This window comes from Kitasatospora sp. NPDC048286 (assembly GCF_043201735.1).
Taxonomy (GTDB): domain Bacteria; phylum Actinomycetota; class Actinomycetes; order Streptomycetales; family Streptomycetaceae; genus Kitasatospora.
Window position 1 is genome coordinate 575684 of sequence record NZ_JBICZE010000001.1, and the last position, 57262, is coordinate 632945.

The following is a 57262-nucleotide window of genomic DNA, read 5'->3' on the forward strand; positions in this document are numbered from 1 at the left end:
GTAGCGGGCGGGGCCTGGCCTGAATGAGACGAACGGGCTTCCGGAACCCGCTCATCACCGGGTTGTGACGTACCCCGCACGGACCCGGACGACCCCGGGCCCGCGCCCCCGGGATCGGGGGCACGGGCCCGGCTGCCGTGACCTGGGCTCAGCCCTCGTCGGTGGCCGTGGTCTCGCTCGCGGCCGTCTTGGCCGCCGCCGTCTTGGTGGCGGCGGTCTTCTTGGCCGCCGTCTTCTTCGCCGCCGCCGTCTTGGTGGCGGTGGTCTTCTTCGCCGCGGTCTTCTTCGCCGCCGCGGTCTTGGTCGCCGCGGTCTTGGCCGTGGTCGTCTTCTTGGCCGCGGTCTTCTTCGCCGGGGCCTTCTTCGCGGCCTTCTTCACCGGTCCGCGCGCCCGCTTCTCGGCGAGCAGCTCGTACCCGCGCTCGGGCGTGATGGTCTCGACGTCGTCGTCCTTGCGGAGCGTCGCGTTGGTCTCGCCGTCGGTCACGTACGGGCCGAAGCGGCCGTCCTTGACCACCACCGGGCGCTCGCTGACCGGGTCGTTGCCCAGCTCCTTGAGCGGCGGGGCGGCGGCGGCCCGGCCGCGCTGCTTGGGCTGGGCGTAGATCGCCAGCGCCTCGTCGAGGGTGATCGTGAAGAGCTGGTCCTCACTGGTGAGCGACCGGGAGTCGGTGCCGCGCTTGAGGTACGGGCCGTAGCGGCCGTTCTGCGCGGTGATCTCCGCGCCTTCGGCGTCGGTGCCGACCACCCGCGGCAGCGAGAGCAGCCGCAGCGCGTCCTCCAGCGTGACGGTGTCCAGGGACATCGTCTTGAACAGCGAGGCGGTGCGCGGCTTGACCGCGTTCTTGCCGGTCTTCGGCGTGCCCTCGGGCAGGATCTCGGTCACGTACGGGCCGTAGCGGCCGTCCTTGGCGACCAGCATGTTGCCGCCGACCGGGTCCGGGCCGAGCTCGAAGTCGCCGCTGGGCTTGGCCAGCAGCTCCTCGGCCAGCTCGACGGTGAGCTCGTCCGGCGGCAGCTCGTCCGGGATGTCGGCGCGCTGGCCGGGCTCGCCCTCGACGGCCGAGGCACGCTCGACGTACGGGCCGTAGCGGCCGACCCGCAGGGTGATGTCGTCGCTGACCCGGAACGAGCTGATCTCCCGGGCGTCGATCGCGCCGAGGTCGGTGACCAGTTCCTTCAGGCCGCCCAGGTGGTCGCCGTCGCCGTTGCCGGCCTCGGCGGCCCCGCCCGCGGCGTGGCCCTCGCCCTCGCCGAAGTAGAAGCGCTTCAACCACGGCACGGACTGCGCCTCGCCGGCGGCGATCCGGTCGAGGTCGTCCTCCATCTTGGCGGTGAAGTCGTAGTCGACCAGCCGGCCGAAGTGCTTCTCCAGCAGGTTGACCACGGCGAAGGAGAGGAAGGACGGGACGAGCGCCGTCCCCTTCTTGAAGACGTACCGGCGCTGGATGATCGTGTCGATGATCGACGCGTAGGTGGAGGGGCGACCGATCTCCCGGTCCTCCAGCTCCTTGACCAGCGAGGCCTCGGTGTAGCGGGCCGGCGGCTTGGTGGCGTGGCCCTCCGGAGTGATCCGCTCGGCGGCCAGCGGGTCGCCCTGGGCGACCTGCGGCAGCCGGCGCTCGCGGTCGTCGAGCTCGGCGTTCGGGTCGTCGGCGCCCTCGACGTAGGCCTTGAGGAAACCGTGGAAGGTGATGATCTTGCCGGAGGCGGAGAACTCGACGTCCCGGCCGTCGGCCGAGGCGCCGCCGACCCGGACGGTGACGGACTGGCCGACCGCGTCCTTCATCTGGGAGGCGACGGTGCGCATCCAGATCAGCTCGTACAGCCTGAAGTCGTCACCGGTCAGACCGGTCTCGGCGGGGGTGCGGAAGCGGTCGCCGGACGGGCGGACGGCCTCGTGCGCCTCCTGCGCGTTCTTGACCTTGCTGGCGTAGGTGCGCGGGGCGTCCGGCAGGTAGTCGGCGCCGTACAGCTGGGTGACCTGGGCCCGGGCGGCGGTGATCGCGGTGTCCGACAGCGTGGTGGAGTCGGTACGCATATAGGTGATGAAGCCGTTCTCGTACAGCTTCTGGGCCACCTGCATGGTCCGCTTGGCGCCGAAGCCCAGCTTGCGGCTGGCCTCCTGCTGGAGCGTCGTGGTGCGGAACGGCGCGTACGGCGAGCGGCGGTACGGCTTGGACTCGACGCTGCGGACGGCGAACGCCGTCTGCTCCAGGGCGGCGGCCAGCTGACGGACCGCCTGCTCGTCCAGGTGCAGGGTGTTCGCGCTGGCGGCCTTCAGCCGGCCGTCCTGGCCGAAGTCGCGGCCGCTGGCGATCCGCTTGCCGTCGACGGCGGCCAGCCGGGCGCCGAAGGTCTCCGGGTTGGCGGAGTCGACCGGGGTGCGGCCGGTGCCGAAGGTGCCGACCAGGTCCCAGTACGAGGCGGCGCGGAAGGCCATCCGCTCGCGCTCGCGCTCGACCACCAGACGGGTGGCGACGGACTGCACACGGCCCGCCGACAGCTTCGGCATGACCTTCTTCCACAGCACCGGCGAGACCTCGAAGCCGTACAGCCGGTCGAGGATGCGGCGGGTCTCCTGGGCGTCGACCAGGCGCTGGTTGAGCTCGCGCGGGTTGGCCACGGCCTCCTGGATCGCCGACTTGGTGATCTCGTGGAACACCATGCGGTGCACCGGCACCTTGGGCTTCAGCACCTGCTGGAGGTGCCACGCGATGGCCTCGCCCTCGCGGTCCTCATCGGTGGCGAGAAAGAGCTCGTCGGACTCCGCGAGCAGCGACTTCAACTTGCTGACCTGGGACTTCTTGTCCGCGTTGACCACGTAGATGGGCGCGAAGTCGTGGTCGACGTCCACCCCGAGGCGGCGCACCTCACCGGTGTACTTGTCCGGCACCTCGGCCGCGGTGCTGGGGAGGTCGCGGATGTGCCCGACGCTCGCCTCGACGATGTAGCCGGGGCCCAGGTAGCCCTTGATCGTCTTCGCCTTGGCCGGCGACTCGACAATGACGAGTCGCTGTCCGTGCGCGGTCTCGCTGCTCGGGGACACCTTCGCTCTTCTCTCCCGGTCCTTATGTGACTGGTCGGCGCGGCAGCACGGGCTGCGCTCCGCCCGACCCCCTCACCGTCCCGGGGCTGCCGCGGCACGACACCCCCACCAGCGGAGTGTGACCGTACCCCGGCCACCCTTGTCAAACGGACGGATCCCGCTTTTTCACTTGCCGGGCTCACCGACGCCACTCGAACGGTAACCCGATGACGGAGGTTCGCGCCCCGCGGAGGGGGGCCTTCGGCAGGTTCCGGAGGATGGAATGACGGATTTCAAGATCTGTCAACGGAAAAATCGACGGGCGGGCACGGGCACTCGCCCGCGAATCGCTCGCGGGTACCCGGGGGTGGCGCTCCGGGGGTGGCGCTCCGGGATCACAGGGGCCGGGTGTGCGTCTGGGGTGTGAACAGGGGTGTGCTCAGGGACCGCTGGGGCTCAGCCGCCGGCCGCGACCAGGAGTCCGGCGCCCGCCGCCAGGCAACCCACGCCCAGGACGCTCCACAGCAGGTCGACGACGACCGCCCGGCCGACCTCCTCCGCCGCCAGTACCACCCGGCTCGGGCGCCGCGGGTCGTAACAGATCCGCACCGAGGCGCCGGGCGCGAAACGGTCCGGACGGCGCAGCGGGGTGTGCCCGCGCGGACGGGCGATCACGAGCCCCGCGATCCCGAACTCGCCGGGCTCCCCGACCGAGGGCGGCACCGAGTAGGAGAGCAGCGGCGCGCTGTCCAGCCGGCCGTGCACGTCGTCCTCGGCCACCACGGTGGCCACCGCCGGCGTCCCCCGGCGGCGCACCCGCAGGCGCAGGCTCACTTCGGCGGCGCACCAGAGCAGCAGCACGCCACCGAAGAGGGCGAGCACCGACCCGCCCACCATCGCCGTCGTCGTGTCCACCCCTGGCCCCCGGCTCCCCAGCTCTGTCCACAGCCTGTGGACAGAGCTTCACAGCGGAGAGCCAACGGGAGACAGCCGCTCGGCGGCGACCGGACGAACCAGGGGGTACGGGCGGGTGAATCGGCCTGGCAACGGCAGGGCCGGTCCCGGCGAGGGCTCACCTCGACGGGACCGGCCTCGACGCGTCCGGCCTCGACGTGCCCGGGTTCGACGTGCCCGGGTTCAGCGGACCGGGTCGATGAACCCCTGCTCGGTCAGCAGGCGCAGCGACTCCGGCACCCGGTCCCGCAGGACCACCCGGTCCTCGCCGAGCAGCTGCGCGATGGCGTCCACGATCTCGCCCGCCGACAGCGTCCCGTCGCAGACCCCGACGAAGCCGGCACCCACGGTGTCCACCTTGGTGGCCCGCCGCATGCCGCGGTTGTGACGCAGGATCACATGCTCCGGGTCCTCCGCGCCCGGCGCGCCGACCTGCTCCTGGACCACCTCGTCGGCCAGCACGTAGCGGGCCGCGAGCAGGCCCGCGTCGTCGTGCGAGCGGAGGAAGTCCTGCCGGTCGAACCAGGCCTCGATGTGCGGGCCGAGCGGCTGCTCCACCGGGTGCGGCCACTCCTCGACCCGTACGGTCGGACGCTCGGCGCCACTCGCCCGCAGGGTGATCCAGCCCATGCCGATGCCCTCGACCCGACCCGCCTCGAAAGCGTCCAGCCACTCGCCGTACCGAGCCTGGTAGTCGCCGCCGGGGCCGCGGTGGTCCCCGCCGTCGCGCAGCCACAACTCGGCGTACTGGGCCACGTCCTGGACCTCGCGCTGGACGATCCAGGCGTCCAGGCCGGTGCCCGCGACCCAGCCGGCCAGCCGCTCGTGCCAGTCCTCGCCCTTGACGTGCTGCCAGTTGGCGAGCAGCTGGCAGTAGCCGCCGGGCTCCAGGTGTTCGGCGGCCGAGCGGACCAGGTTGCGGCACAGGTCGTCGCCGGCCATGCCGCCGTCGCGGTAGGTGAACCGGCCGGCCGGTGAGATGACGAACGGCGGGTTGGAGACGATCAGGTCGAACTTCCGCTCCCCGACCGGCTCGAAGAGGCTTCCGGCGGACGCCTCGGTGTTGTCGAAGCCGGACAGCGCCAGGGTCAGCTCGGTGAAGCGCAGCGCACGCGGGTTGAGGTCCGTCGCGGTGACGGTCCCGGCGTGCCGGGCCGCATGAAGCGCCTGCACGCCGGAGCCCGAACCGAGGTCCAGCGCGGCCCGGACGGGGCGACGCACGGTGATGTTGGCCAGCGTGGTGGAGGCACCGCCGACGCCCAGCACCAGGTCCTTGCGGGCCACCCCGTGCGCGGTCTCGCCGGAGCCGATGCCGCCGGCGCCGCCCACCGCGCAGCCGAGGTCGGAAACCACCCAGGCGTCCGAACTGGGCATCCCGGCCACCTCGTTGGCGTACGGTCGGACGTCGACGGTGGCGCGCACCAGATCGCCGTCGGAGCGCAGCCAGCCGTCCGCCAGGCAGTCCTCCACCGGCAGCGCGGCGGCGGCCGCCCGGTACGGGACCGGCTGCTGGAGCAGGAACAGCCGCACCAGCGTCTCCAGCGGGCTGCCCCCACGGGTCGCCCGCAGCGCCGGGACCGCCTCGCTGCGGGCCAACGCCGAATAGCCGGTGGGCCCGAGCAGGTCCAGGCACCCGTCGGCGGTGAACGAGGCGGCGAGCAGCGCCTCACGGAACTTGGCGAGGCGGGTCGGGTCGAGAACGGGGCTACTGATCACCCCGCCATTGTCCCCCGCCGCCCACCCCGCGGCCGCCCCTGCGCCCCGCGCCCACCCAACGGAAGCCCACACCACCCCGCGCGCCCCCGAAAGCCCCCACGCGCCGCCCTTGGGCGCACACCAAGTCGTTCCGCGGCCGCCCTGGGCCTGCCGACTCTCGGGGACCGCGCCTCCGATGGCGCCGGCCCACGGGAAAACGGCGGTTCCGGGCCGGCGGCCCTCGCGCACCACCTCCGCCAGCCCACGCCACCCAGCACCCGACGTGGCCCCGGCACCGGAACGGACACGTCGGATCGTCCGGCCCACCCGGGCTCAGCTCGCACTGGGCGCGCGGTTCGCCGCAACGGCAGGCGACGCCGCAGGAGCGGTGGTCGCCCCGGACGCCTGGGCCCGCGGAAAACGGCGGCTCCGGGCCGGCAGCCCTCGCGCACCACCTCCGCAAGGGCCCGCAAGCCCGCGCCGCCCGGCACCGGCCCTGACCGGTACCGGGACGGACACGGCGGATCATCCGGCCCGCCGGGGCTGATCTCGCACTGGGCGCGGAGTTCGCCACAAGAGCGGTGGTCGCCCCGGGCGCGGCCGGGCTCGCACCATCAGTCACACCCGGCGCCGGGGCCCGCGAAGAAACGACGGTTCCACGGCGGTGGCCCACCGCGAACATCACCTCCGCGAAGGCCCCCCGCCCACACCACCCACCGTCGCCGACGCGTTGCCCGTCCCGGTACCGGTACTGGGACGGGCAGCGCGGCGGATCGTCCGGCCCGCCCGGACTCAGCTCGCGCTGGGCGCGGGGTTCGCCCCGGTGGCGGGCGGCGCCGCGGGCGCGGTGGTCGCACCGGGCGCGGTGGTCGCACCGGGCGCGGCCGGGCTCGCACCGTCAGTCGCACCGGGCGCCGGGGTGGCAGCCGGGGCCGCAGGAGTGTCGGTGGCACCGGGGGTACCGGGGGCCGCCGGAGTCGTGGCCGCGCCGCCCGGCGCCGGGGTGCCACTCGCGCCGGCACCCGCGCCACCGGTGGCACCCGCGGTCGGGGCGGTCGTCGAGGACGGCTTGCAGCCCTCCTGCTTGGCCATCGCCGCGCCGAGGTCGCCGCGCTGGAGCTTGCTCTGCGCCTGGGTGGAGAGCGAGGCCAGCTGCTGCACCTGGTCGGCCACGCTGCGCAGCCCGTCGGCGAACTTGGCCTGGTCGGTGTTGGGCAGCGCGTCCAGCTTCTTCTGGACCTCCACGTAGCCGTCGGCCGCCTTCTTCAGCTCGTCGACGGTGTCCTTCTGGAGGGCCGCACCGTCCTGCACCTTGGGCGCCCCGGCCGCGTCGATGGCGGCGGCTATGTCCTGGTTGGTCTTGGCCAACCGTCCGATGTCCGTGGAGAGCCGCTTCTGGAGGTCGGCCGGGGCCTCGCCGGTCTTCACCTGGCCGGTGTCGGCGAGCGCGGCCTGTGCCTGGGCGATCGGGTCCTTGGCCGCGCCGCAGACGGTCGACGCCCAGGACTCCAGCTGCTTGCTGTTGTTGTCGTCGCCGCCGCAGCCGACGGCACCGAACGCGAGCAGCACGCCGAGGGCGGGTACGGCCAGCAGTCGCTTGTTCACCGGGAGAGGCCTTTCGGTTTCGGTCGTCATCGGTCGTCGAACCTACACGGCCGGTGTCCGTCCCCCGGTTTCCTGCCCCTGTTGCCCGCCCGTCGGCCGAGCCCCGACCGAGCCGCGTCCGCGGCGGCACCCGGGCATCCTCGTCCAGCGCGCCGGAGGTGGCCACGGGCGTGGGCGGTGCATCGGGCCCGGACATGCCGGAACCGGTGAATCGCCGGGATCACCGAGTTGTCACCGCATGCCCGGGGAGCGGGCTCCGGCCCCCGGCATCGCGAGGGAACGAGGGAGCGCGGAAACAACAAGGGAGCGCGGAAACACGGACACGCGGAAACGCGGAACGCCGAACTCGGGAAAGGCGCCTCAGACAGCGACGGAAGCGACCGAAACCGGCCAGCTCATCCGGATCAGGCCACCGTCCGTGCCGTTGGTGACCTCCAGGTCCTCGACCAGGCCGGTGATCACCGCGATGCCCAGGGTGTCCTCGTCCGGCTCGCCGCCCTCGGCGTCGCCGGAGGCCGGGACGGCGGCAGGGCCAGCCTCGTCCTCGACCTCGATGAGGAAACGCTTCTCCTGATCGATCAGCGCGACCCTGACCGCGCCGCCGATGCCTCCGCGCTGGTGCAGCCCGACCGCACGGGAGCAGGCCTCACCGACCGCGAGCCGCACCTCGTCGAGCACCGACTCGTCGACCCCGGCCCGTCTGGCGACGGCCGCGGCGACCAGCCTGGCCGTCCGCACGTGCTCGGGAAGCGCGCTGAATCGAAGTTCGACGGTTGCCATCTCTCCCCCTCGGGGTGCTCCGACCGGGGCCGGAGGTCCGGCCCCTGCGGGCCGGCGGAACCGGCCCAGAGGCGCCCAGGGGACGCCGGGCCACACGGGCCCGGACACCCGGACGCGAGGTAACGAGCTGGGCCGGCCGCACGGACCGGCCCGGCCGCGTCAGTCGGTCGCCTGGACCGCGTCGTCCACCGACGTGTGGATCGGGAAGACCTTGGTCAGGCCGGTGATGCGGAAGATCTTCAGGATGCGCTCCTGGTTGCAGACGAGGCGCAGCGAGCCCTCGTGAGCGCGCACCCGCTTCAGACCGCCCACCAGCACACCGAGGCCGGTCGAGTCGAGGAAGTCAACGCCCTCCATGTCGACGACGAGGTGGTACTTGCCGTCGTTGACGAGCTCGACCAGCTGCTCCCGCAGCTTCGGGGCGGTGTACACATCGATCTCGCCGCCAACCTCGACGACAGTACGATCGCCGACTGAACGGGTCGACAGGGACAGGTCCACGGAACCTCCAGCACCTTGCCTTGCTACGTCATGTGCGATCCTCGGCCGGACGGCCGCCACCGCATGGTCGCGAGCCCGGGCGCGCCCAGCCAACGCGTGGCAAGCCTCAGCGCTGCGACCCACGGCCATACGGCCGTCACGGCCACATTCAACCACCTGCGACCATGCCCGCACGATGGCTTACGACGATTCTCCGTCACGCCGGTGACACACTGGGTCCTCATGCCGCCCCGACACAGCCCGCCCGAGGCACTGCTCACGACCCTGGCCACCAGCCGGGGGCGGTCCGACCGGCTCACCCATACGGAGCACCTTCCCGCTCGGCCCGCACGTTATTCACCGTGGCCCGACTCGATCCGTCCGGAGGTGGTGGCCGCGGCGCGCGCCGTCGGGGTGGAACAGCCGTGGGCGCACCAGGCAGAAGCGATGAACCTGGCCAAAAGCGGCCAGACTGTGGTGATCGCCACAGGCACCGCCTCGGGCAAGTCGCTGGGTTACCTGGCCCCGTTGCTCAGCGACCTGCTGGACGGCACCGAGGCCCGCAACGGCCGCGGCGCCACCGCGCTCTACCTGGCCCCGACCAAGGCGCTCGCCGCCGACCAGCGCCGCCGGGCCGCCGAACTCGCCCCGCCGAGGGTCCGCGCCGCCCTGTACGACGGCGACACCCCGCCCGAGGAGCGCGAGTGGGTCCGCCAGTACGCCTCCTACGTGCTCACCAACCCGGACATGCTGCACCGGGGCATCCTGCCCGGCCACGCCCGCTGGTCCTCCTTCCTCAAGGCGTTGCGCTACGTGGTCGTCGACGAGTGCCACAGCTACCGGGGCGTGTTCGGCTCGCACGTCGCCCAGGTGCTGCGGCGGCTGCGCCGCATCTGCGCCCGTTACGGTTCGTCACCCACCTTCCTGCTGGCCTCCGCCACCACCGCCGACCCGGCCGCGACCGCCCGGCGGCTGACCGGCCTGCCCGCCGTGGCCGTCACCGAGGACGCCTCGCCGCGCGGGCCGATGGTCTTCGGCCTCTGGGAACCGCCGCTGACCGAGAACGTCGGCGAGCACGGCGCGCCCGTGCGCCGCACCGCGACCGCCGAAGCCGCGCACCTGCTGACCGACCTGGTCGAGCGGGAGACCCGCACCGTCGTCTTCGTGCGCTCCCGGCGGGCTGCCGAGCTCGTCGCACTCCAGGCCCAGGACCAGCTCGGCCGTCCGCTCGCCGGACGGGTGGCCGCCTACCGCGGCGGCTACCTCGCCGACGAACGCCGGGCCCTGGAGCGCGACTTGCACACCGGCCGACTGCTCGGCCTCGCCTCCACCTCCGCTCTCGAACTCGGCGTCGACATCTCCGGTCTCGACGCCGTCCTGATGGCCGGCTACCCCGGCACCAGGGCCTCGCTCTGGCAGCAGGCGGGCCGGGCGGGCCGGGAGGCCCAGGGCGCGCTCGCCGTCCTGATCGCCCGGGACGACCCGCTGGACACCTACCTGGTGCACCACCCGGAGGCGCTGTTCGCGGCCCCCGTCGAGGCCACCGTGCTCGACCCCGACAACCCGCACGTGCTCGCCCCGCACCTGTGCGCGGCCGCCGCCGAACTCCCGCTCGCCGAGGCCGACCTGGAGCTCTTCGGGCCTTCCACCGAGCCGCTGCTGCCTGTTCTGGAACGGCGCGGCCTGCTGCGCCGGCGCGGCGACGGCTCCTGGTACTGGACCCGCCGCGAGCGCGCGGCCGACGCGGTGGACCTGCGCGGCAGCGGCGGCAGCCCGGTGCAGATCGTCGAGGCCGACACCGGCCGGCTGCTCGGCACAGTGGACGCCGCGGCCGCCCACACCACCGTCCACACCGGGGCCGTCCACCTGCACCAGGGCCGCACATACCTGGTCAGGGAGTTCGACCTGGAGAACTCCGTGGCGCTGGTCGAACCGGCCGACCCTCCGTACACCACGGCCGCCCGCGACATCACCTCCATCTCCGTCCTCGACACCGACACCACCGTGGACTGGGGCGAGGGCCGGCTCTGTTTCGGCTCGGTGGAGGTGGTCAACCAGGTGGTCGGCTACCTCCGCAAGCGGATCTCCACCGGGGAGATCATGGGCGAGACCAAGCTCGACCTGCCGCCCCGCACGCTGCGCACCCGCGCGGTCTGGTGGACCGTCACCGAGGACCAGCTGCTCGACGCGGACATCCCGCCCGACCAGCTGCCCGGCGCCGCCCACGCCGCCGAACACGCCTCGATCGGCCTGCTGCCACTGTTCGCCACCTGTGACCGGTGGGACATCGGTGGCGTGTCCGTCCCGCTGCACCCGGACACCGGGCTGCCGACCGTGTTCGTCTACGACGGCCACCCGGGCGGGGCCGGCTTCGCCGAACGCGGCTTCCAGCGGGCCGTCGAGTGGCTGACGGCCACCCGGACGGCGATCGCCTCCTGCGAGTGCGAGCGCGGCTGCCCGTCCTGCGTCCAGTCACCCAAGTGCGGCAACGGGAACGACCCGCTGGACAAGGCCGCCGCCGTCCGGCTCCTGGACATCCTGCTGGCCGGAGCACCCGGCGCCGCCGAGGCACCGGACGACGGACCGCAGCCGGACGGCGGGCGAAAGCCCGCGGCGGACGAGCCGGAGGCGCCCTCGGGACCGGACGGTGGAGCGCCGGCCGGTTCATGAGGCCGCCGCCGCTGCGCTCGGATCCCCGGCCGGGGATCCGGCCGGCCCGTCGCCCGGGGCGTCCTCGGGGCCGGTGACCGGAGCCCGTACCGGCCCGGCTCGGGCGCTCGCCCGGGCCGGGCCGATCGGCACTCGGGCCGGGAGCCCGCGGACCTCCGCCTCGGCCACCACCTCGACGGCGTCCGCCGACCGGTCGACCGCGCAGGACACCAGCCCGGCGCCCTGTGCGGCGGCGATCCCGGCGGCCCGGCCGCAGCCGCCGTCCTGGTCCAGCAGCAGCCGGTCCGCGGCGGCGAGGGCCGCGAGGTCGGCCGCCGACTCAGCCCGGTGCCGAGCGGCGACCACCGAGCCGACCGCGAGTGTCCCGGCGAACACCGCCGTGCCCGACATCGCCAGGGCGAGCAGCCAGACCGTCGCCGAGCCGGCGTCCGGCCCTCGTCCGCCCAGCGCCGCCGCTCGGGCCGCACGAGTGCGCAGCACCCGCTCCGCCGTCTCCCGCAGCCCGGTCAGGACGGCCATGGGCCACCACCGCCCTCCGTGGCCGCCACCAGGACGTCCTCCCGCGCCGCCACGGCCGCCGCACCGAGCCGGACGGCCAACAACTCGCCGAGTCTGCCCGGCCCCGCGCACGGCGCCTCCACGTCGACCCGGACCGTGTCGGCCGCCACGGCCACCCGGACCTGTGCGCCCGGCGGGGCCGCCGCGCGGGCGAGTTCGGCGGCATTCACCTCCCCGCGCGCGGCCGCCCTGGCGCCGACCCGGGCGGCGTCCACGCAGCGGATCTGTGCGGCCGCCGCGAGCACGCCCCAGATCAGCATCGCCGCGAGCAGGACGAGTGCCGGCAGCGCCACCGCCGTCTCCGCCGTCACGAAGCCCGCGTCGCCGCGCCGCCCCGGGCGCAGCGACCAAGCCCGGCGGGCGCCGCCCTCCCCCGCGCGGCCCCGGCCTGTGTACGGGCCCCCACCACCCGCCCGGAGCGCGGGCGGGGCGGGGTCGGGGTGTCCGCCTCGCACGGCGGGGGCGGGGCCGCCCATCGCCCGCCGGGCCAACAGAAGTCGGCGGCCGACGCCAACCGCGCCCCAAGGCTTCCCGGCTCTAGGCCGCATGGAGCGCCCGCACCAGCATGTCGGTCAGCGCACTCGTGATGGCATCGCCGGTCACCACCTTGTACAGCACGGCCGCGAGGGCGCACGCGGCCAGCGTCCCGACGGCGTACTCGGCCGTGGTCATCCCGGCGTCCGAGCGGCCCCGAAGCCGGGCCACCCTACGCACCCGGCAGGCCGCCCGGCGGCTCCTCCGCCGCCACGTGCTGGCCGACGGGCGGAGCGGACGCCCGGCACCGGGCCCGATCGCGATCACTGCGGTCATGAAACTCTCCTGTCGCTCGATGTCCATCGCTGTCTGTTGCTGCCGGTCGTCGTCTACTGCTGTCCCGCGCCCGGCTCTTGTTCACATCGCCTGGGCGAAGCGGCTGGTGAGGCCGACGACCACCGGCACCACGCCGATCAGGACGAAGGCCGGGAGGAAGCAGAGCCCCAGCGGCGCGGTGGCGAGCACCGCGGCCCGGCGGACCCGGGCGTGGGCCGCCCGGGCGGCCGCCGTGCGCTGCCCCTGGGCCAGCCCGATCAGTGGACCGGCGGCGGGGACACCGCCGAGGCTGCTGCGCTCCAGGCAACGGGCCAGCGGCGCCAGCGACGGGTGCTGCTCTCCCAGTCGGTGCCAGCACAGCTCCGGCGGGGCGCCCAGGGCCAGTTCGGCCCCGATCGCCACCAGCCGGGCCCCCAGTGGCGCCCCCACGCTCCGGCCCACCGCCGACACGGCTTCCGAGGGCAGCGCCGCCGAGCCGAGGCAGGCGGCCAACAGCTCGGCCCCCAGGGGGAGTTGCCTCGTCAGAAGCTCCTCCTCGCGGACCGCCTTGCGATCGCCCGTCGACGGCACCCGGGCCGACCACCGGTGGACGCCCACCGCCAGCAGCGCCCCGACGGCCAGCCCGGTGCCGCCACCGAGCAGTGCCGTCGCCGCGAGCCCGACGACGACCGCCGCCACCGCCTGCCTCCGACGCCCAACCCCCAAGGCCGTCAGCCCGGTTCGATTCCGAGCCTCCTGCCGCTCGCGGGCCCGGGCGAACACCCCTCGGCGCCTCACCCGGCCGCACACCCACGCCCACCCCAGGACAGCCGCACCCGCCGGGAGGACGGCCGCCGCCCACTCGATGCCCCGGATCACCCCGCCCCCGCCCCGAGCACTCGTGCGCGCACCCGAGACAACCCGCAGTGCCGCTCGCCCGCCCGAGGAACCGGTGCGACACGGTCGGCGAGTCGACGCCGCCCGCCCCGCCCCGGGGGCTCCTCCAGCGCCCCTCGGGCCGCAGCCCGGACGATGCGCGCCGTCCAGAGCACACCCAGCCCCTCCAGGACCGCCCCCACCACGAGGCAGCCCAGCCCGGACGGGGTGTGCAACAGGACCTCCAGCGGACGCGCCCCGAGCGCGGCACCGAGGAACAGTCCGACGCCCGGCAAGGCGGCCAGGACGGCGATCGTCGCGCGCGGCCCGGCCAGTTCCCCGGCGATCTCCTCCGCGAGTGCCCGCTCGCCGCGCAGCGCCTCCGCGACCCGGTCCAGGGCGGCGGCCAGCCCCGACCCGCTGTCCGCGGCCACCCGCCAGCAGGCCGCGATGGCCGCGGCCCCACGACCGCCCGGCAGTTCGGCCAGCAGATGCAGCGCGGCGGGCACGTCTCCGCCGTACCGGCCCGTCGCCAATCGGGCCACCGGCTCCTCGCCGAGCCTGCGCAGCGCCTCCGGGGCGGCGGCGAGCCGCTCGGTGACCAGGTGCAGCGCCTGTTCCGGCGTCGCCCCGCCACGCAACTCCCCTGCCAGGCCCGCACAGAGGTCCACCACGGCCGCGGCCCGGTGCCCGGCCTCCGCCGCCAGGCGTCGCCGCAGCCGCCAGCTGCGCAGTGGCAGGACGGCCAGGACTGCCGCGAGCGCCGGCACCGCCGAGGCGGTGGCCTGCCCGGCAGCCAACCCCAGCGGCAGGAGCAGGAGTTCGGGCGCCAGGAACTCCGGCAACCGACCCCGGCCCCGACCCCGAACAATCCGCCTCTGCCCTTGGCCCCGCTCCACGCCCTCCGGGCCCGACCACCGCACCGGAGGCCCACTGCCCGCCAACACCAGCCTGGAGCGTCGCCCACCCGGCAACTGCTCCTGCACCGCCCGCCACGCGGCGGCGGCCACCAGACACAGCACCACCGTCCAGCACAGCACGATCTGACCCTGCGTCACATCGATCACCTCCGTTGCCTCCAGTCCTTCCGGCCCCGACCGCCGAGCAGCACCAGGGCGCCCACGGCGCACCCGCCCAGCAGCAGGGCAAAGACGAGTTCCACCACCCGCACGTCCGCGCCGACCGCCCTCGCCGCCGCCGCGATCACGACCGCCCCGGCCCGAGCGACACCCCGCGCGCCGCCAGCAGTCCGACCAGCCGCGCCCAACCCGCACCGGGACGCATACCGCCGGCCGCCGGGAAGGCCACGGCGGGTGTGGTCACGGCCGAGCCGTCCCCCGCCCCGGCCAACGTGTGGACCTCCGCCACCCGGCGCCGCCCCGAACCCGGATCGCGGACCAGGTGCACCACCACGTCCAGTGCGGCCCGCAGTTGGCTGTGCAGCGCCGCGCGGTCGAGACCGGCGAGCGCGCCCAGGGCCTCCAGCCGGACCGGCACGTCCGCCGCCGTGTTGGCGTGGACCGTGCCGCAGCCGCCCTCGTGCCCGGTGTTCAGCGCGGCCAGCAGGTCCGACACCTCGGGCCCGCGGACCTCGCCGATCACCAGCCGGTCCGGGCGCATCCGCAGCGCCTGGCGAACGAGGTCGCGCAGGGTGAACTCGCCCAGCCCCTCCTGGTTGGGCGGCCGGCCCTGGAGCCGGACCACGTGCGGATGGGCCGGTCGCAGCTCGGCGGAGTCCTCGGCGACCACGATCCGCTCGTCCGGCCCGACCAGGCCGAGCAGGGCTGACAGGAGCGTGGTCTTCCCCGAGCCCGTCCCACCGGACACCAGCAGGGACAGCCGGGCCCGCACGATGCCCGCGAGCAACTCCGCACCCTCCGGTGGAAGCGACCCTCCCGCCACCAACTCGTCGAGCGTGAACGGCCGGGAGCGGCAGACCCGCAGCGAGATGTGCGTGCAGCCGGCCGCGATCGGCGGCAGCACCGCGTGCAGCCTGGTGCCGTCCGGCAGCCGGGCGTCCACCCAGGGGCGGGCGTCGTCCAACCGCCGGCCGGCCGCGGTGGCCAGCCGGTGGGCCAGCCGCCGCACCGCCTCGGCGTCGGCGAAGCGGACACCGGTGGCTCGCTGCAGGCCGCCGCCACGGTCGACCCACACCTCCTCCGGACCGTTCACCAGGACGTCCGTGACGTCGGGCGCCGCCAACAGCCGCTCCAGCGGGCCCGCACCCACCAGTTCGGCGCGCAGCGAGCGCACGGTGTCCAGGACTTCGTCCCCACCGAGCGGCGGGCGGGTGGCCCGCAGCGCGGCCGCGACCGAGCCCGCCGTCGGGGCGGCCCCCGACTCGGCCAGTCGCAGCCGGACCGCGTCCACCAGGGCCGCCGTCCGCTGCTCGCGGGCCGTCCGGCCGTACGGGCAGGGCCCGTGCCCGGGCTCCGGCATCACGCCGGGCAGCGGCACGCTCCGCAGCGGCCGGTGCCCCCGCGCACCGCCGTCCTGGCCGGGCGGGCCACCCCGGAGGACCGTTCCACGCAGACGGACCATCAGTAGACACCTCCCCCGACCGCCGGCACCGGCGGCAGCACCTCGTTCAGGAAGCTCGCGCAGAAGCGCGCGAGCGGGCCGCTCTCCCGGATTCCGGGCGGGACACCCTTCACGACGTCCTGGGCCAGGCCCGGCTCCGGCTCCAGCTCCCCCGCCAGCGGCAACCGCAGCCCTCGGACGATCTGCCGGGCCGGCAGCCCGCCGGCCCGCACCGGCCGCACCACGGCCCGCACGTCCCCGAGCCGCATCCGGGCCGCCGCGGCGACGCGGTCGGCAGCGGCCACCGCGCGCAACTCGGCCGACACCACCAGGAGCGCCAGGTCGGACTGCTCCAGCGCCTGCCCCGCGGCCGCGTCGAGGTGACGGGGCACGTCGACCACCACCAGCCCGCCGCGCCGCCTGGAGGCGGCCAGCACGCTGCGCATGGCCTCCGGCGGCACCGTCAGGGTGTCGCCGCGGTCCCAGGAGAGGCAGGACAGCGCGGAGAGCCGCTTGAGCACCGGCAGCGCCCGGGCCAGCTCGGCCCCGCTGACCCGCCCGCGGGAGCCGGCCAGATCGGGCCAGCGCAGCCCGCTGACCCGCTCGCCGCCGAGCAGGATGTCGAGGCCCCCGCCCAGCGGATCGCCGTCCAGCAGCATCGTCCGCCGGCCCGCCCGCGCGGCCGTGACCGCCAGCGCGCACGCCAGGGTCGAGGCCCCGGCCCCGCCCGAGCCGCCGAGCACCGCGACGGTGACCGCCGGGCAGCCGACGCCTTCGGCCGCGTCGGCGATCCGATCGAGCAGCCAGGCCTCGGCGTCGGGCAGGAACAGCACGTGTTCGGCCCCGAGTTGGACGGCTCTGACCCACACCCCGGGGTCGTCCAGGTCCAGCCCGAGCAGCAGCACCCCGCCGCGCCGCCCCAGCGCGGAGCAGCGGACGGCCTGGTCGTCCCCGACCAGGACCAGCGAGGCCCCTTCCCAGAGGGCCCGCGTCGGCGGGGCGCCCCGGACCAGCCTCGGCTCGGTGCCCGCCGCCGCGCAGACCCGCAGCAGGTGCTCGGCCAGGCCCTCGTCCTCGGTGACGATGAGCGGCCCGGCGACCGCGGGGCCCTCGGCGGTGATGTGGTCGGCGATCGGCGTCGACATGGATGCTCCCCTCCGCGCCGCCTGCCACCAGGCCGGCGACGCACGTCGGACGATTCCGGCGGGCGGCCGCCCGACAGGCCTATGAGGGAGGAAGGGGTGAGGCCCTGCCCGGCGACCGCCGCCGGTCATCACGGTGGGGGGAGATCCGGATTCCGTCATCCGGCATTCGATTGCCTGTGGATAACTCGTGGGCTGTGGATGAAAACGTTCACCCGGGCGGGGGGCTAATCGGCGAAGAATTGACGAAAAGGGGTCACCGAGATGAACCGGCGGCCGTCGCACCCCGTTCGACCGATCTCTCCGACCCCCGCCCGCCGCCTCCCGGACACCGCCTCCGGGCGGGCTCGCGACACCGATCGGAACCAGCCGTTCGATCCCCGACAGACATGAGCGAATGGCAACGCAGAGTGACGGAAGTCGATCGGCGGGCCGAGGTGTCGACACCCCCTGTAGGCCGCCGAGGCCACGACGGCGGATCCGCCGCGAGAGGCGTTCAGGCCCTGAAAATGGCCCCGGACGTGCGACGACCCCCGCCGGGGGGGAGAGCGGGGGTCGTCTATCCACAGCCCGGCTCGGGGGGGAGGAGCCGGACCGGGTTAGCACGGTCGCGAACGATCCGTGACTTCCATGGTGTACCCGAGCGGCCAGAAACACAAACCCGCACGCCCGCGAGTACGCCGAATGGCGGGGTGTTTTGCGGCTCCCTCTATCCTCGGTTCCCGTGGACACCACCGAGAACGCCGACGACCACGCCGACGAGTCCCAGGGCGACACCACCGGCCCCGAAGAGCTCCGCCCGCAAGAGCTCCGCCCGCCCGTTCGCCCGAGGCCCGGCGGGCCGCGCACGGCGGCCTTCTTCGACCTCGACAAGACCATCATCGCCAAGTCGAGCGCGCTGGCCTTCAGTCGCCCCTTCTACCAGGGCGGTCTGATCAACCGTCGGGCCGTACTGCGCAGCGCGTACGCCCAGTTCGTCTTCCTGGTCGGCGGCGCCGACCACGACCAGATGGAGAAGATGCGCGAGTACCTCTCCGCACTCACCCGGGGCTGGAACGTCCAGCAGGTCCGCGAGATCGTCGCCGAGACCCTGCACAACCTGATCGACCCGATCATCTACGACGAGGCGGCCTCGCTGATCGAGCAGCACCACGCGGCCGGCCGGGACGTGGTGATCGTCAGCAGCTCCGGCTCCGAGGTGGTCGAGCCGATCGGACGGCTGCTCGGCGCGGACCACGTGATCGCCACCCGGTTGAAGGTCGAGGACGGCTGCTACACCGGCGAGATCGAGTACTACGCCTACGCCGAGAACAAGGCCGCGGCCATCCGGGAGTTGGCCGCGACCGAGGGCTACGACCTGGCCGCCTCGTACGCGTACAGCGACTCCTCCACCGACCTGCCGCTGCTGGAGGCGGTCGGCCACCCGTCGGCGGTCAACCCCGACCGCGCGCTGCGGAAGGAGGCGCAGGCCCGGGAGTGGCCGGTGCTGGTCTTCGACAAGCCGGTGGAACTGCGGCGGCGGCTACCCGAGTTCTCCGCTCCGAGCGGCTCGGTGCTGACCGCCGTGGCGGTCGGGACGGCCGCGGTGACCGCCGGGGTGATCTGGTACCTGGCCCACCGGCGGCGCCCGCTCGCCTGAGGCTCCGAGGCCCACACCTCCGGAATCCTTGGCCAAAACGGGCAATCGGGACAGACTTCTCGTTTCGGGTTCCCCTTTCGCCCGAAACGCGATACAAATGAAGCACGGCCCGCGAGACCCGGTCAGGACCTAAGAGGTCAAACCGACAACGCAGTTCAGGCCCCACGGACCGCACGTACAGATATCCGGGCACCCACATGCAGCCGACCCGCTGTCGGGCCGCCGGACCAGACGAACGGGCAGGATCCCCGTCTGATCGGCACTTCCGGTGCATGCATGGTCACCCGGTATCTGCACCAGCGGCGGCACCCGGCAGGATCAGGTGCCGCCGCATCTTCGTCTCCGCGCGCCTCCGCGGTCCCCGCACGCCCCCACGGTTCCCGCGCGCTTCCCGACGTCCGCACGCCCCTCGCGGGGCGTGCGCGCCGCTCCACGTCCGGCCGCTCAGACCATCCCGCGCTGCATCGCCTCGCAGACCGCCGTGCTCTCCCGCACGCCGAGCCGCAGCGCCCGGCCGCAGTGGGCGATCCAGGCCGCCATCCCGTCCGGGGTGCCCGCCAGGTAGCCGGCCAGGGCCCGGCGGTAGGCGGCGGTGCCGAGCTCCGCCAGGCCGACCTCGGCCGGGCAGATCGACTTCGGGTCGAGCCCCTCGGCGATCAGCACGATCCGCTGGGCGGCCCGCGCGATCACCCCGTTGTGGGTGCCGAACGGCCGCAGCGCGAGCAGTTCGCCGTGCACCACCGAGGCCACGACGAGGGCCGGCGTGCCCACGCCCTGGCCCTCCGCACGCGCCACCAGCAGCCGGGAGAGCTGGTCGAGCCGGGCCGCGACCTCCTCCGCACCGGGCGCCGGCGGCAGCGCGGGCAACGGCCCGTCCGCGGCGTCGACCTCGACGCTCTCCACCGGCTCCAGTTCCAGCGGGAACAGCTCCTCGGCGCCCTCCCCGGCCCGCCGCGGACGACCGGCGGCCGGATCGCCGTCACCGACCGCGAGCAGGTGCAGCCGGGCCAGCACCTGGAGCGGCGAGTGCCGCCAGATGCTGAGCAGCTGGCCAGCCTCGGCGGCGACCCGCAGGGCCGCGCCGACCGTCCGGGCTTCGGGGTCCGCGCCGAAGTCGCTGCGGCGGCGGACCTCCTCCAGCGGCCAGTCGGCCCCGGCCAGGGCCGCCGACGCGCGGGCTCCGCGCAGCGCGGACTCGGAGGTGACCTCGGCCGCGCGGCGGCGCATCACCCGGTGGCCGTAGAGCCGGTCGACGGCCTTGCGCACCTCGGCGACCGCGTCGGGCACCCCGGGGAGCTGGGCCAGCGGGGCGAGGGGATCAGTTCCAGTGCTCACCTACCCGAGAGTAATGAACGGGCCGCCCCTCCCGGAACAGCAACCCCGCATCACCCGTTAGAGGCAATCCTCACTTCCCGCCCCCGGCGAAACCCAAACCCCGGCTAGCATGACCACTATCGGAGACGATAACGATTTCCAACTGGGGAACGCGTCGCGCGCCCTGGGCAGGCGGCCCACCCCGAGGGCCCTGAGCGAGAGCCGGAGTCCCCAGATGAAGATCGCCTTCGTCGGCAAGGGCGGCAGCGGGAAGACCACGCTGTCCGCACTGTTCATCCGCCACCTGGCGGCCATGGGCCGACCGGTCATCGCCGTGGACGCCGACATCAACCAGCACCTGGGCCCGGCCCTCGGCCTGACGGACGACCAGGCCGCAGAACTGCCCTCGCTGGGCAGCCGCCTGCCGGAGATCAAGGAGTACCTGCGCGGCAGCAACCCGCTGATCCGCTCCTCCGACGAGATGATCAAAACCACGCCGCCCGGCCGCGGTTCGCGACTGCTGCGGATCGTCGAGGAGAATCCGGTCTACGCCTCCTGCGCCCGCCCGATCGCGCTGGACGAGGGCTCGGTCCGGCTGCTGGCCACCGGCGCGTTCACCGAGGAGGACCTCGGGGTGGCCTGCTACCACTCCAAGGTCGGCGCGGTGGAGCTGCTGCTCAACCACCTGCTGGACGGCCCGGGCGAGTACCTGGTGACCGACATGACGGCGGGCTCGGACTCCTTCGCCTCCGGCCTGTTCACCCGCTTCGACCTGACCTTCCTGGTGGCCGAGCCGACTCGCAAGGGCGTCTCCGTCTACCGCCAGTACAGGGACTACGCCCGCGACTTCGGCGTGCGACTGAAGGTCATCGGCAACAAGGTGCAGGGCCCGGACGACCTGGCCTTCCTGCGCCGCGAGGTCGGCGACGACCTGCTCACCACCTTCGGGCAGTCGGACTGGGTGCGCCGCCTGGAGCAGGGCGCCGAACCGCCGCTGAAGTCCCTGGAGCCGGCCAACCGGACGGTGCTGGAGGAGCTGCGGATCGAGGCCGACGCGGCGTACGGACGGCGGGACGCCCGCCGCTACACCGAGCAGGCGGTGCTCTTCCACCGCCGCAACGCGGAGAGTTGGGCCAACTCCAAGGTCGGCATCGACCTCGCGACCCAGGTGGACGAGGACTTCGTCCTGGGCGGGCTCGCGGACGACGGCGAGCGCACGGCCCCGGCGGGCGCCCACGTCTGACCGGCACCGCCACGGCCGAACGGGCCGCGGCCTCCCCACCCCGGGGAGGCCGCGGCCCGTCCCTTGTGCCCGGGCGCGTCCACACGCCGCCACGCTCCCGAGGCCGGCCGACCCACCGCCACCAGCAGATTCCCGACCGTTCGGCCACCACCCATTGGAGTGAACCAGGGGGTTTTCCACTTCCCTCCCGGAACCACGCTGTGCAAAGCTTTCATTACCCTCGGTTTACCGAGTCTTGATGGTTCGTCCGGCGGCCCCGGTGAGACGTCCCGCACCTCGCCCGGAGTCCTGGCGGGCCTGATGGTCAACGCCGGCCGGTGGCGCCCGCACTCCCCCGCCGCGCCCACGCCATCCCGCCACACCGTCGCGCCCACGACAGCCGATCCGCCCCGGAGCCCCACCCCCCGGACTCACCGCCGGACCTGACTGCGTTCGCTCCCCCGGACAGACGGGAAGACAATGACCCTCGACATCTCCAGTGCCCCCATCGCCTCCGACACCACCGACCACGCACCGCCGGGCCCCGGCCCCCGGATCCGCTGGGCCCAGGACCTCTCCGCCTCCCTCGTGGTCTTCCTCATCGCCGTGCCGTTCTCCCTCGGCATCGCGCTCGCCACCGGCGCCCCGCTCACCGCTGGGCTGGCCGCCGCGGCCGTGGGCGGGATCGTCGCCGGGCTGTTCGGCGGCACACCGCTCCAGGTCAGCGGTCCCTCCGCGGCGCTGACGGTGATCACCGCCGGGCTGATCGCCCAGTACGGCTGGCAGGCCACCTGCGCCGTCACCGTCGCCGTCGGCCTGCTCCAACTCCTGCTCGGCGCACGCCGGGTGGCCCGGACGGCGCTCGCCGTCTCGCCCGCGATCGTGCACGGCATGCTGGCCGGCGTCGGGATCACCATCGCCGTCGCGCAGCTGCACGTCGTCCTCGGCGGCTCGCCGCAGAGCTCCACGATCGCCAACCTCCTAGCCCTTCCCGGGCAGTTGGCCGGCCCGCACCCGCCGGCGCTGCTGGCCGGCGCGGTGACGGTGGCCGTCCTGCTCGGCTGGCCCCGGCTCGGCCGACTGCCGGGCCGCGCGGGCGAGTTCGGCGCCCGGCTGGCCAAGGTGCCCGGTCCGCTGGCCGGGGTCGCGCTGGCCACCGCGCTCGTGTTCACCCTGGACCTGCGGCTCGCCCGGATCGAACTGCCCGCCTGGCGGCCGCAGGCGTTCCTGCCCGCGCTGCCGCACGGCCCGGTGCTCGGGCTGCTCGCCGCCGTCCTCACCGTCACCGCGGTCGCCAGCGTGGAGTCGCTGCTGTCCGCCGTCGCGATCGACCGGATGTCCCGCCGCACCGGCGACCTCGACCGCGAACTGCGCGGCCAGGGCCTCGCGAACCTGGCGAGCGGCCTGGTCGGCGGACTGCCGGTCGCCGGCGGCGCGGTGCGCGGCACCGCCAACGTACGGGCCGGCGGCCAGACCAGGTGGGCCTCGGTACTGCACGGCGTCTGGGTGCTGGCCGCCGCACTGGCGCTGACCGGCGGGCTGCGCCGGATCCCGCTGGCCGCGCTCGCCGCGCTGGTGCTGGCGGTCGGGCTGCAGATGGTGAATTTCGCGCACATCCGCAAGGTGCACCGGCACCGCGAGTTCCCCGTCTACCTGATCACCGTGCTCGGCGTGGTGATCGCCGGCGTGCTGTGGGGCGTCGCGATCGGCGCCGGCACCGCCATACTGCTCGCCCTCTACCGGCTGACCCGCGCCCACGTGGACGTGGAGACCGGCCCCGGCGGCACGGTCACCGTCCACACCCACGGCCCGCTCACCTTCACCACCGTGCCCAGGCTCAGCCGGGCGCTGGCCGGCATCCCGGCCGGAGCCGAGGTCACCGTGGTCCACGACGGCTCCTTCCTGGACCACGCCGCGTACGAGACGCTGCACACCTGGCGGGCCGGGCACCAGAACACGGGCGGCCGGGTCTCACTGGTGACGCGCCGCCAGGACGACGAGGTGCTCGACCCGGACGGCACCGTGCGCGCGGGCAGTTCACCGGGCCCGCACCGCTGCCGGGCCTGGACGCCCTGGGTCGGCCACCACTGCATCGAGCAGCAGGAGGACCCGCACGGCCGACTGCTGGACGGCGTCCGGGTGTTCCAGCTGCACACCGCCCCGCTGATCCGGCCGGAACTCGCCCGGCTGGCGCGCGAGGGGCAGACGCCCTCCCAGCTCTTCCTGACCTGCGCGGACTCCCGGATGGTCACCAGCATGATCACCAACAGCGGTCCGGGCGACCTGTTCACCGTGCGCAACGTGGGCAACCTGGTGCCGGCCCCGCACGAACCCGGCGCGGCGGACGACTCGGTGGCCGCCGCGGTGCAGTACGCGGTCGAGGTACTGGAGGTGCGGTCGATCACGGTCTGCGGCCACTCCGGCTGCGGTGCGATGCAGGCCCTGTTGGACGGCGTGCACGAGCGCCCCGGGCCGCCCACCCCACTGGCCCGCTGGCTGCGCAACGGCCGCGGCTCGCTGGACCGGCTCCGACGCGTCCCGGCGGAGTTCGCCTCCCGGCCCGTGGTGGACGTCGTGGAGCAGCTCTGCATCACCAACGTGGTCCAGCAGTTGGACCAGTTGATGGCGAACCCGGCGGTCGAGCGCCGGGTCGAGGAGGGCACCCTGCGGCTGGTCGGGATGTACTTCGACTTCGCGACGGCCCAGGCCTACGTCCTGGACCGGGCCGCCGGGACGTTCAGCCCGGTCGAGGCCCACCCCGGGAAGCGCCCGAACACCATCGAACGCCACGCCGAGGCCCCGATCGGAACCGACCCCGGCGTCCGACCGAACGCGGCATCGGCCGAACGGGTGAATGAGGACGATCGGGTTCCGGTCGAGGGCAGTGAGGAGGACCCCCGGCTGGCTGCCTGAGAGCCGGGTCCGTGTCCCCGCCGGGCGGGCCGGGGCACGGGCCCACCCGCCCCCGCACGGTCGTCCGGTCCTCCCCGGCGGACCGCACCGGCGGCCGGTCGACCGCCGATCAAAGGTCTACACCAATTCCCAGGAGCCTCTTGTCAACTGCCCCGTTCGCCTGGTGAGCTGTGCGCTGGGACACACGGGACAATCCCCACGCACGGGATCGCCCCCGATCATGACTCGATGAGGAGTGCGCGTTGAGCAACGAGAGCCTGGCCAACCTGCTCAAGGAGGAGCGGCGCTTCGCCCCGCCGGCAGAGCTCGCCGCAGCCGCCAACGTCACCGCGGCCGCGTACGCGCAGGCCTCCGAGGACCGTCTGGGCTTCTGGGCCGAGCAGGCCCGCCGCCTCACCTGGGCCGTCGAGCCGACCGAGACCCTCGACTGGTCCAACCCGCCCTTCGCCAAGTGGTTCGCCGACGGCAAGCTCAACGTCGCGTACAACTGCGTCGACCGCCACGTGGAGAACGGCCTGGGCGACCGGGTCGCCATCCACTTCGAGGGCGAGCCCGGCGACGGCCGTTCGATCACCTACGCCCAGCTCAAGGACGAGGTCTCGCAGGCGGCCAACGCGCTGCTGGAGCTCGGCGTCCGCAAGGGCGACCGGGTCGCCGTCTACCTGCCGATGATCGCCGAGGCGGTCATCGCGATGCTCGCCTGTGCCCGGATCGGCGCCACCCACTCGGTGGTCTTCGGCGGCTTCTCCTCCGACGCCGTCGCCTCCCGCATCCAGGACGCCCAGGCCAAGCTCGTCATCACCGCCGACGGCGGCTACCGCCGCGGCAAGCCCTCAGCCCTCAAGCCGGCCATCGACGAGGCACTCACCAAGGCCGACGGCGTCGAGCACGTCCTGGTGGTCCGCCGCACCGGGCAGGACATCCCGTGGACCGAGGGCCGCGACGTCTGGTGGCACGAGATCACCGCGCGCCAGTCCACCGAGCACACCCCCGAGGCGCACGACGCCGAGCACCCGCTGTTCATCCTCTACACCTCGGGCACCACCGGTAAGCCCAAGGGCATCCTGCACACCTCGGGCGGCTACCTCACCCAGGCCAGCTACACCCACCACGCGGTCTTCGACCTCAAGCCGGAGACCGACGTCTACTGGTGCACCGCCGACATCGGCTGGGTCACCGGCCACTCGTACATCGTCTACGGCCCGCTCTCCAACGGCGCCACCCAGGTCATCTACGAGGGCACCCCGGACACCCCGCACCAGGGCCGGTTCTGGGAGATCGTCCAGAAGTACGGCGTGACCATCCTCTACACCGCGCCGACCGCGATCCGCACCTTCATGAAGTGGGGCGACGACATCCCCGCGAAGTTCGACCTGTCCTCGCTGCGCGTGCTGGGCAGCGTCGGCGAGCCGATCAACCCGGAGGCGTGGGTCTGGTACCGCGAGCACATCGGCGGCGGCCGGTGCCCGATCGTGGACACCTGGTGGCAGACCGAGACCGGCGCCATCATGATCAGCCCGCTGCCGGGCGTCACCGAGACCAAGCCGGGCTCGGCCCAGCGCGCCCTGCCGGGCATCGCGGCCACCGTGGTGGACGACAACGCCGTCGAGGTGCCGAACGGCTCCGGCGGCTACCTCGTGCTCACCGAGCCGTGGCCGTCCATGCTCCGCACCATCTGGGGCGACGACCAGCGCTACATCGACACCTACTGGTCGCGCTTCGAGGGCCGCTACTTCGCCGGCGACGGTGCCAAGAAGGACGAGGACGGGGACATCTGGCTGCTGGGCCGGGTGGACGACGTCATGCTCGTCTCGGGCCACAACATCTCCACCACCGAGGTCGAGTCGGCCCTGGTCGGCCACCCGTCCGTGGCCGAGTCCGCCGTGGTCGGCGCGACCGACGCGACCACCGGTCAGGCCATCGTCGCCTTCGTGATCCTGCGCGGCAGCGTCGCCGACAGCCCCGAACTGGTCGAGGAGCTGCGGGCGCACGTCGGCCGCACGCTCGGACCGATCGCCAAGCCGAAGCAGATCAAGGTGGTCGGCGAGTTGCCGAAGACCCGCTCCGGCAAGATCATGCGCCGCCTGCTGCGCGACATCGCCGAGGGCCGCGAGGTCGGTGACACCACCACCCTGGCCGACAGCACGGTGATGAGCCAGATCCAGGCCCAGCTGCCGTCCTCGGACAACGGCAACGGCTGAACCCACCCGGCCGGTGACGGCCGAGCCCCTTGAGACAACGGCTGTGCCCCGGGCGGCGACCACCGCCCGGGGCACAGCCGTTTCCCGCAGCCGTTTCCGCAGCTGTCTCCCCGCAACCGTTACCGCAGCCGTTTCCCACAGCCGGATCCGACAGCCGCCACGTCAGCACCCCCGCGACCGCTGCACCCCCGTGACCCCTGCGCCCCCGGGGTGCAGAACCAGTCCACAGGGTTTAAGTCCTTTGGTAGGACAATCCGGATGTCACCCAAACCCCGCTAGACTATTAAGGACGCATCAAGATCCTTGACAGGAGTCGCGGGCGTCACAGGGCGCGCCGGGAAGTCTGGTCGGCAACTGCACCACCCGTGCATCCGTTGCCGCTCCCAGCCCCAGGAGGTCCCCGTGACCGATCAGCCGCCCGTCCACGAGCCGACGACCCGCCGCCGGCAGTTCCTCGGTCGGCTGTCACTACCCGAGCGCACCTTCATCACCGACGCCCTGCGCACCGAGACGGTCGGCGGCATGCTGCTGCTGGGCGCCGCCGTCGTCGCGCTGATCTGGGCCAACGCCTGGCCGCAGGCCTACCAGAGCGTGCTCGACTACACCGTCGGCCCCTCCACCCCGCTCCACCTCGACCTCTCCCTGGCCACCTGGGCCAAGGACGGCCTGCTGACGATCTTCTTCTTCGTCGCCGGGATCGAGCTCAAACGCGAGTTCGTCGCGGGTGAGCTGCGCACGCCCAGTGCCGCGCTGCTGCCCGTCGTCGCCGCCGTCTGCGGGGTGGCGCTGCCCGCGATCCTCTACGTCCTGGTGAACTCCGGCAGCGGTGGGCACCCCGGCGGCTGGGCGATCCCGACCGCCACCGACATCGCCTTCGCGCTCGGGGTGCTGGCCGTGGTCGGCAGCCACCTGCCCTCCCCGCTGCGCGCCTTCCTGCTCACCCTGGCAGTGGTCGACGACCTGATCGCGATCCTGATCATCGCGATCTTCTACAGCCACGGCATCAAGTTCTGGGCGCTCGGCCTCGCCGTCGCCGGCCTGGTGCTGTTCTGGTTCCTGCACCGGCGCGGCGTCCACGGCTGGTACCTCTTCGTGCCGCTGGCCTTCGTGACCTGGGCGCTGATGCACGAGAGCGGCATCCACGCCACGGTGGCGGGCGTCGCGATGGGCCTGATGCTGCGCTGCCACCGGGAGGGCGACGAGCAGCACTCCCCCGGCGAGCACATCGAGCACCTAGTCCGCCCGCTCTCGGCCGGCCTGGCCGTCCCGGTGTTCGCGCTGTTCTCGGCCGGGGTGGCCGTCTCCGGCCCGAAGCTGCGCGAGGTGTTCACCCAGGCCGCCCCGCTCGGCATCGTGATCGGCCTGCTGGTCGGCAAGTCGATAGGCGTGTTCGGCGGCGCCTGGCTGACCGCCCGGTTCACCAGGGCCGAGCTGAACCCGCAGCTCAAGTGGGCCGACATGGTCGCGGTCTCGGTGCTCGCGGGCATAGGTTTCACCGTCTCGCTGCTGATCGGCGAGCTGGCCTTCCCGGACGACCCGGCGCTCGCCGCCCGCGCGAAGACGGCCGTGCTGGTCGGCTCGGTGCTCGCCGCGGTGGTCGCCACGGTGCTGCTGAAGCTGCGCAACCGGCACTACCGCGCACTGTGCGAGGAGGAGGACCGCGACCTGGACGGGGACGGCATCCCGGACATCTACCAGGAGGACGACCCGGCCTGGCGGGCGCGGGTCGGCGAGTTCGCCCACCGGGCCGGCGAGGAAAACGGCCCCGACCCGAGCCCCGACTCCGGCCACGCCTCCGACCCGGGCTCCGGCTCCGGCTCCGACCCGGGCGCCGCCTCCGACCCGAACTCCGGCTCCGGCTCCGGTTACCGGGGCCGCCCCGGACAGCCCGACTGAGGCGCCCGCAGGCCCCCGGCGAAGGCGCCCGGAAGCCTCCCGGCGCCGGGACACGTCCCTCCCGCGGGGCCCCGGAGTGGTGTCCGACTGACCGGTAGGGGCATGATTCTGAGCTGTCGACAACCCACAGACGCCTCCGGGACCCCCCACCGGCCTCGGAACCGCTACCCGCGACGGCGTCACGCCGCACAGCCGCAGAGGAGAACAGCTGATGCCCACAGGAGCCGCAGACCCGTCCAGCAACGGCCGGGCGCCCTACGAGGGCGAGCGTTCGGTGGGGCAGCTGTTCGCGGCGGCCACCGCCGACCTGTCCGCGCTGGTCCACGACGAGATCGCGCTCGCCAAGGCCGAGATCCGGGCGGACGTCAAGCGCGGCGTCTCCGGCGGCGTCTCGCTGATCGTCGCCGGCGTGGTGGCGCTGTTCTCCATCCCGATGCTGAGCGCCGCGGCGGCCTTCGGCATCCACGCGCTGGGCCTGTCGCTGGGCTGGTCGTTCCTGGTCGTGGCGGGCGCCTACCTGCTGCTCGCGGTGCTGCTCGGGATGCTGGCCTGGCGCTCGTTCAAGAAGATCGAGAAGCCGGTCCGCACCATCGAGGGCGCCCAGAAGACCGCCGACGTGCTGAAGAACGCCCGGCCGCGCCCGGCCACCCAGGAGGAGATCGACCGGGCCTTCGGCCGCATCCCGTAACCGGCCCGGCCTACCGACACACCAGGCCCACCGACGCACCGGTACAGCGCGCACCGGCACACCGGCGTACCGACGGCCCGGCACCTGCTGGGCCGTCGGTACGTCGGCCTCGGCACCCCGGACGCCCCGGGCCCGCCGAGGCGGCCGGGGGCCCCGGCGGCCCCGCATCAACAAGCACCGAAGGCGCCGAACCCGCCGACAGCGAGTGCCGGGCACGTGTCGGGCCCGCGGATGTGACACGCTCTCGGTATGCCGCTTGACCAGAAGCCCGTGCCCGCGCAGCCGTCCGCCGACTCCGGCGCCGGACTCACCCCCGGGGGCTCCGTCGGCCCCGACGAGCCCGGCGCCGCCCCTGAGGGCACCGGCCCCGAGGGCACCGGCCTGGCACCCGCGCGGGAGCCCGACCGGGAGCCCCGCGCGGCGGCATCCGCCGGGTCCCCGGCGAACGACGCCGAGGCCTGGAGCATCCGGCAGCCCGGCCCGTGGACGCACCGCGACCTCGCGGCCAACGGCGCCCGCTTCCACATCGCCGAGCTGGGCTCCGGCCCGCTGGTGCTGCTGGTGCACGGCTGGCCCGAGTACTGGTGGGCCTGGCGGCACCAGCTGACCGCGCTCGCCGATGCCGGCTACCGCGCGGTGGCGCTCGACCTGCGCGGCATCGGCGGCAGCGACCGCACCCCGCGCGGGTACGACCCGGGCAACCTCGCCCTGGACATCACCGGGGTGATCCGCTCGCTCGGCGAGCGCCGGGCCCACCTGGTCGGGCACGCGGCCGGCGGCACCCTGGCCTGGGTGGCGGCGGTGATGCGACCGTCCGTCATCCAGAGCCTCACCGTGGTCTCCGCCGCGCACCCGAGGGACCTGCGCCGGGCACTGCTGACCGACCGCCGGCAGTTCGCCGCCTTCGAGCACGTGCTGGGCTTCCAGCGGCCGTGGATACCCGAACGCCGTCTGGTGGCCGACGACGCCGAGCTGGTCGGCCGCTACCTGACGTCCTGGACCGGCCCGAACGGCCTGGACGAGGCCGCGGTGCACGCGTACCGGCAGGCGATCCAGATTCCCAGCACCGCGCACTGCTCGATCGAGCCGTACCGCTGGCTGCTGCGCTCGATGGCCCGGCCGGACGGCATCCAGTTCGCCCGGCGGATGAAGAAGCCGATCACCGCGCCGACCCTGCACGTCCAGGGCGCGGCGGACCCGGTGTTGCTGTCGCACACCGCGCTCGGCGGCGGCGAGTACGTCGCGGCGCCGTACCGCTGGCGGCTGCTGCCGGGGGTCGGGCACTTCCCGCACGAGGAGGCGCCGGAGGAGTTCACCGCCGAGCTGCTGGACTGGGTCGGCCGCCACAAGGAGTGACCCGCACGGGCCCGGCACGGGGCCCGGCGCAACGCCCGGCACGGGGACCGACACGGCCGTACGTGCGGTCGGATGGAAGGGCCCTTGGCCCCAACTCCCTTATTTTGTCGCTCATATGACAACCGCATAGGCCAATTTCGGCGAAGCCCGGGCGGTTACCTCCACCGGCCCAGGGGCATCCATTCCGGTATGAGTTGGATGCCCGAAAGCGGCGGCGCCCCGCGCGGCCGACGTCACAACAGCCCCCAGCGCTCCGCCCACCGTCCCGACCGGGCGGACGACCTCGGCTTCGACGGCCCCGACGGCCGTCAGCGCTCGGAGCGGCGGCAGCTCGGCATCCCCCGCATCCTCGGCCGACGCGCCCGCTGGGTGGGCGCACGACTGCGGCGCGAGACCTGAGGCCTCGCGCCGGATCCGTCCACCGGCCGAACGCACCGGCCACCTGCACCGGCCGAACGCACCGGCCACAAACGCCGGGCCGCCCACACCGGGCCGCACGCACCGACCGCCCACAGGCCGAGCGCCCCGCCCGGCACCCCGTTCAGTTGACGATCGTCGGCGACAACGCGGTGAACCAGAGCAGGACGAAGGTCGCCACCGACATGATCGGCACCAGCACCTTGGTCTCGACGCTGTTGCCGCTGCGCTTGATCAGCACGACCTCGTAGCGCTCCTTGTGCGGCCAGAGCAGCGGCGCGCCCTTCTTGGTCAGGCAGTCGCCGAGTAGGTGCGCCAGCGTGCCCAGTGCCACCGCGTACGGCAGCCAGCCGGGCGAGTTGGGCATCCAGGTGTTCATCCCGAAGGTGCCGAGCGCGGCCAGACCGATGACGGTGATCCACGCCTCCGGGCCGTCGCCCGGCGGGCAGAGCCGCAGGGCCCGGATCGCGAGCGCCAGCAGGAAGAAGGTCATCCCGAGGGTGAAGTTGCGGCCCAGGTAGGTGACCCCGGCCCAGGTGCCGCCGCCCATCAGCCCGACGAACAGCAGCGAGTGGGTGGCGTGCCGGTGGCCGCCGGAGATCCAGGCCACGAAGCGGCAGAGCACCTTGGAGACCGGCCCGAGGAAGTTGGCGATCGAGCCGTCGTGGTGGTCGAGGTCGGGCAGCAGGGCCGCGCCCGCGCACAGCACCGTACCCATCAGTATGTCCGCCGGCTGCAGCGTGGTGTGCAGCAGCAGCGGGGGCAGGAAAGGGGCCGAGGCGGCGTACAGCATCGCCCCGCTCACCGCGTGCGAATGACCCATCATCGGACTGCCGGTCCCTCCCGTCGGCCCACACCGGGACGGCGCCCGGTTGAGCCGAACGGGTGAGCGCGGCCGACGCTACCAGGGCCACCTGACGGAGCGGCGGATATCGGACGGTCCGGCCCGGCGCGCCCACCGGCCGCTCCCGCACCTCCCCGACCGCTCCCGAAGCCGGGCCCGTACCCTCCCCGACCGCTCCCGAAGCCGCTCCCGCACTTTCCCCGACCGCTCCCGGAGCCGCTCCCGCGCCCTCCCGGCCCCCGCCCGGTCAGAGCGCGCAGCCCTGGGTGTCCACCCGGGCGGTCGCGGCGCCGCCCTGCTCGACGTCCTCGCGCACCTCGGACGCGGTCAGCACGTAGCCGGTGTCCGCGCTGTCCAGGGACTTGGCGAAGACCACGCCGTACACCTCGCCGTCCGGGGTGAGCAGCGGGCCGCCGCTGTTGCCCTGCCGGACCACCGAGCGCACCGAGTAGACGTCGCGGACCACCTGCCCGCGGTGGTAGATGTCCGGGCCGTTGGCCTGGATCCGGCCGCGGATGCGGGCCGGCTGGACGTTGAAGGCGCCGTTCTCCGGGAAGCCCGCCACGATCGCGCTGTCGTTGGTCTTCGCCTCGCCCGCGAAGGCCAGCACCGGCGCGTTCAGCTTGGGCACGTCCAGGACGGCGATGTCGCGCTGCCAGTCGTAGCGGACCACCGTCGCGTCGTACAGCTGCCCGACGCCGCCGATCTGCACGGTCGGCTCGTTGACCCCGCCGACCACGTGGGCGTTGGTCATCACCCGGTGCGGGGCGAAGACGAAGCCGCTGCCCTCAAGGGTCTTGCCGCAGGAGGTCGCGGTGCCGACCACCTTGACCAGGCTCTGCCGGGCCCGCGCCACCGCCGGGCTGGCGGCCAGCGCGGGGTCGGGGCTGTCGACCTGGGTGATCGGCTCGTGCTCGAAGGGGTTGAAGACCTGCGGGAAGCCGTTGCGGGCGAGCACCTTGGAGAAGTCCGAGAACCAGTTCGGCGCGTCGTCGGGCAGCGCGTTCTGCACCCCGCCGAGGACCGCCGAGGAGCGGACCTGCCGGGAGACCGTCGGGAGGGACGCCCCGGCCAGCGCCGAGCCGATCAGCCAGGCCACCAGCAGCATCGAGACGACGTTCACGACCGCGCCGCCGCTCGCGTCCAGCACCCTGGCCGGGCGCCGCCCGATGTGCCCGCGCAGCTTCCAGCCGTAGTGCGCGGTGATCGCCTGGCCGATCGCGGCGAGGACGATCACCACCACGACCGCCACCACCGAGGCCGTCGTGCCGGGGCCGATGTGGTCGAGCACCAGCAGCGGCAGCAGCTCGACGGCGAGCAGGCCGCCGCCGAGGAAGCCGACCAGCGAGAGCACGCCGACCACGAAGCCCTGCCGGTAGCCCGACACGGCGAATGCCACGGCCGCGGCGATCAGCAGCACATCCAGGACGTTCACTCGGACACCCTCCCACGGTCCGCGCGCCGGACGCGCCGACGGCCGGTCACGAAGCGTCGGCGTCGCCGCCCGGCAGCACCCGGGAGTGTTCGAGGTCGCCCCGGACCAGCGCCAGCGCGTCGTCCGGGAGGTCGACGATCCGGGACGGGTCCCAGGGCAGCTCCAGGCCGCTGTGGTGCAGCACCCGGTCGATCACCCCGGCGGTGAAGCCCCAGACCAGCCGCCCGGCGACCGAGAAGGCCGGGCCGAGGTGCCCGGACGGCTGGCGCAGCCGCACCCGGTTCGCCGGGTCGGCCAGCTCCGTGATGGGGACCCGGAACACCGCGCCGGTCTCGGCCGTGTCCACCGGGCGCACCGGCGTCTCCTCGCGCCACCAGCCGAGCACCGGGGTCACCACGAAGCTGCTCACCGGGATGTACAGCCGGGGCAGCTCCGCGAACACCTGCACCCCGGCCGGGTCCAGGCCGGTCTCCTCCCAGGCCTCGCGCAGCGCCGCCGCGATCGGGCCCGGGCCGTTCGGATCGCCGTCCTCCGGGTCCAGCACACCGCCCGGGAAGGACGGCTGCCCGGCGTGCGAGCGCAGCGAACGGGCCCGCTCGATCAACAGCAGGTCCGGCCCCTGGGGCCCCTCGCCGAACAGCATCAGCACGGCCGCCGGACGGCCGCCCTCGGCCGGCGGCAGGAAGCGGCTCAGCTGCTCCGGCAGCACCCGCTCGGCCGCCACCCGGACCGGCTCCAGCCAGGCCGGCAGCCCGTCCGGCTCGATGCCCCGCGCGACTCCCCCGGCTTCCGGCCCGGGCCGCCCGTACCGCCCGCTCACGCGTCCACCGCCAGGTCCGCGACCCGTCCCTGGTGGACGGCGGCGTCCGCGCGGGCGGCCGCCTCACCGGGGAAGTCGGCCGGCGGCCGCAGCCGCTGCCCGGGCTGGCCGCCCATCTCGTACTTCAACAGTTTGCGTGCCTTCTCCGGGTCGGTCTCCCCCTCGCCGTACGAGGGGCAGAGCGGCGCGATCGGGCACGCGCCGCAGGCGGGCTTCTGGGAGTGGCAGATCCGGCGGCCGTGGAAGACCACCCGGTGCGAGAGCATCGTCCACTCCGACTTCGGGAAGATCTCGGCGACGGCCGCCTCGACCTTCACCGGGTCCTCCTCGGTGGTCCAGCCGAACCGTCGGGCCAGCCGCCCGAAGTGGGTGTCCACGGTGATGCCGGGAACACCGAAGGCGTTGCCGAGGACGACGTTGGCGGTCTTGCGGCCGACGCCCGGCAGGGTCACCAGGTCGGCCAGGCGGCCCGGGACCTCGCCGCCGAACTCGTCGCGCAGCGCTATCGAGAGGCCCAGCAGCGACTTCGCCTTGTTCCTGAAGAAGCCGGTCGGGCGGATGATCTCCTCCAGCTCCTCCGGGTTCGCCGCCGCCATGTCCTCCGGCGTCGGGTACTTCGCGAACAGCGCCGGGGTGGTCTGGTTCACCCGCAGGTCGGTGGTCTGCGCCGACAGCACGGTGGCCACCAGCAGCTGGAAGGGGTTCTCGAAGTCCAGCTCCGGATGCGCGTACGGGTACAGCTCCGCCAGTTCGCGGTTGATCCTCCGGGCCCGACGCACCATCGCCAGGTGCGATTCCGGCTTCCTCGGCTTCACCGCCGCCTTCTTCGCCACCGGCTTCTTCGCCGCGGCCTTCCGGACCTTGCTCTCTGCCATGCACGAAGGCTACGCCGACCGGCGGACCGCTCGTGGCCGATCAAGCACGGAAACCGGCCCTGGCAAGGCCTGTTGTCCGATGAACTCCGCCCGCGGCCGTCACCTGTGAGGGGGAGGGCGCGGAGGATCGGGGCCCTGCCGGCGGAGGGCCCGGGCATGGTGCGCGGCGCGTTGACGGCCCTCCTCGCGTACGAGGAGGACGTGGAGCTCGTCGCCGTCCCGGAGGCCGGTCACACCGGACTGGTGCGCCGCGCCCGCCTGCGCGCCGCGTTCGCCGCCCGCGCGCTCGGTCTCCCCGGCAAGGACGCCCGGGCACCGCCGGCGCCGGGGCGGCGCCGTTGACGCCTCGTCACCCCCCGGCGGCTCAGCCCAGGGTGCGGCCGATCGTCCCCTCGAGGCTGTTCAGCAGCCCGCTGAGGGCCTCGGCGAGCCGGTCCTGCTCGGCGGGGGTGAGGCCGGCCAGCAGGGCGCGGTCGTAGGCGACGAGTTCCTGGATCAGTCCGTCCACCAGCGTCCGGCCCTGCTCGGTGAGCGCGAGGTGGGCGACCCTGCGGTCCCGGGCGTCGGTGCGGCGGCTGACCAGGCCGCGCTCCTCCAGCAGCCGCAGCCGCTTGGTGACGGCGGCGCCGGAGGCGAAGCTCTCCCGGGCCAGCTGGGTGGGGGTCAGCTCGCGGTCGAGGCGGAGCAGGGCGCCGAGGATGTCGAACTCGGCGCGGGTGAGGCCGGCCCGGGTGAGCGGGTCGGGGGTCTGCTGGAGCAGCGCGGCGCAGCGGTTGATCCGGCCGAGGACGGCGATCGGGCCGGTGTCCAGCCCCGGGTAGGCCCGTTCCCACTGGCGCAGCACACCTGCGACGACGTCCTCCACGCGTGCTGCTCCCGTTCTGCGGCCTGCCGATCGGCTTCGATCCTAGGCCGTGTCCGGCAGGGGCCCGGCCGGGTCCGGAAGGCGGCCGCGGCCGCGGCGTTCCAGCAGGGCGGCCAGCAGGTGGTGGGCCTGCTGCTCGGTGGCGGTGGCGCGCCGGTGCGGGAGGTCGGGGCGGCGCCACTCACCGGCGGCGGTGTCGGTGGCCTCGCGCAGTTCCAGCAGGGCGGTGGCGAGGCCGGTACGGGCGGCGCGCTCCTCCGGGGCGCTCGCGGCCTGGTCGGCTCGGACGGCGGCCAGCGCCCGCTGTCCGGCGGCCTCGGCTCCGGCCAGGGCGCGGGCCAGTCGGGCGGCGGTGCGGCGGTTGGTGACCAGCAGGCAGGCCGCGAGGCCGGTGAGCGCGCCGACGCAGGTGTCCAGCCAGCGGTCGGCGACCAGCGTCCCGGCCGGCTGCGGGCCCGCGAACTCCGTCATCAACAGCGCCAGCGGGGTCACGAAGACCGTCGCCAGCCAGTAGCTGCGGGCGATCGTCGCCTCCGCGCCGAACTGGCAGACCAGCCCGAGCCCGATCAGCGCCGCCGGGCCCGAGTGCGCGAGGGGCAGCGCGGCGGTGAACAGCAGCAGGCCGAGCAGGTTGCCCAGCACCCGCTGCAGGGCGCGCTGCCAGGACAGCGTGCTGTTGGCCTGGAACATCGAGGCCGCGGTGACCACCGCCCAGTACGGCCGGCCGACGCCGAGCGCCAGCGAGAGCCACCCGGCGGCGGCGCAGCCGACCGCGACGCGCAGCGCGATCGGCAGCAGCGCCGAACCGGGCCGCAGCGCCCGCCGGAGCGGTGGCCGGGGGCCGGGGCGGCGGGCGGCCGGCTCGGCGGCCTCCGCCTCGGTGAGGTCCGGCGAGGGCAGCGGGCGGCCGCGCCGCAGGTCGCGGGCCCAGCCGAGGTACCGCGCGGCGTCCTCGGGCCGGGCCGGTCCGGCCAGTGCGGCCTCCGCGCGCACCAGCAGCCGCTCGGGCGCGTCGCCGAGGGCGCGTCGCCGGGCCGGGGCGGAGAGCGCGAGGCTCCGCCAGGCCGCCTCGACCGCGCCGACCAGGGCGGTACGGGCGGCGGCGTCCGACGCGCCGGGCCCGGTCCGCAGCAGCCGGGCGGCGGCCTCCAGCGCGCGGGCGGTGGCGATCCGCTCCGGCCCGTACGGGCGCACCAGGGCCGGGGCCATGCAGACCAGCCAGGCCAGGGCGGCGCCGAGCACGGTGAGTGCCAGGTGCGGCGGGACTTCGGCGAGCCGCTGCGGGACGAAGGCGCAGCTGGCGGAGGTGAAGGTGATGATCAGGCTGCCGGGCGGGCCGACCCTGGCGGCGTCGCAGAGCAGCTTGTGCAGGGCGGCGAGCGCCGCCGCCACCGCGACCAGGACGGCGGCGTCCCGGGTCAGCGCGGCGGCGGTGAGGGCGGCGGCGGTGCTGAGCACGGTGCCGAGCAGCACGCCGGCCAGTGTCCGGGCCCAGGCCCGGTAGGGCAGGCCGTGCCCGTACAGCGCGCCCAGGCCGCCGGCCGCGGTGTAGAGAGCGAGGTCGAGCCGGCCGAGGCCGAACAGGGTGAGGTTGAGCGCGCCCAGGGTGACCACGGCGCTGAGCGCGGGCTTGTGCCAGCCGTCTCCGGCCGGACCGACCCGAACTGCCTGACGAAACTGGGCGGTTGTGACCATACAAAAAGATTAGCAGATAATTTACCTGTAAAACATATCCTCTCGGACTCCCCGCGCGCACCCGGCCCCGGACAGTAGATTGCCGCCGGACCGATGAGTCGCGCGGCGAACCCCGGTCCGCTCCCATGACCGACTCGCACGACCGAAGGAACACCCGATGAGCACCGTGGTCTCCACCGACGGCACCGTCCTCGCCTGCTCCGTGACCGGCTCCGGCCCGGCCGTCGTCCTGGTCGACGGCGCGCTGTGCCACCGCGGCGTGGGGCCGAGCGCCGCGATCGCCGAGCGGCTGGCGGCGCACCACACCGTGTGGACCTACGACCGGCGCGGGCGCGGCGACAGCGGGGACAACGGGTCCTTCGCGGTGGAGCGCGAGATCGAGGACCTGGCCGCCGTCATCACGGCGGCGGGCGGCTCGGCCCGCGTCTTCGCCCACTCCGCCGGCGCCGCGCTCGCCCTGCGGGCCGCCGCCGCGGACATCGGCATCGCCCGGCTCGCCGTCTACGAGCCGCCGTTCAGCACCGAGGAGGCGCAGAGCGAGCGCTTCCGCGAGTACGTCGCCGAGCTGACGGCAGCGCTCGCCGAGGGGCGCCGCGGGGACGCCGTCGCGGCCCTCATGGTCTACGCCGGGGCGCCGGCGGAGGCGGTGGAGGGGATGCGCGGCGCGCCCGGGTGGTCGCTGTTCGAGGCGGTCGCACCGACCCTGGCCTACGACGCGGCGGCGCTCGGCGACCGGACCGACTCGGCCGTCCCGGTCGACCTGCTGGCCACCGTCGCCGTACCGACCCTGTCCCTGGACGGCGGCGACAGCCCGGAGATGCTGCGGGCCCCGGCCCGCGCGGTGGCGGCGGCCGTGCCCGGCGCCGAGCACCGGACGCTGGACGGCCAGACCCACGAGGTGGTGGCCGAGGTGCTGGCGCCGGAACTGGTGGCGTTCTACGCCTGACGCACGGCCGGTGCCGCGGGGCGACCGTCCGTTCGATCAAATCGTACAGAGATTCGATCAGAGGCTCCCGGCACCGGCTCCGCCCGGTAACCGGCCGGTACGAATGGCCCCGCACCGCACACCTCGGCACACCCCCTCCTCATATGATCGGAGCGACATGCGCCATGCTTGGTGACGCAGAACACTGAACGGAACTTGCGCCGGACGGCCCACCCGCCGTACGGCCGAGAAGGAGGAAGCACGTGGACGACGTTCTGCGGCGCGCCGCACTCTTCGCGGCACTCGACGACGAACAGGCCGGCGAGCTGCGCGCTTCCATGACCGAGGTCACCCTCGCCCGTGGGGAATCGCTGTTCCACGAGGGCGACCCGGGCGACCGGCTGTACGTCGTGGCGGAGGGCAAGGTCAAGCTGCACCGCGCCTCGCCGGACGGCCGCGAGAACATGCTGGCCGTGCTCGGCCCCAGCGAGATGATCGGCGAACTGTCGCTGTTCGACCCGGGCCCGCGCACCGCGACGGCCAGCGCGCTGACCGAGGTCAAGCTGCTGGGCCTCGGCCACGGCGACCTCCAGCCCTGGCTGCACGCCCGCCCCGAGGTCTCCATCGCGCTGCTGCGGGCCATCGCCCGCCGACTGCGCCGCACCAACGACGTGATGTCCGACCTGGTCTTCTCCGACGTGCCCGGCCGCGTCGCCAAGGCCCTGCTGGACCTCTCCCGCCGGTTCGGCGTGCAGTCCGAGGAGGGCATCCACGTCGCCCACGACCTCACCCAGGAGGAGCTGGCCCAGCTGGTCGGCGCCTCCCGCGAGACGGTCAACAAGGCGCTCGCCGACTTCGCCGGCCGCGGCTGGCTGAAGCTGGAGGCCCGCGCGGTGGTCCTGCTGGACGTCGAGCGGCTGTCGCGCCGCTCGCGCTGACGCCCGCGAACGCGGAAGGGCCCGTCCGATCCGGACGGGCCCTTCCGCGTTCGCGGTCAGTCGAGCTCGGGGATCAGCCCGTGCTCCTCCAGGTATTCCAGCTGGGCCCGCACCGACAGCTCGGCGGCCGGCCAGAGCGCCCGGTCCACGTCGGCGTAGACCCTGGCCACCACCTCGGGCGCGGTCCGGCAGCCCGTCTCGACCGCCGTCTCCACCTGGGCGAGCCGGGCCGCCCGGTGGGCCAGGTAGTAGTCGACGGCGCCGAGCGCGTCCGCGAGCACCGGGCCGTGGCCCGGCAGCACGGTCCGCACGCCGTGGTGCGAGGCCATGGTGTGCAGCCGGCGCAGCGAGTCCAGGTAGTCGCCGAGCCGGCCGTCGGGGTGCGCGACCATCGTGGTGCCGCGGCCGAGCACGGTGTCACCGGTGAGCACCGCGCCGTCGTCCGGCAGGTGGAAGGTCAGCGAGTCCGAGGTGTGCCCCGGGGTGCCCACCACCCGCAGGTCCAGGCCGCCGACGTCCAGGCGCTGGCCGCCCACCAGGCCCTCCGAGCCCAGCCGGTGCGCCGGGTCCAGGGCCCGCACCTCGGTGCCGGTCAGCTCGGCGAAGCGGGCCGCGCCCTCGGAGTGGTCGGGGTGGCCGTGGGTGAGCAGGGTCAGCGCGACCCGCTTGCCCCGCTCCTCCGCGAGGTCGATCACCCGGCGCAGGTGGCCCTCGTGCAACGGGCCCGGGTCGATCACCACCGCGAGGTCCGAGCCGGGCTCGGAGAGCAGCCAGGTGTTGGTGCCGTCCAGCGTCATCGGCGACGGGTTCGGTGCCAGCACGCACAGCGCCCGAGGGGTGGCCTCGCCGCCGACGACGGCGGCGGGGTCGCCCGGCAGGAGTCCGCTCACCGGCCGCCTCCGCCGTCTCGCTGCAGGGCCCGCAGCGGCAGCGCCCGGGCGAGGGCGCGCTGCGCCACCTCGACGAACGGGACCTGGCTGTCACAGGCGGGGGTACGGGGAGTCAGGCGGCGGGCGGGCATCTCTGGCGCCGTCCGGCGAGCCACGTCGTTGTGGGTCATCGGGCGTCGGTCCTTTCTCTGCGTCGGTACGGGTCGGTCACGTCGTGCGGGAACACGGGCTCGCGCGGTCGTACGGGCCTCGCGTCGGCCGTACGGGCCTCGCGGGGTCGTGCGGGGCCTCGCGGGGTCGTGCGGGCCTCGCGGGGTCGTGCGGGCCTCGCGGGGTCGTGCGGGCCTCGCGGCCCCCACGGGTCCTGCGGGTCGTACGGATGGTCCCGGTGGGTGGAACGGTCAGGAGCCCTCCGGGAACTCCCCGTCGATGGTCAACTCCTCGTGACCGGGCCAGCGGACCGTCAGCCGGTCGCCGCGGACCTCGGCCCGGCCCAGGACCGGCGCCAGCGGACGGTCGGCCGCCGCGGCCAGCGCCTCGGCCGCGGTCCGCGCCGAGGACAGCTCGCGCAGCACCGTCACGGTCGGCGGCAGCATGCCGAACCGGCCCTCCCGGTAGCCCCGCACCGCTTCGGCCGGGGTCAGCCAGGCGACCCGGTCGGCCTCGCCGACCTCCAGGGCCGCGCGCTGGCCGGCCGGCAGCGCGGCGACGAAGAACCAGGTGTCGTAACGCCGTTCCTCGAACTCCGGGGTGATCCAGCGGGCCCAGCCGCCCAGCAGGTCGCTGCGCAGCACCAGGCCGTGGTCACGGAGGAACTCGGCGAAGGACAGCTCGTGCGCTTCCAGCGCGGCCCGCTCGGCGGACCAGTCGCGCGGTGCGGCGATGCTGTCGGAGTCGGGGCCGGCCAGCAGCACGCCGGCTTCCTCGAAGGTCTCGCGGACCGCCGCGCAGACCACCGCCCGCGCCGTCCGGGCGTCCAGCCCGAGCCGCCGGGCCCACTCCTCGGGAGCCGGTCCGGCCCAGCCCGGCTCGACCTCGGCGTCCCGCGGGTCCACCCCGCCGCCCGGGTAGGCGTACATCCCGGCCGCGAAGGCCATCGAGGTGCGCCTGCGCAGCAGGTAGGCCTCGGGCCCGTCGGCGGCGTCGCGCAGCAGCACGACCGTCGCGGCGGCCTTGGGCACCGGCGGGGTCACCGCGCCGGATTCGACCGCCCGGATCCGGGCGGGCCAGCCGGGCGGCATCGGGAGCGTCGTCGCTCGATGGTCCATGCCCGGATGCTAGGGCGTGTCCGACGATTCCCGCCAGGCTCACCGATCGATCGGACACCCTCCGGCCACACGGAGGCGGGGCCGGAAGGTGTCCGGCCCCGCCTCCGCGATCAGGCTCAGGCGGCCTTGACGCGCACCACGAGCTCGACCTCGACCGGGGCGTCCAGCGGCAGCACCGCGACGCCGACGGCGCTGCGGGCGTGCACGCCGGCGTCGCCCAGCACCTGGCCGAGCAGCTCGCTGGCACCGTTGACGACGGCCGGGACGGCGATGAAGTCGGGGGCGGCGGCGACGAAGCCGACGACCTTGACGACCCGCTCGATCCGGTCGAGGTCGCCGATCACCGACTTCACGGCGGCCAGGGCGTTCAGCGCGCAGATCTGCGCGAGCTCCTTGGCCTCCTCCGGGGAGACCTCGGCGCCGACCTTGCCCGTGGTCGGCAGCTTGCCGCCGACGACCGGGAGCTGGCCGGAGGTGAACACGAGCTCGCCGGACTCCACGGCCGGCACGTAGGCGGCGACCGGGGCGGCCACCGGAGGCAGGGTCAGGCCCAGCCCGGCGAGCTTCTCCTCGACCTTGCTCATGCGTTCTTCTCCCGCTTGAAGTAGGCCACCAGCTGCTCCGGGTTCGGGCCGGGCACGACCTGGACGAGCTCCCAGCCGTCCTCGCCGAAGTTGTCCAGGATCTGCTTGGTGGCGTGCACCAGCAGGGGCGCCGTCATGTATTCCCACTTGGTCATGGCCAGACTCTAGACGAGCCGTCGCGGCGAACCGCGCCGCCCGCCCCCGGGCGTGTGAGGTGGGGCACAAAGAGGGCATGATCGGGCCTGACGGCCCAGGTGCTCCGGGCATCCGGTGCGCTCCCTGGTTACCCTCGCGGGAGGGCACCCTGGTGAGGGGCACCCTCGTCAGGAGGGGACGCCCGTAGGACGGAGACGGACGGAGACGGAGCGTGGCACGCACCCCCGACCAGGAGGCCCGGCGCGACCCCGACTGGGAGGGCGTCCGGCTGCACGTGGTCAGCGGCAAGGGCGGCACCGGGAAGACCACGCTGGCCGCGGCGCTGGCCCTGGCGCTCGCCGCGGACGGCGGACGGGTGCTGCTGATCGAGGTCGAGGGCCGGCAGGGCGTCGCCGAGCTGTTCGGGATCGCCGCACTCCCGTACGAGGAGCGCCGGATCGCCTCGGTCTCCCGCCCCCAACTGGGGCTCCCGGCCGGGGAGGGCGGGCCCGGCGAGGTCTTCGCGCTGGCGATCGACACCGAGCTGGCGCTGCTGGAGTACCTGGAGATGTTCTACAAGCTCGGCCGGGCCGGGAAGGCGCTCCAGAAGGTCGGCTTCGTCGACTTCGCCACCACCATCGCGCCCGGCGTGCGGGACGTCCTGCTCACCGGCAAGGCCTGCGAGGCGACCAGGCGCAAGGACCAGGACGGCCGGCGGCGCTACGACGCGGTGGTGATGGACGCCCCGCCGACCGGGCGGCTGACCCGGTTCCTGAACGTCAACTCCGAGGTCGCCGGGCTGGCCAGGATCGGCCCGATACACACCCAGGCGCAGGCCGTGATGCGGGTGCTGAAGTCGCCGGAGACCGCGGTGCACCTGGTCACCCTGCTGGAGGAGATGCCGGTGCAGGAGACGGTCGACGGCATCGCGGAGCTGCGCGAGGCGAAGCTCCCGGTGGGCGGGGTGATGGTCAACATGGTCCGGCCCCCGGTGCTGGACGCGGCGGCGGTGGCCGCGGTGGACGGGGACCACCGCGAGGAGGTCGCCCTGGCTCTCGGGGAGGCCGGGCTCGGCGGCCGTACGCGCACCACGGAGAAGGTCAGGGCGGCGGTGGAGCCGCTGCTCGACCCGCTGCTGGACCAGGCCAGGGAGCACGCCGAGCGGGTCGAGCTGGAACGCGCGCAGCGCGCCGACATCCAGCAGCTGCGGCTCCCCACGTACGAACTTCCGCTGCTGGGCGAGGGCGTGGACCTCGGCGGGCTGTACCGGCTGGCGGGCGAACTGAAGCGACAGGGGGCGGCATGACCTCGAACAGCGGGGTGCGGAGCACCGGTCGGCGGCTCGCGGTGGACGAGCTGATCGACAACCCGAAGACCAGGATCATCGTCTGCTGCGGCTCCGGCGGCGTCGGCAAGACCACCACCGCCGCGGCGCTCGGCCTGCGAGCCGCCGAACGCGGCCGCAAGGTCGTGGTGCTGACCATCGACCCGGCCCGCCGGCTCGCCCAGTCGATGGGCCTCACCGAGCTCGACAACACCCCCAGGGTGGTCAAGGGCGTCAGCGGTGAGGGCGAACTCCAGGCCATGATGCTGGACATGAAGCGGACCTTCGACGAGGTCGTGCTGGCCCACGCCGAGCCCGAACGGGCCCGGGCGATCATGGAGAACCCCTTCTACCAGTCCCTGTCGGCCGGCTTCGCGGGCACGCAGGAGTACATGGCGATGGAGAAGCTCGGGCAGCTGCGCGCCGCCGAGGAGTGGGACCTGATCGTCGTGGACACCCCGCCGTCCCGCTCGGCGCTGGACTTCCTGGACGCGCCCAACCGGCTCGGGTCCTTCCTGGACGGCCGGGTGATCCGGATCCTGACCGCCCCGGCCAAGGTCGGCGGGCGCAGCGCGATGCGCTTCCTGAACGCCGGGATGGGCCTGCTCACCGGCGCCCTCGGCAAGATCTTCGGCGCCCAACTACTCACCGACGTGCAGACCTTCGTCAGCGCGATGGACTCGATGTTCGGCGGCTTCCGGGAGCGCGCGGACCGCACGTACCAGCTGCTCAAGGCGCCGGGCACGGCGTTCCTGGTGGTGGCCGCGCCGGAGCGGGACGCGCTGCGCGAGGCCGCGTACTTCGTGGACCGGCTGGCCGCGGACCGGATGCCGCTGGCCGGGCTGGTGCTCAACCGGGTGCACGACACCGGGGCACCGCAGCTCACCGCGGAACGGGCGCTGGCGGCCGCCGAGACACTGGAGGAGAACGGCTCGGAGCACGCCTCGCCGGAGGCCGAGCTGCTCGCGGCCGGGCTGCTGCGGCTGCACGCCGAGCGGATGCAGATCATGGGGCGCGAACGCCGCACCCGCGACCGCTTCGTCTCGGTGTACCCGGACGTGCCGATCGTGGAGGTGCCGGCGCTGCCGGGGGACGTGCACGACCTGGACGGCCTGCGGGCCATCGGGGAGCGGCTCAACGGCGCCGAGTAGCCGACGGTGTGTCGTGACCTCTCGCCGGAGGCGCGATCTCGCCGGAGCCACGGCCCGGCTGACGGCGCGGGGGTGACCACCGGCGTGCGGTGGCCCGCGCCCGAGGGCCGACCGGCCCGGACCGCGCGGTGCGGCCGGGCTCAGCCCGCCTGGGCGTAGTCCGTCAGTATCACCCCGGTCGCGAGGGACTCCTCGTACTCGGTGCGCGCCGTCTCCAGCAGCTTCCGCCACGAGATGACGGTCGGGCGGCGGCGCAGCAGCGCCCGGCGCTCCCGCTCCGTCATCCCGCCCCACACCCCGAACTCCACCCGGTTGTCCAGGGCGTCCGCGAGGCACTCCGTCCGGACGGGGCAGCCGCTGCACACCGCCTTCGCGCGGTTCTGTGCCGCCCCCTGGACGAACAGTTCGTCCGGATCACTCGTGCGACAGGCGGCCTGCGCACTCCAGTCGTCAACCCAGCCCATGCCGGCGCCGTCCTCTCCCGTATTCGAGGCTCCCCCACGGCGGCAACGGCATATTCACCGTTGCCAGTTGAGGACGTTACGGAAGAACGACAGCTTGCAACAGCCCCTTCGGGCTCAATCTCGAATGACCCAATCGGACTATGGGTGGCGATCAGCTCACTCGTTGGAGTGATCGCAGGTCGCACAGCTTGCCAAGAGCGGCACCCCCACGCTCGCCACAGGAGTCGTCACGGAGAGCAACCGGCCACACGGGCACAACAGGCCACAGTCGCCTCAGAACCCGGTCATCATCGGGCAATCCGGGCAACTCTCCTCGCCCACAAGAGTGAACGATGTTGACGCACCGAAGCTGTCGCAAGCTTGTGACAAGCCTAGGCGAACACCTGCCCCGGTGTGCGGGAATCCGCAACGTAGGGTTCTCCCCATGGCACCGAAGCGCCCTCAGGCATCCCAGCCCCCAGGCAACACCGGAGCTCCGCGCGGCAAAGCCGACGGATCCCCGATGGAGCACGTCGGCAACGGCGTGAAGTTCCTGGGCGTCAGCGTGCTCTCCGGAGTCCTGCTGGCAGGCCTCGCCCTGCCCGCCGTCGGCGCCATCGGGCTGACCGCCAAGGACACGGCGGAGAGCTTCTCCAACATCTCCGACGACTTCAAGACGCCGCCGCTGACCCAGGCGACCCAGGTCTTCGACGCCAAGGGCGGCCTGATCGCCAAGGTCTACGAGCGCGACCGCACCGTCATCACCGCCGACCAGATGTCGCCGTTCATGCGGCACGCCCAGGTGGACATCGAGGACGCCCGCTTCTACGAGCACGGCGCCGTCGACCTCAAGGGCGTGCTCCGCGCGATCAGCAAGAACGCGGAGAGCGGCACCACCGCGCAGGGCGCTTCGACGCTGACCCAGCAGTACGTGAAGAACGTCAACGTGGAGAAGGCCGGCGACGACCAGGCGGCCGTCCTGGAGGCCCAGCGCAAGACCCTGGGCCGCAAGATCCAGGAGCTCAAGGTCGCCATCAAGCTGGAGGAGGACCTGTCCAAGGACCAGATCCTCACCAACTACCTCAACATCACCTTCTACGGCCACCAGGCCTACGGGGTCGAGGCCGCCTCCCAGCGCTACTTCAGCAAGAGCAACAAGGACCTGACCATCGCCGAGGCCGCCACCCTGGCCGGCATGGTGCAGAACCCGTCGTCCTACGACCCGGTGCGCTACCCCGAGAACACGGTCAAGCGCCGCAACGTCGTGATCGACAAGATGCTGGAGAACAAGCACATCACCGCCGACCAGGCGAAGGAGGCGAAGGCCGCCCCGCTGGGCCTGAAGTACAAGGACCCGCAGAACGGCTGCATCACCGCCCAGGCCGGCATGGGCTTCTTCTGCGACTACGTCCGCCACGTGGTCAAGCAGGACCCGGCCTTCGGCAAGAGCGCCGACGAGCGCAAGAAGGTGTGGAACACCGGCGGCCTGAACATCTACACCACGCTGGACCCGGACAAGCAGGCCGCCGCCCAGAACGCCGTCACCAAGAAGGTCTACGTGACCGACACGGTGTCGGCCGCCGCGACCATGATGGAGCCGGGCACCGGCAAGATCCTCGCGATGGCCCAGACCCGCCCGTACGGCCTGGACTCCAACAAGAACCAGACCGTCGTCAACCTCAACGTGGACGCCGCGATGGGCGGCGGCAACGGGTTCCAGACCGGTTCGACCTTCAAGCCGATCCTGGCCGCGGCCGCGCTGGAGTCGGGCATGTCGAACACCCAGGCGTTCCCGTCCGAGAACAAGATCGAGTACCCGCAGATGTCCACCTGCTCGGGCACCTGGAAGAACACCGTCAAGCCCAAGGAGACGGTGAAGAACGAGCAGGACAGCGAGGTCGGGCCGTACCAGCTGAAGGAGGCGATGGCCCGCTCGGTCAACACCTACTTCGTGCAGATGGAGCAGCAGGTCGGCCTCTGCGCGATGAAGCAGATGGCCAACAAGCTGGGCATCACCCAGTCCGCCAAGGGCGACGCCTTCCAGGAGGTGCCCTCGATGGTCCTCGGCACCCTGGAGCTCTCGCCGCTGACCATGGCGAACGTCTACGCGACCTTCGCCGCCCGCGGCAAGTACTGCACCCCGGTCGCGATCAACAAGATCACCACGGTGGACGGCAAGGACATCCCGGTCCCGCAGTCCCAGTGCAGCCAGGCCTTCTCCGAGCAGACCGCCGACTCGCTCAACGCCGTCCTGCTGAACGTGACCGAGAAGGGCACCGCGGCCGCCCTGACCATGGACGACGGCCGCAAGATCGCCGGCAAGACCGGTACCACCGACGAGAAGAAGGCCGCCTGGTTCAGCGGCTACACCCCGTCGCTGGCCACCGCGGTCTGGCTCGGCGGCCCGGCCGGCGGCGTCAAGATGAAGAACATCACCATCGGCGGCAAGCCCTTCACCGAGGTGTTCGGCGCCGACGGCCCCGGCCCGATCTGGGCGATGGCGATGAACCAGGCGCTCAAGGGCACCCCGCTGGAGCCGATCCAGACCGCCAACATCCCGGACCCGCAGCCGGCCGCTCCCGCGCCGGGCACCCCCGCGGCCGGTGCCACCCCGCCGGCCGCCGACCCGAACGCCCCGCAGCCCGGCGGCAACCCCCCGCCGCCGCAGCAGCAGGGTGGCAACCCCGGCCAGGCCGGTGGCCAGCCCGGCGGGCTGCCGGGCGGCTTCCCGGGCGGGTTCACCTTCCCGCCCCTCCCCGGGGGCGGGAACGGCGGCCGGCACGGCGGCGGCAACGGGAACGGCTGACCCGGCGGCCGGGTGACCGGCCCCTCGGAACACACCGAAGGGGCGCCCTCCAGTGCGGAGGGCGCCCCTTCGGCGTGTTCCCGGGGCATGTTCCCGGGCGTGCTCCCGGGCGTGCTCGCGGGGGCGGCATGCTCCCGGGACGGCGGGCGCGGCCGGGCCCCCTCGCGGGAGCGGCCGGGCGCGCCCTCAGGCCAGGGCGGCCTTCACCGCGGCGGCGACCCGGCCGCCCTCGGCCAGGCCGTCGACCTTGGGCTTCACCAGCTTCATGACGGCGCCCATCGCCTGCGGGCCGCTCGTGCCGCCCTCGGCCACGGTGGCCACGGCGGCCACGACGATCGCGGTCAGCTCCTCGTCGGAGAGCTGCTTGGGCAGGTAGACCGCCAGCACCTCACGCTCGGACCGCTCGCGGGCCGCCTGGTCCGTCCGGCCGGCGGTGTCGAAGGCCTCGGCCGCCTCCCGACGCTTCTTCGCCTCGCGAGCGATCACCTTCAGCACGTCGTCGTCGGACAGCTCGCGCTTCTGCTCGCCCGCCACCTCCTCGCTGGTGACGGCGGTCAGAGTGAGCCGGATGGTGGACGCGCGAAGCTCGTCCCGGTCCTTGATGGCAGCCGTGAGGTCCGCTTGCAGCTGCTCCTTGAGCGTTGTCATTTCCTCTTCTTATCCTTCGGCCGTGGGTGGGCTCAACCAGGTTTCCGCTGGGCATCCACCGGGATTTCCGCAGTTGAACGAGTATCCCCGACCGTCCCGGCCGGTCGTCGCCCGACAGCGCACGGCTCGCGGGCGGTTCCGCTCGGAAGCGGGGCGGCGATCCGGGTCGGGAACGCGCGGCGGTCGAATCCGTGAACAGTCGACGTCCGGGACCGGGAGCGGACGAATGGATTCGGCCAAGATGGCCGATAATGCTCGTACAATTTCGGCCGCAATGCCGAAAATTGCCGCGGTCGGCGTGAAGTTGCCGGTCTCAAGGGGGCAAATCGAACGTTGTGACCACTTCGCCGAAAAAAGTCCGCGTAGTACACTCGTTCGCGCGTCGCTCGAGTAGCCCGATGGCGGCGATCAACTCACCGTCGAATCAACGCCGAATCACCGCCGAAGGCCGCCACGAACAGCTGCGACAAACCGTCACCACGTCCCCGATTCATTATTCCACAGCACTGACACACTGCTGCCCGAGCACCGTGCGACCCTGACACCTTGTGTCCGGGCGCCCTGCGGCCCAGGCCGACACGAGCGTTCACGCCTGCGCTCCGCCCGGCTGTCCGACCGCCCGGCCGGCAGTGATCGTTTTTCGGAGTGATTGGCGCCGCCAAAACGGCGCATCGAGTTCTGACTTTTATTCTGCTCACGACGGCAGGAAGCGCGGGGGAATGGACAACAATCAGCTTCGATCGATGCTGGTAACCCAACGGAAGATGATCGGATGGAGCCAGGAGCAATTAGCCGAACACTCCACCGTCAGTGTCCGCACCATCCGTAACCTGGAAACCGGCGCCATCAAGAATCCGCGGCGCAGTTCCGTGGAACTCCTGGTGGGCGCGCTGTTCTCCGCGGCGACCGACCGGAACGACACCCTGCTCTCCCGGGCCGTCCAGGCGGGCGCTCCGGCCGAGCTGCTGTCCGCCCGGCCGGAGGCCGGATGGCCGACCCACGTCGCCGAACTCCCGGACAACGCGCGCTGGCGGGGCCTGCGCCCCAAGACGGACATCACCGTCGGCCGCCGGGCCGACCTGCTGCACGTCGTGACCGCCCTGCGCCCGGGCCGGCCGCTGGTGCTCACCGGCCCCGCCGGGGTCGGCAAGACCCGGCTGGCGCTGGACTCGGCCGCCCACCTGCTGGACCGCTTCCGGGACGGCGTCGTGGTCCTGGAGCTCGGCTCGGTGACCCCCGAGGGCGTCGACCCGGCCGCCGCCGCGGCGCAGGCCCAGCGCGCGCTCGACACGCTCTTCCTGAGCTTCGACCGCGACCCGCGGACCACGCCCGAGCCGCAGCTGCTGCTGGTCATCGACAACGCCGAGCACGTCATCGACACGGTGGCCCGACAGGTCAGGGCGCTGCTGGCGCGCCACCCTGCGCTCCACATCATGATCACCTCGCTGCGGGCGCCCGCCGGGGTCCCCGCCGACCTGTGGGAGGTCTCACCGCTGCCGGTCGACCATCCGGACGGCCCCTACGGCTGCCCGCCCGCCGCCGAACTGTTCTGCCGCCGGGTGCACTCGGTCGTCCCCACCCTCGACCTCCGCGACCAGATGCCGCAGGTGGTCGAGCTCTGCCGGCGCCTCGGCGGCCTGGCGCTCGCGATCGAGAACGCGGCCGTCCGGATGCGCTCGGTGCCCCTGCACGTCCTGGTGGAGGAGTGCCGGGTGCTGCCGATCCTCGGCCAGGAGGAGGTCGGCGGGCTCTCCCACCACCGCTCGCTGCACCGCAGCCTCGCCTGGGCGTACGGGCTGCTCGACGAACGGCAGCGCCGGGCGCTCAGGCGGCTCTCCCGGTTCCCCGAGGAGTTCTCCATCGACGACGTCCGCCGGGAGCCGGTCGACGGCGGCCGGGAGCCCGCCCGCAACCTCGACGTCCTGGCCGAGCTGGTCGACTTCTCCGTCGTCCAGGTCAAGCGCGGGCACCAGTACGCGTACCGGGTCCCCCGGATGATGCGCGAGTACGTCAACGCCATCCCGGCCTGAGGACCGGCCCGCACCGCCGTACCCTCCGCACCCGCCGTGCCAGGAGTGCCGGCCGTGCCCGGAATGCCGCTCCGGGCACGGCCGGTGGGCCGGCGGCCGCCGCTCTCACCGCCGACGCCGGGCGTGCGCCGGCTGATCGACCGTCTGAGAGCATGGCCTGATGCGACCGCTGCACTCCGTTCCCCTCGGCATCGCCGTCACCGGCGCCGCCTGTCTCGCCTACTCCGTCGGGTACGAGGTCCGGGCCTTCCGCCTCCGCCGGATCGAGGTCCCCGTCCTCCCGCGCGGCGCCCGGCCGATCCGGATCCTCCAGGTGTCCGACATCCACATGGTGAGCGGGCAGGGCAAGAAGCAGCGCTGGCTGAAGAGCCTGGCCGGCCTGCGCCCCGACCTGGTGGTCAACACCGGCGACAACCTCTCCGACCCGCTCGGCGTCCCGGCCACCCTCGACGCGCTCGGGCCGCTCATGGAGTTCCCGGGCGTCTACGTCTTCGGCTCCAACGACTACTACGGACCGGCCCGCAAGAACCCGGCCCGCTACCTCCAGGCCATGCGCAGCGGCGCCCACGGCCTGAACAACCCCGACGGCACCGCCCGCCGCGGCATCACCGGCGCCGTCCACAACCCGTGGGAGAAGCTCCGCGACGGCTTCGACGGGGCCGGCTGGCTCGACCTCACCAACACCCGCGGCCGCCTCACCGTGAACGGCCTCGACCTGGAGTTCACCGGCCTCGACGACCCGCACATCCGCCGCGACCGCTACAGCGAGGTCGCCGGCGGCCCCTCCGCCGACGCCGACCTCTCCCTCGCCGTCGTCCACGCGCCCTACCTGCGCGTCCTCGACGCCTTCACCGCCGACCGCTACCCGCTGATCCTGGCCGGGCACACCCACGGCGGCCAGCTCTGCATCCCCTTCTACGGCGCCCTGGTCACCAACTGCGACATCGACGCCCGGCGGGTCAAGGGCCTCTCCACCCACACCGCCGGCGGCCACCGCTCGTACCTCCACGTCTCGGCCGGCTGCGGCACCAACCGCTACACCCCCGTCCGCTTCGCCTGCCCTCCCGAGGCCACCCTCCTCACCCTCACCCCGGCCCCCCGCTGACCCCCGCCGGACGCCCGCCCGGAACCGGATTTCGTGTCTAGGCGAGCGTCCGGTAGAGTTCTACTCGTCGCGAAGGAGACGGAGCGACAAACAGAAAGACCGGGGTGTGGCGCAGCTTGGTAGCGCGCTTCGTTCGGGACGAAGAGGCCGTGGGTTCAAATCCCGCCACCCCGACCCAGTAAGACCAGCTCAGGGCCGGTCTCCCGCAAGGGAGACCGGCCCTGACTGGCTTTCCGGGCGCCCCCGGGAGAATCCTGGGAGAAATCCTCCGGAAAACCGATCTCCCTGGCTTACCGCTGAGGCGCCCTCAGCAGGGCATCGAGAACCGCCACGGGCGAGCCGGGCGACATCCGCCGACGGGCATCGAGTGCCGCGAGCCACATCCGGGTCAGCCCCTCCATGAGGTCCCGGCGCATCTCCGCCGTGATGTGGGAGTAGCGGGCCTGGACCGAACCGTCCTCGTGCCCCATCCGCTCGTCCTTGAGCTTCGGCGGCGTCCGCAACTCGTCCATCATCGTCTTGTGCGCGTGCCGCAGCCCGTGTGGGGTGAGACCGCGCGCGATCGGCAGCCAGCAGGCCTGCGCGCGGCCGGCGGCTCCCCGGCCGCGGGCCGGGATGCCGGGCCACGGCTCGGCCAGCAACGGCACCGGGTGGGCATCCTCCGGCGCCTTCTTCGGGTACCAGCCGGTGGCGGCCGGGTGAAACAGCCACGTGGCGAACCCGTTCCTCCGCCAGTGCGCCGCGTTCTCCCCGGACGCCTGCCACCGGATGTAGCCGAGATCGGCCATGGCCTTCTCTACCCGCACCCGGGTGCCCTCAGCCACGGCCGCCGGGCGGTTCAACACGTTCGACACGGTCCCGGTGGAGACGCCGGCAGCCCTCGCAACGTCGACCAGCTTCGCGCCGGGCCGGTGGGCCGCACCGTTGGCGGCCCCGTGCCCGCTGAACAGGTACCGCAGACCGTGGCACTCGCAGGGCGTCTGGCTCGCCCGTGCCACCTGCCCGGCGAGCAGAGTGGAGAGGAACTCCGGCGCGTCGATCGTGCGGTAGGAGTCGTCCTTGGGCGGGCACCGGTGCATCTCCCCCGAGTCCAGCTCGTACAGCTGGTGCTCGACCCGGACGGCAGCCGGACGGACGAACTCGGTTTCCAGGCCGACGATTTCACCCCACCGCATACCGGTGTAGCCCTTGAGTACGACGGCGACGAACTCGTCGTCACGGCCAGAGAGCAGGGCAGCCCGCTCGGCGATCAGCAGGATGCCGAGAGCGTCGGTCACGACCTTCTCGGGGCCGCGGTTGCGCGAGCGGCCGGCCCGCTTGCCCCGGCCGCGGCGACGGGTCGCCGGGTTGGAGTCCCGCAGCCCCTCGTCCACGGCGTCCGCGAGGATCAGGTGCAGGGTGCCGCGCCACGTCTTGATGCTGCTGGCCGCGTAACCGCGCTCGCGCTCCTTGCGCTCCCACGCGTCGATGTCGCCCTTGGTGATCTCGCCGACCAGGGCGTTCTCGAACTCGGGGAGCAGGTGCTCCTCGATGTGACGGCGGTAGTTCTGCATGGTCGACGCGGCGAGGTCCTGGCCCTCGTACCAGCCGCTCGCGTACTCGCCGAACGTCATCTGCTCAGGCTCCGGAGCAGCGGGCGGTTGAGCAACTTCCTTGGCAACCTCCTCCTCGGCGACCGCAGCGGCCTTCTCGGCCGCGCGCTTGGTCTTGAAGCGGACCGCCTTCCCGTTGGCGTCCTTCACGGTCCCGTACTTGCCGGGTGCGATCTTGTACCGCGCGCGCCAGTAGTCACCGCGGTTCTCGCCGTATCCCAATGTGCTCTCTCTACAACAGGGCCCCGCCAGGTGGCGACACCGGGCGGGGCATGTGGGCTGTGATCAGGCGGCGTCCGACTCGTGGAGCACCGCCCTGCGCGGCATCCGGGCCCGAAGCAGGGTGGTCGATCGGCCCGGCTGCGGGTCGCGGGCCAGCTTCTTCGGGGCCGCAGCCGTGACAGTCCGTGCCTGAGGCGCGGCAACGATCGTCGGCCGCGCCTCGTACATGCGGACGATCTCGGCGACCTGCTCGGCCGTGAAGCGGTAGGCACGCCCGGGCTTGGTGAAGGGGATGCGCCCGCGCCGGGCCTGCTCCTTTACCCACCACTCGGACATGCCGAGGGCTTCGGCGACGTCCGCCGGGTAGAAGAGCGCCGGCAGTGCGCCCCGGTCCTTGGGCATGGAACCCTCCAGATCATCGATGGCAGGGGCTTGGCCCCTTCCTTCTCTGGGATCCGCTACTGCCGCTACTGCCGCTACCTCCCTGGTCAGGGGCATGTTTTTGGTAGCGGATTTGGTAGCGGTAGCGGATTGGTGCCGCTCCCGCCGGGGTGGGAGGGAGCGGCGTGGCGGCTACGCCGGTGCGGCGGCCGGGACGGTCGGGCCGGGGGCGGGTAGCGGTTCGGTATCCGCTACCGGGGCCGTATCCGCTACCGGAAACAGGGGCCTGACCTGCGCGGTAGCGGCAGTAGCGGCGGTAGCGGCTTCCTGGGAACGAAGGGGACGGGGCGGGCAGTACCGCAGCCACGCGTCGGACAGGTCCGAGGCGTAGTAGCCCTTGGCGCTGCTCGCCTTCCCCGTCTTGATGTTGCGGGGCTTGATGGGGTCGTTGTCGGCAGTGACGTAGTCCCCGAGCATGCGGGCGAGGGCGCGGGCGGTGATGGGCTTGCCGTCGAGGTCGGCCCACGGGGCGTCGTCGAGGTCGGCGAGGCGGCTGAGCAGTTCGGCGCTGAGCATCCGCTCGGCACCGTCGAAGATGTCGCGCAGGTCGGTGAGGAGGCGGATGCCGACGGAGCCCTTGTCGTTGGCCTTGGAGGCGGTGACGAGCTGGACGCAGGCGGTGCGGGCACGCTCGGGCCAGTGACCGCCGGCGGCGTCGGCGACGGCGAGCAGGGGTTCCCACACGTCGGCGGGCCGGTCGCTGATGCCTTCGGGCAGCTCGGGCCACACGTCGTGGAGCTGGTCGCGGACGCCGGCGGCCCACTCGGCGAGGCGGTCGCGCAGCTTGTGGCCCTCGGCCTTGTGGATGCGCTCGCGGTAGGGCTCCACGCGCTCATTGGGGGCGCGGCGGCGCATCCGGATGATGACGGAGCGGCTCATGATGGTGTCGGGCAGGTCACCGAGGCCACCCATGGCGAGGGCGGCGTAGACGGGGAAGGGCTGCACGGTCTGGGTGCCGCCGTCGCCGACGCAGCGCAGGACGACCCCGGACCGGCGGTGGCCGGAGTTGATGAGACCGCGCAGGTCCTCGTTACCGGCGGCCTTGGGGCCGAAGACGGTGTCGATCTCGTCGAAGAGCACGGTCGGGCGGGCGTCGGCGTCGGAGACGGTGCGGAACAGCGCGGCCGGGCTGACGTCCGTGGTGAGCACCGGGCGCGGGGCGATCGTCTCCATGATCTCCAGCGCGCGGGTCTTGCCGGACCCGGGCTCCGGGGAGAGGAAGGCGATGCGCGGGGTGGACTCGAAGCAGTCGAGGAGGTGGGTGTGGGCGTCCCACAGCACGACCGCGGTGTAGGCGGCTTCGCTCGGGAAGACGTTGAAGCGCCGGTGGAACGCCTCGACCTCGTCGAGCAGGGCGGCGCCGTCCTCGGGGCTCGGCCGGTCCGGGGTCTTGGTGCTCTTAAGGGGGGAGTTCGGGAGGGTCATGCGGCGTCTCCGGCCGGGTTGTGGGCGATGGACCAGTTCAGGGCGTTGGTGATGGTCGCGTCGGCCTCGCGCGCGGTCAGGCCGGCCTGCTCCGCCGCCCCCTTAAGAGCGTTCTCGACCTCGGCGCGGCTGAGCTTGCCGTTGGCGACGAAGCGGCCCAGCGCGCGGGCGGCCCGGGTGAGGGCCCAGTTGCGGGTGCCCTCCGTGGCGCCCTCGACGTTGGCCGTCTCGTTGCGCAGGGCGGCGTCGACGTAGGCGGGCCGGTTGGTCGCCGGACGGGGGTCGAGCCGGATGACCGGGGCGGCCAGCCTCGGCGGCGGGGTGAGCAGGCGGGTGATCCAGTCGGGCAGCGGCGCCGGGTCGGTGTCGATGGCGATGTCGTAGTGGCGCCCGGCGACGTTGCTGCCCGCGGCGACGACGTAGCCGCCGCCCGCGCGCGTGTCGATCAGCCACCCGAGCCCGGAGCCGTGGTGTCCGGCGCTGTTGCGCAGGGCCGTCCCGGCGGGGGCGGTGAAGTAGAGGTGCCAGCCGCCGCTGGGGGTGGCGACGGTGTAGGTCCCGCCCGGGAACGGCTGCTTATTGCGCTCGCACAACGCGAGCAGCACGTCGTACCCGTCCGTCGCCCACTGCTCGGCGCACTCCGGCGGCGGGGTGGCGCCGGGCTTGGGGGTGTCGAGATCGAGGACGACCAGCCCGGAGGGGCCGGTGGCCAGGCCGATCCCGTACGGCCCGTGCGACCAGGTCCGGCGCACGGTGTCGGGGTCGAGGGTGGCGCGCTGCTCCCATCCCTGGTGGGCGGTGACGCAGGGGCCGGTGCGGGGGCAGTTGGTGGCGGAGTGCAGGGCGGGGCGCTTGCTGCGGGGCAGCAGCGGGAAGACGTGCCAGCCGCGCTCGACGGCGTCGAGCGCGGCGGTGAGCAGGGGGTTGCCGGTCACGGCGGTCCCTTCGAAGGGGAGGGCCCGAGGCCGACGCTGGTCGACCCCGGGCGGAGGGGTGTCAGTCGGCCTGGCCGGGGTCGAGGGCGATGGGGAGCTGTCCGTCGCAGACGGCGGCCGGGGCGGGCGGCATCAGGGCGTCGAGGGCGGCCTGGTGGTGCGGGTCGGCGAGCAGGCACATGACGCGGCCGTCGGTGGTGACCAGCCACTCGGGGTCGGCGTAGACCAGGCCGACGGCGGTTTCGCGAGTGGCCGAGTAGACGGCGCGCTCGTCGTCGCGGTCGGAGCCGTAGGTGGTGCCGCAGACGTCGCAGACGGCGACGTGGCAGGTCACGGCCTTGATGGACACGGGATCCTCCCGGCAGGTCAGAGGTCGAACAGGCCATCCGGCTCGACGGCCGGGGCGGCGGTGGCGTGCTGGGCCTTGACGGTGCGGAGGGTGGCGTCGTGGCAGTGCCGGCACCAGGCGGCCAGCTGCCGTTTGGGCAGGGCGGCGGCCTGGTGCGGGGGCAGCAGCAGCGCGGCGGGGTCGGCCGGGGCCGCGAGCAGGTGCACCCAGCCCCGGCCGTGCTTGGCCTGGTAGGCGCCGTGGACGGCGGGGCAGCGTCCGCCGTCCTTGTCGTGGGCCTTGCCGCAGGTCCCTCGGCACTGGCAGCGGCCCGCGGCTGCGGCCATGACGGCCTGCCACAGGGTCGCCCCGGCGAGCGGGGGCACGCGCCCGTTCACTCGGCCGCCCCCAGCCCGACGGTTCCGGTGGTGGCACGGTCGAGGAGCCGACGCAGGGCGGCGGCGGCCTGGTCGGGCAGGACGCCGTTTCCCAGCGCGCGGAGCTGGGCGGTGCGGGACAGGCCGGGCACGGCGGTGACGTGCCCGGCGGGCAGGCCCATCATCCACTCCACGAAAACCGGGTTCAGGCGTCCCCGATCGTCAGTTGGCCGGGGTGCGGGCTGGCCGAGGGCCGTTTCCCACCGGCGGACGGCCGGGCCGTACGGGCCCCAGTCCGTTCCCCCGTCGTGGTCGTCGGTGTCACGGCGCCGGCCAGGGTCGGGTTGCCCCGGGCGAACGTCGCGCTCGTCCGCTCGCCGTCGGCCGCGGTCGGGGTCGGCAGCAGGGAGATCGAGTG

Annotated in this window: 52 protein-coding genes and 1 tRNA gene (1 of these 53 only partly in view); 18 read left to right on the top strand and 35 right to left on the bottom strand. The window is 73.6% G+C overall.

Annotated elements, in window-relative coordinates:
* Positions 1–148: 148 nt before the first annotated feature.
* The 6 genes from topA to bldG form a co-directional block, all read right to left on the bottom strand.
* Complete coding sequence (topA, locus tag ACGF13_RS02660) at positions 149–3049, bottom strand: type I DNA topoisomerase (protein WP_392868175.1); 2901 nt, start codon at positions 3047–3049, stop codon at positions 149–151.
* A 435-nt stretch (positions 3050–3484) separates the two neighbouring features.
* Positions 3485–3943, bottom strand: coding sequence for a DUF3592 domain-containing protein (locus ACGF13_RS02665; protein ID WP_392868178.1), 459 nt, complete (start codon positions 3941–3943; stop codon positions 3485–3487).
* Between the two features lie 222 nt (positions 3944–4165).
* Complete coding sequence (locus ACGF13_RS02670; RefSeq protein WP_392868181.1) at positions 4166–5698, bottom strand: methyltransferase; 1533 nt, start codon at positions 5696–5698, stop codon at positions 4166–4168.
* Between the two features lie 771 nt (positions 5699–6469).
* Positions 6470–7282: a hypothetical protein gene (locus tag ACGF13_RS02675; RefSeq protein WP_392868183.1), complete on the bottom strand. Its 813-nt coding sequence runs from the start codon at positions 7280–7282 to the stop codon at positions 6470–6472.
* A gap of 360 nt (positions 7283–7642) precedes the next feature.
* Positions 7643–8062 carry an ATP-binding protein gene (locus ACGF13_RS02680; protein ID WP_392868186.1) on the bottom strand — a complete coding sequence of 140 codons (420 nt, stop codon included), beginning with the start codon at positions 8060–8062 and terminating at the stop codon, positions 7643–7645.
* 159 nt (positions 8063–8221) lie between these two features.
* A complete protein-coding gene (gene bldG / locus ACGF13_RS02685; protein WP_316522720.1) occupies positions 8222–8563 on the bottom strand; it encodes an anti-sigma factor antagonist BldG in 342 nt (113 codons plus the stop codon).
* Between the two features lie 222 nt (positions 8564–8785).
* On the opposite strand from bldG, the gene ACGF13_RS02690 reads away from it, so the two are divergent.
* On the top strand, positions 8786–11212 hold the full coding sequence (locus ACGF13_RS02690) for a DEAD/DEAH box helicase (protein WP_392868189.1): 2427 nt from the start codon (positions 8786–8788) through the stop codon (positions 11210–11212).
* On the opposite strand, the gene ACGF13_RS02695 is transcribed toward ACGF13_RS02690, so the two are convergent.
* The 7 genes from ACGF13_RS02695 to ssd all read right to left on the bottom strand — a co-directional run bounded on the left by ACGF13_RS02695 (position 11207) and on the right by ssd (position 17100).
* A complete protein-coding gene (locus ACGF13_RS02695) occupies positions 11207–11731 on the bottom strand; it encodes an Rv3654c family TadE-like protein (protein ID WP_392868191.1) in 525 nt (174 codons plus the stop codon). The genes ACGF13_RS02690 and ACGF13_RS02695 overlap by 6 nt on opposite strands.
* Positions 11719–12081 carry a TadE family type IV pilus minor pilin gene (locus ACGF13_RS02700; RefSeq protein WP_392868193.1) on the bottom strand — a complete coding sequence of 121 codons (363 nt, stop codon included), beginning with the start codon at positions 12079–12081 and terminating at the stop codon, positions 11719–11721. Before ACGF13_RS02700 ends, ACGF13_RS02695 begins: the two co-directional genes overlap by 13 nt.
* Before the next feature lie 226 nt (positions 12082–12307).
* A complete protein-coding gene (locus ACGF13_RS02705; protein WP_392868195.1) occupies positions 12308–12475 on the bottom strand; it encodes a DUF4244 domain-containing protein in 168 nt (55 codons plus the stop codon).
* Between the two features lie 186 nt (positions 12476–12661).
* Complete coding sequence (locus ACGF13_RS02710) at positions 12662–13258, bottom strand: type II secretion system F family protein (protein ID WP_392868198.1); 597 nt, start codon at positions 13256–13258, stop codon at positions 12662–12664.
* A 176-nt stretch (positions 13259–13434) separates the two neighbouring features.
* Positions 13435–14280: a type II secretion system F family protein gene (locus ACGF13_RS02715; protein WP_392868200.1), complete on the bottom strand. Its 846-nt coding sequence runs from the start codon at positions 14278–14280 to the stop codon at positions 13435–13437.
* A 358-nt stretch (positions 14281–14638) separates the two neighbouring features.
* Complete coding sequence (locus tag ACGF13_RS02720) at positions 14639–15874, bottom strand: TadA family conjugal transfer-associated ATPase (RefSeq protein WP_392868772.1); 1236 nt, start codon at positions 15872–15874, stop codon at positions 14639–14641.
* A 101-nt stretch (positions 15875–15975) separates the two neighbouring features.
* Positions 15976–17100, bottom strand: coding sequence for a septum site-determining protein Ssd (gene ssd, locus ACGF13_RS02725; RefSeq protein WP_392868203.1), 1125 nt, complete (start codon positions 17098–17100; stop codon positions 15976–15978).
* Positions 17101–17821: 721 nt separating this feature from the next.
* Between ssd and ACGF13_RS02730 the strand changes: the two genes are divergently transcribed.
* Positions 17822–18736, top strand: coding sequence for an HAD family hydrolase (locus ACGF13_RS02730; protein WP_392868206.1), 915 nt, complete (start codon positions 17822–17824; stop codon positions 18734–18736).
* 444 nt (positions 18737–19180) lie between these two features.
* Here ACGF13_RS02730 and ACGF13_RS02735 read toward each other — a convergent pair whose 3' ends face one another.
* The gene (locus ACGF13_RS02735) at positions 19181–20071 is read right to left on the bottom strand and encodes an oxidoreductase (protein WP_392868209.1); all 891 of its coding nucleotides are present in this window, start codon (positions 20069–20071) and stop codon (positions 19181–19183) included.
* Between the two features lie 214 nt (positions 20072–20285).
* On the opposite strand from ACGF13_RS02735, the gene ACGF13_RS02740 reads away from it, so the two are divergent.
* The 7 genes from ACGF13_RS02740 to ACGF13_RS02770 all read left to right on the top strand — a co-directional run bounded on the left by ACGF13_RS02740 (position 20286) and on the right by ACGF13_RS02770 (position 30725).
* Entirely contained in the window at positions 20286–21293 is a 1008-nt protein-coding gene (locus ACGF13_RS02740) for an ATP-binding protein (RefSeq protein ID WP_392868212.1), read from the top strand.
* 459 nt (positions 21294–21752) lie between these two features.
* A complete protein-coding gene (locus ACGF13_RS02745) occupies positions 21753–24185 on the top strand; it encodes a SulP family inorganic anion transporter (RefSeq protein WP_392868215.1) in 2433 nt (810 codons plus the stop codon).
* A gap of 242 nt (positions 24186–24427) precedes the next feature.
* Positions 24428–26386: an acetate--CoA ligase gene (gene acs, locus ACGF13_RS02750; RefSeq protein WP_392868217.1), complete on the top strand. Its 1959-nt coding sequence runs from the start codon at positions 24428–24430 to the stop codon at positions 26384–26386.
* A 402-nt stretch (positions 26387–26788) separates the two neighbouring features.
* Entirely contained in the window at positions 26789–28282 is a 1494-nt protein-coding gene (nhaA, locus tag ACGF13_RS02755) for a Na+/H+ antiporter NhaA (RefSeq protein ID WP_392868220.1), read from the top strand.
* A gap of 211 nt (positions 28283–28493) precedes the next feature.
* Positions 28494–28970 carry a phage holin family protein gene (locus tag ACGF13_RS02760; RefSeq protein WP_392868223.1) on the top strand — a complete coding sequence of 159 codons (477 nt, stop codon included), beginning with the start codon at positions 28494–28496 and terminating at the stop codon, positions 28968–28970.
* A gap of 249 nt (positions 28971–29219) precedes the next feature.
* Positions 29220–30326, top strand: a complete 1107-nt coding sequence (locus ACGF13_RS02765; RefSeq protein ID WP_392868226.1) for an alpha/beta fold hydrolase — start codon at positions 29220–29222, stop codon at positions 30324–30326.
* A gap of 189 nt (positions 30327–30515) precedes the next feature.
* Positions 30516–30725 (top strand): hypothetical protein, encoded by a 210-nt coding sequence (locus ACGF13_RS02770; protein ID WP_392868227.1) that lies wholly within the window; start codon positions 30516–30518, stop codon positions 30723–30725.
* Positions 30726–30867: 142 nt separating this feature from the next.
* On the opposite strand, the gene ACGF13_RS02775 is transcribed toward ACGF13_RS02770, so the two are convergent.
* The 4 genes from ACGF13_RS02775 to nth all read right to left on the bottom strand — a co-directional run bounded on the left by ACGF13_RS02775 (position 30868) and on the right by nth (position 34717).
* Positions 30868–31569, bottom strand: coding sequence for a metal-dependent hydrolase (locus ACGF13_RS02775; RefSeq protein WP_392868230.1), 702 nt, complete (start codon positions 31567–31569; stop codon positions 30868–30870).
* A 265-nt stretch (positions 31570–31834) separates the two neighbouring features.
* Positions 31835–33022, bottom strand: coding sequence for a MarP family serine protease (locus ACGF13_RS02780; protein WP_392868232.1), 1188 nt, complete (start codon positions 33020–33022; stop codon positions 31835–31837).
* A 46-nt stretch (positions 33023–33068) separates the two neighbouring features.
* Complete coding sequence (locus ACGF13_RS02785) at positions 33069–33842, bottom strand: NUDIX hydrolase (RefSeq protein WP_392868234.1); 774 nt, start codon at positions 33840–33842, stop codon at positions 33069–33071.
* The gene (gene nth, locus ACGF13_RS02790; RefSeq protein WP_392868237.1) at positions 33839–34717 is read right to left on the bottom strand and encodes an endonuclease III; all 879 of its coding nucleotides are present in this window, start codon (positions 34715–34717) and stop codon (positions 33839–33841) included. The genes ACGF13_RS02785 and nth overlap by 4 nt, the downstream gene beginning before the upstream one ends.
* A 156-nt stretch (positions 34718–34873) precedes the next feature.
* Here nth and ACGF13_RS02795 point away from each other — a divergent pair, with 156 nt between their 5' ends.
* Positions 34874–35059 carry a hypothetical protein gene (locus tag ACGF13_RS02795; RefSeq protein WP_392868239.1) on the top strand — a complete coding sequence of 62 codons (186 nt, stop codon included), beginning with the start codon at positions 34874–34876 and terminating at the stop codon, positions 35057–35059.
* Positions 35060–35081: 22 nt separating this feature from the next.
* Here the strand turns inward: ACGF13_RS02795 and ACGF13_RS02800 are convergent, their stop codons facing one another.
* Positions 35082–35582 (bottom strand): MarR family winged helix-turn-helix transcriptional regulator, encoded by a 501-nt coding sequence (locus ACGF13_RS02800; RefSeq protein WP_392868241.1) that lies wholly within the window; start codon positions 35580–35582, stop codon positions 35082–35084.
* A gap of 42 nt (positions 35583–35624) precedes the next feature.
* Positions 35625–37277 (bottom strand): FUSC family protein, encoded by a 1653-nt coding sequence (locus tag ACGF13_RS02805; protein ID WP_392868243.1) that lies wholly within the window; start codon positions 37275–37277, stop codon positions 35625–35627.
* A 157-nt stretch (positions 37278–37434) separates the two neighbouring features.
* Here ACGF13_RS02805 and ACGF13_RS02810 point away from each other — a divergent pair, with 157 nt between their 5' ends.
* Together ACGF13_RS02810 and ACGF13_RS02815 are read left to right on the top strand one after the other, a co-directional pair.
* Positions 37435–38223 (top strand): alpha/beta fold hydrolase, encoded by a 789-nt coding sequence (locus ACGF13_RS02810; RefSeq protein WP_392868245.1) that lies wholly within the window; start codon positions 37435–37437, stop codon positions 38221–38223.
* Positions 38224–38465: 242 nt separating this feature from the next.
* Positions 38466–39140 carry a Crp/Fnr family transcriptional regulator gene (locus ACGF13_RS02815; RefSeq protein WP_030288117.1) on the top strand — a complete coding sequence of 225 codons (675 nt, stop codon included), beginning with the start codon at positions 38466–38468 and terminating at the stop codon, positions 39138–39140.
* 56 nt (positions 39141–39196) lie between these two features.
* On the opposite strand, the gene ACGF13_RS02820 is transcribed toward ACGF13_RS02815, so the two are convergent.
* The 5 genes from ACGF13_RS02820 to ACGF13_RS02840 all read right to left on the bottom strand — a co-directional run bounded on the left by ACGF13_RS02820 (position 39197) and on the right by ACGF13_RS02840 (position 42037).
* A complete protein-coding gene (locus tag ACGF13_RS02820) occupies positions 39197–40030 on the bottom strand; it encodes an MBL fold metallo-hydrolase (protein WP_392868247.1) in 834 nt (277 codons plus the stop codon).
* Entirely contained in the window at positions 40027–40200 is a 174-nt protein-coding gene (locus ACGF13_RS02825) for a hypothetical protein (RefSeq protein ID WP_392868249.1), read from the bottom strand. The genes ACGF13_RS02820 and ACGF13_RS02825 overlap by 4 nt, the downstream gene beginning before the upstream one ends.
* A 231-nt stretch (positions 40201–40431) precedes the next feature.
* Positions 40432–41298, bottom strand: a complete 867-nt coding sequence (locus ACGF13_RS02830; protein ID WP_392868250.1) for an NUDIX hydrolase — start codon at positions 41296–41298, stop codon at positions 40432–40434.
* A gap of 116 nt (positions 41299–41414) precedes the next feature.
* Positions 41415–41882 carry a RidA family protein gene (locus tag ACGF13_RS02835; protein ID WP_392868252.1) on the bottom strand — a complete coding sequence of 156 codons (468 nt, stop codon included), beginning with the start codon at positions 41880–41882 and terminating at the stop codon, positions 41415–41417.
* Positions 41879–42037, bottom strand: coding sequence for a DUF4177 domain-containing protein (locus ACGF13_RS02840; RefSeq protein ID WP_094743074.1), 159 nt, complete (start codon positions 42035–42037; stop codon positions 41879–41881). Before ACGF13_RS02840 ends, ACGF13_RS02835 begins: the two co-directional genes overlap by 4 nt.
* A 212-nt stretch (positions 42038–42249) precedes the next feature.
* On the opposite strand from ACGF13_RS02840, the gene ACGF13_RS02845 reads away from it, so the two are divergent.
* Both ACGF13_RS02845 and ACGF13_RS02850 read left to right on the top strand, forming a co-directional pair.
* Positions 42250–43323: an ArsA-related P-loop ATPase gene (locus ACGF13_RS02845; protein WP_392868255.1), complete on the top strand. Its 1074-nt coding sequence runs from the start codon at positions 42250–42252 to the stop codon at positions 43321–43323.
* Positions 43320–44492: an ArsA family ATPase gene (locus tag ACGF13_RS02850; RefSeq protein ID WP_392868258.1), complete on the top strand. Its 1173-nt coding sequence runs from the start codon at positions 43320–43322 to the stop codon at positions 44490–44492. Before ACGF13_RS02845 ends, ACGF13_RS02850 begins: the two co-directional genes overlap by 4 nt.
* Before the next feature lie 140 nt (positions 44493–44632).
* Here the strand turns inward: ACGF13_RS02850 and ACGF13_RS02855 are convergent, their stop codons facing one another.
* Positions 44633–44956, bottom strand: a complete 324-nt coding sequence (locus ACGF13_RS02855) for a WhiB family transcriptional regulator (protein ID WP_195911063.1) — start codon at positions 44954–44956, stop codon at positions 44633–44635.
* 502 nt (positions 44957–45458) lie between these two features.
* Between ACGF13_RS02855 and ACGF13_RS02860 the strand changes: the two genes are divergently transcribed.
* Entirely contained in the window at positions 45459–47741 is a 2283-nt protein-coding gene (locus ACGF13_RS02860) for a transglycosylase domain-containing protein (RefSeq protein ID WP_392868261.1), read from the top strand.
* Positions 47742–47927: 186 nt separating this feature from the next.
* Here the strand turns inward: ACGF13_RS02860 and ACGF13_RS02865 are convergent, their stop codons facing one another.
* The gene (locus tag ACGF13_RS02865) at positions 47928–48389 is read right to left on the bottom strand and encodes a GatB/YqeY domain-containing protein (RefSeq protein ID WP_392868263.1); all 462 of its coding nucleotides are present in this window, start codon (positions 48387–48389) and stop codon (positions 47928–47930) included.
* A gap of 743 nt (positions 48390–49132) precedes the next feature.
* Between ACGF13_RS02865 and ACGF13_RS02870 the strand changes: the two genes are divergently transcribed.
* The 3 genes from ACGF13_RS02870 to ACGF13_RS02880 all read left to right on the top strand — a co-directional run bounded on the left by ACGF13_RS02870 (position 49133) and on the right by ACGF13_RS02880 (position 51698).
* Positions 49133–50419, top strand: a complete 1287-nt coding sequence (locus ACGF13_RS02870; RefSeq protein ID WP_392868265.1) for a helix-turn-helix domain-containing protein — start codon at positions 49133–49135, stop codon at positions 50417–50419.
* A 160-nt stretch (positions 50420–50579) separates the two neighbouring features.
* On the top strand, positions 50580–51524 hold the full coding sequence (locus ACGF13_RS02875; protein WP_392868267.1) for a metallophosphoesterase: 945 nt from the start codon (positions 50580–50582) through the stop codon (positions 51522–51524).
* Positions 51525–51624: 100 nt separating this feature from the next.
* Positions 51625–51698, top strand: a tRNA-Pro gene (locus ACGF13_RS02880).
* Positions 51699–51814: 116 nt separating this feature from the next.
* Here the strand turns inward: ACGF13_RS02880 and ACGF13_RS02885 are convergent.
* The 8 genes from ACGF13_RS02885 to ACGF13_RS02920 form a co-directional block, all read right to left on the bottom strand.
* The gene (locus ACGF13_RS02885) at positions 51815–53338 is read right to left on the bottom strand and encodes a tyrosine-type recombinase/integrase (protein WP_392868269.1); all 1524 of its coding nucleotides are present in this window, start codon (positions 53336–53338) and stop codon (positions 51815–51817) included.
* A 63-nt stretch (positions 53339–53401) separates the two neighbouring features.
* The gene (locus ACGF13_RS02890) at positions 53402–53740 is read right to left on the bottom strand and encodes a helix-turn-helix domain-containing protein (RefSeq protein WP_392868271.1); all 339 of its coding nucleotides are present in this window, start codon (positions 53738–53740) and stop codon (positions 53402–53404) included.
* A 171-nt stretch (positions 53741–53911) separates the two neighbouring features.
* Positions 53912–55204: a DUF3631 domain-containing protein gene (locus ACGF13_RS02895; protein ID WP_392868273.1), complete on the bottom strand. Its 1293-nt coding sequence runs from the start codon at positions 55202–55204 to the stop codon at positions 53912–53914.
* Positions 55201–56139 carry a bifunctional DNA primase/polymerase gene (locus ACGF13_RS02900; protein WP_392868275.1) on the bottom strand — a complete coding sequence of 313 codons (939 nt, stop codon included), beginning with the start codon at positions 56137–56139 and terminating at the stop codon, positions 55201–55203. The genes ACGF13_RS02895 and ACGF13_RS02900 overlap by 4 nt, the downstream gene beginning before the upstream one ends.
* 61 nt (positions 56140–56200) lie before the next feature.
* The gene (locus ACGF13_RS02905; RefSeq protein WP_392868277.1) at positions 56201–56488 is read right to left on the bottom strand and encodes a hypothetical protein; all 288 of its coding nucleotides are present in this window, start codon (positions 56486–56488) and stop codon (positions 56201–56203) included.
* Positions 56489–56505: 17 nt separating this feature from the next.
* On the bottom strand, positions 56506–56853 hold the full coding sequence (locus tag ACGF13_RS02910) for a hypothetical protein (protein ID WP_392868279.1): 348 nt from the start codon (positions 56851–56853) through the stop codon (positions 56506–56508).
* A gap of 8 nt (positions 56854–56861) precedes the next feature.
* Positions 56862–57038, bottom strand: coding sequence for a hypothetical protein (locus ACGF13_RS02915; protein WP_392868281.1), 177 nt, complete (start codon positions 57036–57038; stop codon positions 56862–56864).
* Positions 57039–57049: 11 nt separating this feature from the next.
* A protein-coding gene (locus tag ACGF13_RS02920; protein ID WP_392868284.1) for a DNA cytosine methyltransferase crosses the window boundary here: on the bottom strand, positions 57050–57262 show its 3' end. Its footprint extends 711 nt past the window's final position; 213 of the gene's 924 nt are visible here — the last part of the coding sequence; the start codon falls outside the window, past its right edge; the stop codon is at positions 57050–57052.

Excerpts from the sequence above, each read along its gene's own strand:
- ACGF13_RS02870 (WP_392868265.1), top strand. The coding sequence starts at position 49,133 with ATGCTGGTAACCCAACGGAAGATGATCGGATGGAGCCAGGAGCAATTA.
- ACGF13_RS02890 (WP_392868271.1), bottom strand. The coding sequence starts at position 53,740 with ATGCCCAAGGACCGGGGCGCACTGCCGGCGCTCTTCTACCCGGCGGAC.
- ACGF13_RS02855 (WP_195911063.1), bottom strand. The coding sequence starts at position 44,956 with ATGGGCTGGGTTGACGACTGGAGTGCGCAGGCCGCCTGTCGCACGAGT.
- ACGF13_RS02860 (WP_392868261.1), top strand. The coding sequence starts at position 45,459 with ATGGAGCACGTCGGCAACGGCGTGAAGTTCCTGGGCGTCAGCGTGCTC.
- ACGF13_RS02690 (WP_392868189.1), top strand. The coding sequence starts at position 8,786 with ATGCCGCCCCGACACAGCCCGCCCGAGGCACTGCTCACGACCCTGGCC.
- ACGF13_RS02895 (WP_392868273.1), bottom strand. The coding sequence starts at position 55,204 with ATGACCCTCCCGAACTCCCCCCTTAAGAGCACCAAGACCCCGGACCGG.
- ACGF13_RS02720 (WP_392868772.1), bottom strand. The coding sequence starts at position 15,874 with ATGCCGGAGCCCGGGCACGGGCCCTGCCCGTACGGCCGGACGGCCCGC.
- ACGF13_RS02805 (WP_392868243.1), bottom strand. The coding sequence starts at position 37,277 with ATGGTCACAACCGCCCAGTTTCGTCAGGCAGTTCGGGTCGGTCCGGCC.
- ACGF13_RS02765 (WP_392868226.1), top strand. The coding sequence starts at position 29,220 with ATGCCGCTTGACCAGAAGCCCGTGCCCGCGCAGCCGTCCGCCGACTCC.
- ACGF13_RS02760 (WP_392868223.1), top strand. The coding sequence starts at position 28,494 with ATGCCCACAGGAGCCGCAGACCCGTCCAGCAACGGCCGGGCGCCCTAC.
- ACGF13_RS02850 (WP_392868258.1), top strand. The coding sequence starts at position 43,320 with ATGACCTCGAACAGCGGGGTGCGGAGCACCGGTCGGCGGCTCGCGGTG.
- nth (WP_392868237.1), bottom strand. The coding sequence starts at position 34,717 with ATGGCAGAGAGCAAGGTCCGGAAGGCCGCGGCGAAGAAGCCGGTGGCG.
- ACGF13_RS02875 (WP_392868267.1), top strand. The coding sequence starts at position 50,580 with ATGCGACCGCTGCACTCCGTTCCCCTCGGCATCGCCGTCACCGGCGCC.
- ACGF13_RS02695 (WP_392868191.1), bottom strand. The coding sequence starts at position 11,731 with ATGGCCGTCCTGACCGGGCTGCGGGAGACGGCGGAGCGGGTGCTGCGC.
- ACGF13_RS02775 (WP_392868230.1), bottom strand. The coding sequence starts at position 31,569 with ATGATGGGTCATTCGCACGCGGTGAGCGGGGCGATGCTGTACGCCGCC.
- ACGF13_RS02825 (WP_392868249.1), bottom strand. The coding sequence starts at position 40,200 with ATGACCCACAACGACGTGGCTCGCCGGACGGCGCCAGAGATGCCCGCC.
- ACGF13_RS02840 (WP_094743074.1), bottom strand. The coding sequence starts at position 42,037 with ATGACCAAGTGGGAATACATGACGGCGCCCCTGCTGGTGCACGCCACC.
- ACGF13_RS02680 (WP_392868186.1), bottom strand. The coding sequence starts at position 8,062 with ATGGCAACCGTCGAACTTCGATTCAGCGCGCTTCCCGAGCACGTGCGG.
- ACGF13_RS02770 (WP_392868227.1), top strand. The coding sequence starts at position 30,516 with ATGAGTTGGATGCCCGAAAGCGGCGGCGCCCCGCGCGGCCGACGTCAC.
- ACGF13_RS02835 (WP_392868252.1), bottom strand. The coding sequence starts at position 41,882 with ATGAGCAAGGTCGAGGAGAAGCTCGCCGGGCTGGGCCTGACCCTGCCT.
- ACGF13_RS02865 (WP_392868263.1), bottom strand. The coding sequence starts at position 48,389 with ATGACAACGCTCAAGGAGCAGCTGCAAGCGGACCTCACGGCTGCCATC.
- ACGF13_RS02830 (WP_392868250.1), bottom strand. The coding sequence starts at position 41,298 with ATGGACCATCGAGCGACGACGCTCCCGATGCCGCCCGGCTGGCCCGCC.
- ssd (WP_392868203.1), bottom strand. The coding sequence starts at position 17,100 with ATGTCGACGCCGATCGCCGACCACATCACCGCCGAGGGCCCCGCGGTC.
- ACGF13_RS02795 (WP_392868239.1), top strand. The coding sequence starts at position 34,874 with ATGGTGCGCGGCGCGTTGACGGCCCTCCTCGCGTACGAGGAGGACGTG.
- ACGF13_RS02740 (WP_392868212.1), top strand. The coding sequence starts at position 20,286 with ATGAAGATCGCCTTCGTCGGCAAGGGCGGCAGCGGGAAGACCACGCTG.
- ACGF13_RS02810 (WP_392868245.1), top strand. The coding sequence starts at position 37,435 with ATGAGCACCGTGGTCTCCACCGACGGCACCGTCCTCGCCTGCTCCGTG.
- ACGF13_RS02745 (WP_392868215.1), top strand. The coding sequence starts at position 21,753 with ATGACCCTCGACATCTCCAGTGCCCCCATCGCCTCCGACACCACCGAC.